We start from the raw sequence: 56,810 nt of genomic DNA, 5'->3' as shown, positions 1-56,810 counted from the left end.
TCGACGTGCCGACCCCCAAACCCGCCGCGGACGAGGTCGTCGTCCGCGTTGAGGCGGCGCCGATCAACCCGTCCGACCTCGGGCTCCTGATCGGCGCGGCCGACATGAGCACGGCAAAGGCTTCGGGCGACAAGGGCGCTCCCGTCATCACCGCGAAGGTGCCGGAAGGCGCGATGCGGGCGATGGCAGGCCGGCTCGACGAGTCCATGCCGGTTGGTAACGAAGGTGCGGGAGTCGTGATCAGGACCGGCTCGTCGGATACCGCCAAGGCCCTGATGGGCAAGACCGTCGCCATGATCGGCGGCGCGATGTATACGCAGTATCGCACGCTGAAAGTACGCGAGTGCCTGCCGCTGCCCGAGGGCACCACGCCGGCCGAAGGGGCCTCCTGCTTCGTCAATCCGCTGACCGCGCTCGGCATGACCGAGACCATGCGACGCGAGGGTCACAAGGCGCTGGTGCACACTGCGGCCGCATCCAATCTCGGCCAGATGCTGAACAAGATCTGCATCAAGGACGGCATCCCGCTGGTCAACATCGTGCGCAGCAAGGAGCAGGCCGACATCCTGCACAAGATCGGCGCCAAATATGTCGTCGATTCCACCGCGCCGAGCTTCCTCGGCGATCTCACCAATGCGCTGGTCGAGACCGGCGCCACCATCGCCTTCGATGCCATCGGCGGCGGCAAGCTCGCCGGCGACATCCTCAACTGCATGGAAGTCGCGATCAACAAGACCGCGAAGGAATACAGCCGCTATGGCTCCAACGTGCACAAGCAGGTCTACGTCTATGGCGCGCTCGATGTTCGCCCGATCGAGCTGCCGCGCGGCTTCGGCATGGCCTGGGGCGTCGGCGGCTGGCTGCTGTTTCCGTTTCTGATGAAGATCGGGCAGGCGGACGGGGCCAGGCTGCGCCAGCGCGTCGTCGACGAACTGAAGACCACGTTTGCCAGCCACTACACCAAGGTGGTGTCGCTTTCGGAGGCGCTCGATCCCGCCAATATCGCGGTCTACGCCAAACGCGCCACCGGCGAAAAATTCCTCATCAACCCAAATAAATAATCGTGATGTGCGAGGGCACGTCACCAAAAGAAGGTCTTGTCTAAAGAAGGACTTGTCTAAAGAAGGTCTTGCCTTCTGAGCGAAGCGGGAGATTATTCCGCCGCCATTGAAAGCGGACAAAACCGCAAGGCGCGCTCAGAAGGGGACCTCTCCATGACCGATCTCAACCGCCGCCATTTGCTCGCAGGCGCCGCCGCCCTCAGTGCGGCGGCCGTGACCAAGTTTGGACCGACCGCCGCCAATGCCGCGGTGCCGCAAGCCGGCACGCAGGCGCCGGGCTTCTACCGCTATAAGGTCGGCAGCTACGAGTGCACCTCGATCAATGACGGCGCCCGCACTTTCCCGATGCCGGACAAGTTCGTCGTCAACGCGCCGAGGGAGGAAGCGCTGGCCGCGGGCGAGGCGGCCTACATGCCGAAAGGCATGGTCACGTTGCCGTTCAATCCGCAGCTCATCAACACCGGCTCCAAGCTGGTGCTGATCGATGCCGGCAACGGCATTGCGAATTTCGAGGCGAGCAAGGGCGCCGTCGGCCGCACGCTGCAAAACCTCCAAGCCGCCGGCGTCGACCCCAAGAGCATCGACGTGGTGCTGCTCTCGCATCTGCATCCGGATCACACCAACGGCATTCGTCTCGCCGACGGCGCGCTTGCCTTCCCCAATGCGGAGATCATGGTGCCGGGCAAGGACTGGGAGTTCTGGACCAGCGAGGACAACGCCGCCAAGGCCGAGTCCAACGCGATGATGAAGAACTACTTCGCCAACGTGAAGAAGACCTTTGCCGGCCTCGAATCCAAGGTGACGAAATACGAGTGGGGCAAGGAGGTCGCGCCGGGCATCACGTCGATCGCGACGCCCGGCCACACCCCCGGGCACACCTCGTTCGCGGTCGCCTCGGGCGATGCCAAGGTGCTGATCCAGTCCGACGTCACCAACATCCCAGAGTTCTTCCTGCGCAATCCGGACTGGCATGTGATGTTCGACACCGATGCTGCGCTGGCGCAGGAGACCCGCCACAAATTCTACGACATGGCGGCAGCCGAAAAGGCGACCGTGATCGGCTTCCACTTCACCTTCCCCTCGGTCGGCCATGTCGAGAAGGACGGCGCCAAATATCGCCTGATCCCGTCGGCGTGGAATCCGACGATCTGAGCCGGTTTGCAGATTTGTGCCGAGGAGTCAGGCCGCCACTTGGCGGCCTGATTGTTTGGGCAACCGTTCAGAAACCTAGCGTTTCCAAATCCGACCGGTCCATGCACTTGCATCCATCACTCGGGACCGCTTAAGTGCCGCCCCGGCACTCCCGCTGAAGATTTCGAGGACACTCCATGGCCTACAATATCGTCACGATCGCCGGCAGCCTGCGCAAGGACAGCTTCTCGCTGAAGATCGCTCATGCGCTCGCCAAGCTCGCGCCGGCTTCGCTCAAGCTCGAGGTCATCACGCCGGCCGGCATCTCGTTCTTCAACCAGGACCTCGAGGGCGCGCCGCCGGCCGATTGGCTGTCTTTTCGCGAAAAGATCCAGAAGTCGGACGGCGTCATCTTCGTCACGCCGGAATACAATCGCGCGATCCCGGGCGTGCTGAAGAACGCCATCGACGTCGCCTCGCGGCCCTACGGCAAGAGCTCGTTCAACGGCAAGCCGGTCGGCATCGTCGCGAACTCGCCGGGTCCGCTCGGCGGCGTCAGCGCCGCCAAGACGCTGCAGAACATCCTGCCGGGCATTTCCGGTCCGATCCTGCAGCAGCCGGAGGCTTATCTGAACGGGGTGGGCGACGCCTTCGACGCCGACGGCAATCTGACGAAGGAGTCCCTGAAGCCCGTGCTCCAGGCCTATATCGACGCGTTTGCGGTGCACGTGGCGAAGCACCACGGCTGAGGCGCGATTCTCAGGACTTCGTCATGGCCGGGCAAAAGCGCGAAGCGCGTCTTCGCGCTAGATGTCCCGGCCATCCACGTGCTCGCTAAATTGACGAAGAACGTGGATGCCCGGCACAAGGCCGGGCATGACGGCTAAGTCAGGCACGGGAACGCGATGCGGGCGGGGGCAATTAGCACGCCCTTAACCAACCTGTCCCATCTTCCCAGGATGGTCTCCCGCGCGCGCCTGAAATCGATCCTGACCGGTCTTGCCCTCTATGCGATGGCGGCCGCCATCGTCGGCTATTTCGGCGTCAACGCCTATACCGGCAAATACGGCCTCAACGCCCGCCAGGAGCTCGACCAGGAGATCGTGGCGCTGACGAGCGAGCTTGCCCAGCTCAAGCGGGAGCGTGCCAGGAGCGAGCAGCGCGTTTCGCTGCTGCGCTCCGCGAAGATCGACCCCGACATGCTGGACGAGCGGGCGCGCTTCCAGCTCGACTACGTCAATCCGCGCGATCTCGTCCGGACGATCCCGGCGAACTGACAGCTCTTCCGAAAGTTGAAGGCCTCCAAGTTGAAGGCCTGGAACCGGACTGCCGTCTTGACGGCAGCGCCGCAACCGGCTCATGGCTTCCATCATCATGGCCAGGGTTGACGCAGATCAACCGGGCCGTGCCGGCACCGTCTAGATTGCCACCCGGAGGAAACAGTGATGAATGGGCAATCCCCCCGGCATCACGCTGCCCGTGTCGAGGCCGCCATTACGTCAGGCCAGGCGGCACGCTCGTCGCTCGTGGCCTCGTGGCGCCGTTCATCCAGATTGCATCGTCTTGATCCCGCCGGCCGTAGCTCGCCGAACCGGCTGAGCGAAGCCGAGCTGCACCGCGCGCGGGAGCGCGTCGCGCCGCTGCTCGCCGCCGCGCGGGGTGCGATGGACCGGCTCCATCAGGCGGTCGGCGCCAGCGGCTGCTGCGTGCTGCTTGCGGACGGCGAGGGCGTGCCAGTCGATCGCCGCGGCAGCCCGGCGGACGATGCGACATTTCAGTCCTGGGGCCTCTGGACCGGCGCGCTCTGGAGCGAGGAGCATGAGGGCACCAACGGCATCGGCACCTGCCTCGTCGAGCAGCGTCCGCTGACGATCGACCGCGATCAGCATTTCTTCACCCGCAACACGCTTCTGAGCTGCACCGCCGTTCCGATCTACGACCATGAGGCTGCGTTCGCGGGCGTGCTCGACGTCTCCTCCTGCCGCGCCGACCGCACCGACGTGTTTTCCAGTCTGATCGCGCTCGCGGCCGGTGAGGCGGCCAGGCGTATCGAGGCCGATCTGTTTCGCAGGGCCTTCGCCCATGCCCGCATCGTGCTGACGCAAGCTGCGGACGGCCAGTGCGGCGGCCTCGTTGCGGTCGATGCGGACGATCTCGTGATCGGCGCCACCCGGTCCGCCCGAGCGGGACTCGGGATTGCGCCCGGCCGGGCGTTGCAGCCGATGCCTGCCGCCGATCTCCTCGGCGGCGACACCGCGCGCGACCATCTTGCCGGCGGTCAGCGCGCAGTGTTGCAGCGGGCGCTCCTGCGTGCGGGCGGCAATGTCTCGGCGGCCGCCAAGGCCCTCGGCGTCAGCCGCGCCACGCTGCACAGAAAACTCAAGCGGTTCGAGCTGAACGCGCATTGAGCTGCTGGTAGATCCTCATGGTGAGGAGACCGCGAAGCGGTCGTCTCGAACCACAAGATGCCCTGCTGTCACCCCAGCCATCCTTCGAGACGCGCGCAAGAGCGCGCTCCTCAGGATGAGGTCAGTATGTGCGGCGGCGTCATTACGTGCGGCGGCACGACGTGCAGCCTCGTCACCTGTCGCAGAACTGCGACAGGTCGGCTCCGTCATCGCTCCTATCAGGGCTGACAGAAGACGCCTCCCGCGACATCGTCGGCGCAAGTCGCGACCACGCGACGAATTGCGCAAACAGCAAACATCGGGAGCGATCAATGAACAAGGTAGAATTCCTCAGCGTCACCAAAATTCCCTTCGCCGAACGCTACGACAATTTCATCGGCGGCAAATTCGTCGCGCCGATCTCCGGCAAGTATTTCGACAACGCCTCGCCGGTGACAGGCCAGATCGTCTGCAAGATCGCGCGCTCCGACGCGCAGGACGTCGAGGCAGCGCTCGACGCAGCGCATGCCGCGAAGGCCGCTTGGGGCCGCACCAGCGTCGCCGAGCGCGCCGCGATGCTGAACCGGATCGCCGACCGCATGGAAGACAATCTCGAGCGTCTCGCCATCGCCGAGACCTGGGACAACGGCAAGCCGATCCGCGAGACCCGCGCAGCGGACATCCCGCTGGCCATCGACCACTTCCGCTATTTCGCCGGCGCCATCCGTGCCCAGGAAGGCTCGATCGGCGAGATCGATCACGACACCGTTGCCTACCATTTCCACGAACCGCTCGGCGTGGTCGGCCAGATCATCCCCTGGAACTTCCCGCTGCTGATGGCCTGCTGGAAGCTCGCGCCCGCGCTCGCCGCCGGCAATTGCGTCGTGCTCAAGCCGGCCGAGCAGACCCCGGCCTCGATCATGGTCTGGGCCGAGATCATCGGCGACATTCTGCCGCCCGGCGTCCTCAACATCGTCAACGGCTTTGGTCTGGAAGCCGGCAAGCCGCTCGCGTCCAGCCCGCGCATCGCCAAGATCGCCTTCACCGGCGAGACCACGACGGGCCGGCTGATCATGCAATATGCCAGCCAGAACCTCATTCCCGTCACGCTCGAGCTCGGCGGCAAGTCGCCCAACATCTTCTTCAGCGACGTCACTGCCGAAGACGACGACTTCTTCGACAAGGCGATCGAAGGTTTCGTCATGTTCGCGCTGAACCAGGGCGAGGTCTGCACCTGTCCGAGCCGGGCGCTGGTCCATGCCGACATCTATGACCGCTTCATGGAGCGGGCGCTGAAGCGCGTCGCCGCGATCAAGCAGGGCGATCCGCGTGCGGCCGACACCATGATCGGTGCGCAGGCTTCCGGCGAGCAACTCGCAAAAATCCTCTCTTACATCGACATCGGCAAGCAGGAGGGGGCAAAGGTGCTGGCCGGCGGCGGACGCGCCGAGCTTGGCGGCGATCTCGCCGGCGGCTTCTACGTCCAGCCGACCGTGTTCGAGGGCCACAACAAGATGCGCGTCTTCCAGGAGGAGATCTTCGGCCCCGTCGTTTCTGTCACGACCTTCAAGAACGACGAGGACGCGCTCGAGATCGCCAACGACACGCCCTACGGACTGGGGGCCGGCGTCTGGAGCCGCGACGCCAACCGCTGCTATCGCTTCGGCCGTGCAATCCAGGCCGGCCGGGTCTGGACCAACTGCTACCATGCCTATCCCGCGCATGCGGCCTTCGGCGGCTATAAGCAGTCGGGCGTCGGGCGCGAGACCCACAAGATGATGCTTGATCACTACCAGCAGACCAAGAACCTGCTGGTCAGCTACAGCCCCAAGAAGCTCGGCTTCTTCTGATCGGACGGAAGTGGGCGGCGCCGCTTCGGCGTCGCCCACTCCAAACGGCGGGACTTTATCGGCTCGACGCTTCTTGATGAGGTCACGAATCTGCGCGTGCGGCGACCGTGTCGATTTGTTGCCCGATCCGCGTCAAAGATTTTGCAATATTACGATCACGTTGCAGTGCGGCATAATGAAAGTCGTGCCATGCCGCCGCGGTGCTTTCCAAGGGCATTTGACTTGGGTTAGAGAGGGCTGAAGTTTTCTCTGACCCGGAATTCCCATGGCCGCACCCAAGAAAGCCGCCGCAAGCACTGCACAGGACAAGACCGACGGCGGTTCGCCCCCGGAATTCACCAGAGAGCAGGAGCTCAAGGCGCTCCGCGACATGCTCCTGATCCGGCGGTTCGAGGAAAAGGCCGGCCAGCTCTACGGCATGGGCGCGATTGGTGGCTTCTGCCACCTTTATATCGGCCAGGAGGCTGTGGTGGTCGGGATGCAGATGGCCCTGAAGCCGGGCGACCAGGTCATCACCGGCTATCGCGATCACGGTCATATGCTCGCCACCGGCATGGAGGCCAACGGCGTCATGGCCGAGCTCACCGGCCGTCGCGGCGGCTATTCCAAGGGCAAGGGCGGCTCCATGCACATGTTCAGCAAGGAGAAGCACTTTTACGGCGGCCATGGCATCGTCGGCGCCCAGGTCTCGCTCGGCACGGGGCTCGCTTTCGCCAATCACTATCGCGACAACGACAATGTCAGCGTCACCTATTTCGGCGACGGTGCGGCCAACCAGGGCCAGGTCTATGAGAGCTTCAATATGGCGGAGCTCTGGAAGCTGCCGGTGATCTACGTCATCGAGAACAACCGCTACGCCATGGGCACTTCGGTCTCGCGCGCCTCGGCGCAGCAGGATTTCTCCAAGCGCGGCGCCTCCTTCAACATTCCCGGCCAGCAGGTCGACGGCATGGACGTGCGTGCCGTCAAGGCCGCCGGCGACGAGGCGGCGGCCTGGTGCCGCGCCGGCAAGGGCCCCTTCATCCTGGAGATGCAGACCTACCGCTACCGCGGCCACTCGATGTCCGATCCCGCAAAGTATAGAACGCGCGAGGAGGTCGAAAAAGTCCGCCACGACCAGGATCCGATCGAGCAGGTGCGCAACCGCCTGTTGGCCGCCAAGGTCAGCGAGCAGGATCTGAAGGCGATCGACGCCGAGGTGCGCGACATCGTCAACGCGTCCGCCGATTTCGCCCAGCATGATCCCGAGCCGGATGCCGCCGAGCTCTGGACCGATATTTACCGCTGAACGCGCGCAAGCTTTCTTTTGGAGCCGATATGCCAATTCAAGTGCTGATGCCCGCGTTGTCGCCCACGATGGAGAAGGGCAACCTCTCCAAATGGCTGAAAAAAGAGGGTGAGACGATCAAGTCCGGCGACGTTATCGCCGAGATCGAGACCGACAAGGCGACCATGGAGGTCGAGGCGACCGATGAAGGTACGCTCGGCAAGATCCTGATCCCCGAGGGCACCGCCGACGTGGCAGTGAACACGCCGATCGCAACGATTCTGGCCGATGGCGAGAGCGCCGCCGATCTCGCCAAGGCGCCCGCGCCTGCCCAGCAGCAGAAGGCTGCCGAATCCGCAGCTCCTGCCGCCGCGAAGGCCGAGGCTCCAGCTCCCAAAGCTGCGCCGGCGCCGCAGGCCGTCGCAGAACCCGACCCGGAAGTGCCCGCCGGCACCGAGATGGTGACGCAGACCATCCGCGAAGCCCTGCGCGATGCCATGGCAGAAGAAATGCGCCGCGACGCCGACGTCTTCGTGATGGGCGAAGAGGTCGCCGAGTACCAAGGCGCCTACAAGGTGACCCAAGGGCTGCTTCAGGAGTTCGGCGCCAAGCGCGTCATCGACACGCCGATCACCGAGCACGGCTTTGCCGGCATCGGCGTCGGCGCTGCGATGACCGGTTTGAAGCCGATCGTCGAGTTCATGACCTTCAACTTCGCCATGCAGGCGATCGACCAGATCATCAACTCCGCGGCCAAGACGCTCTACATGTCCGGCGGCCAGATGGGCTGCTCGATCGTGTTCCGCGGGCCCAATGGCGCTGCTTCCCGCGTCGCCGCTCAGCACAGCCAGGATTATTCGTCCTGGTATTCGAACGTCCCGGGCCTCAAGGTCGTCGCGCCGTTCTCGGCCGCTGATTACAAGGGCCTGCTCAAGGCTGCGATCCGCGATCCCAATCCGGTGATCTTCCTCGAGAACGAGATGCTCTACGGTCACACCGGCGAGGTGCCGAAGCTCGATGACTTCGTGATTCCGATCGGCAAGGCGCGCATCGTGCGTTCCGGCAGCCATGTCACGATCATCTCGTGGTCGAACGGCATGAGCTACGCGCTGAAAGCCGCCGACGAACTCGCCAAGGACGGCATCGAGGCCGAGGTGATCGACCTACGCACGCTGCGTCCGATGGACACCGAGACCATCATCAACTCCGTCAAGAAGACGGGACGTGCCGTCACGGTGGAAGAGGGCTGGGCCCAGAGCGGCGTCGGCGCCGAGATCGCCGCGCGGATCATGGAGCATGCCTTCGACTATCTGGATGCGCCTGTAACCCGCGTCTCCGGCAAGGACGTGCCGATGCCCTATGCCGCGAACCTGGAAAAGCTCGCGCTGCCTTCGGCTGCCGAAGTGGTCGAGGCCGCTAAAGCCGTCTGCTACAGGTAGACCATGGCGGGCCCGAAGGAGCAGCCATTGCCACCCGACGTCCTCGTCCGCGATGATGCGGTCGAGATCCTGCGCGTGTTCGTGCTGGACGGCGGGCTGTCGATGGCGTTCCAGCGAGCCTTCGACGAGCCCGACATGTGGGGCCTGCTGCTCGTCGATCTCGCCCGTCACGCCGCGCGCGCCTATGCGCGCGAGAGCGAATACACCGAGGAGGACGCGCTGAACCGGATCATCGAGATGTTCCAGGCCGAGATCGAGCGTCCCACCGACACCGGCACCACGACGCCGCGCGGGAAGGGGCACTGACCGTGGCGATCGAATCCTATCATTTCGATTTCATGCTGGAGGCGATCCGCGAGGCGGAAGCCTCAATCGCGCAAGGCGGCCTGCCGATCGGCGCCGTGCTGACCCGCGATAACAAGGTGATCGCCCGCGGCCACAACAACCGCGTGCAGGAGAACAACCCGATCCTGCACGGCGAGATGAGTTGCCTGCGCGAGGCGGGTGCGATTTCGTTCCACGATACCGTCATGTACACCACGCTGTCGCCATGCGCGATGTGTGCCGGTGCGCTCGCGCTGTTCAAGGTCAAGCTCGTGGTGATCGGAGAGTCCGTTACCTTCGAGGGCTCCAAGGACATTCTCGACAAGTTCGGCATCCCGTGGATCGACCTTGCCGACGACCGCTCCATCACCATGATGAAAAATTGGCGTTCTATTCCTGCCAATGAGCGCCTGTGGCAGGGCGACATCGGCAACTAACCTGGTCTGTCCGTCTTCGGTCCGGAGACGGAATTTTGCAAAGTTCTTCTTGAGGTCAGCATGCCCATCAACATCCTGATGCCCGCTCTTTCGCCGACGATGGAGAAGGGCAACCTCGCCAAATGGCTGAAGAAGGAAGGCGACAAGGTCAAATCCGGCGATGTCATCGCCGAGATCGAGACCGACAAGGCGACCATGGAGGTCGAGGCCATCGACGAGGGGACGATCGCCAGGATCCTCGTGCCCGAGGGCACGCAGGACGTCCCGGTCAATGACGTGATCGCGGTGCTGGCCGGCGAGGGCGAGGACGTGAAGGCGGCAGGTGCCGCCAAGCCCAGTGCTTCCACCGCACCTCCGAAAGCTGCTGAAGCTCCCGCTGCCGCAGCGGCTCCTGCGGCTGCTGCGCCCAAGGCCGCGCCGGCGCCCGCCGCAGCACCTGCACCGCAGGCCGCAGCACCGGCCGTGCAGAGCAACGGACATGGCGGCCGCGTGTTCTCCTCGCCGCTGGCGCGTCGTCTCGCCAAGGAATCCGGCCTCGACGTGTCGATGGTGACTGGCACCGGCCCGCATGGCCGCGTGGTGGCCCGCGACGTCGAGCAGGCCAGGTCCGGCAAGGGCCTCAAGGCTCCCGCGGCGACGCCGTCAGGCGCGCCCTCGATCGCGCCGACCATGTCGGACAAGCAGATCCTGTCGCTGTTCGAGCCGGGCTCCTACGAGGTCGTCCCGCATGACGGCATGCGGCGCACGATTGCGCAGCGTCTGACCGCGTCGATCCAGAACGTCCCGCACTTCTACCTCACCATCGACTGCGACATCGGCAAGCTGCTCGCCGGGCGCGAGGAGATCAACGCCGCCGCGCCGAAGGACAAGGAGAAGAAGCCGCTCTACAAGATCTCGGTCAACGACTTCGTCATCAAGGCGATGGCGGTGGCGCTGCAGAAGATCCCGAATTGTAATGTGAGCTGGACTGAAAGCGGCATGGTCAAGCACCACCATTCCGACGTCGGCGTTGCGGTGGCGATGCCCGGCGGCCTGATCACGCCGATCATCCGCAAGGCCGAGACCAAGACGCTGTCGACCATCTCCAACGAGATGAAGGATTTTGCGACACGCGCCCGCTCGCGCAAGCTGAAGCCGGAAGAATACCAGGGCGGCACCACGGCCGTTTCCAACCTCGGCATGTTCGGCATCAGCCACTTCACCGCCGTGATCAATCCGCCGCACGCGACGATCCTCGCAGTCGGCACCAGCGAGGAGCGGCCAGTCGTCCGCGGCGGCAAGATCGAGATCGCGAACATGATGAGCGTGACCCTGTCCTGCGATCACCGTGCCATCGACGGCGCGCTCGGCGCGGAGCTGATCGGCGCCTTCAAGCAGCTGATCGAAAATCCCGTCATGATGATGGTGTAGCCCAGGGAGGCGCGGGGGTGAATGCGAACGCGCTGGCCCTGGATCTCCTTGTTGCTCTCGGCTGTGGTTGCACTCAATCCTGTCGGGCTCGATATTCTGCATTCCGCGTTCTTTGCCGGCGAGCAGCTGGCACGGAGCATCGGCCAGGCCGTCGTTCTGATCGCACTGGCTATCATGGCCGGCGCGATCCTGCTCGAATGGCTGGTCCGGGTTATCATTTCCAGGCGCCGCGTCCGCGGCGCCTCTTGAGTTGAATGGGGAGCCGCCATGGCCGACACATCCTTCGACATCATCATCATCGGCTCCGGTCCGGGCGGCTATGTCACCGCGATTCGCGCCGCCCAGCTCGGCTTCAAGGTCGCGATCGTCGAGAAATCCTATCTCGGCGGCATCTGCCTGAACTGGGGCTGCATCCCGACCAAAGCGCTGCTGCGCTCGGCCGAGATCTACCACTACATGCAGCACGCCAAGGATTACGGCCTGTCGGCGGACAACGTCTCGTTCGATCCGAAGGCGGTGGTGCAGCGCTCGCGCGGCGTCTCGAAGCGACTGAACGACGGCGTCGGCTTCCTGATGAAGAAGAACAAGGTCAGCGTGATCTGGGGTGCGGCCTCGATCGACGCGCCCGGCAAAGTCACCGTGAAGAAGTCCGACGTCGAGGGCCCAAAGGGCACGCTGGGTGAGGGGACGTATCAGGCCAAGCACATCATCGTCGCGACCGGCGCGCGGCCGCGCGTGCTGCCGGGCCTCGAGCCCGACAAGAAGCTGATCTGGACCTATTTCGAAGCGATGGTGCCGGAGCGGATGCCGAAATCGCTGCTGGTGGTCGGCTCCGGCGCGATCGGCATCGAGTTCGCGTCTTTCTTCCACACCATGGGTTCTGACGTCACCGTGGTCGAAGTGCTGCCGCAGATCCTGCCGGTTGAGGACGCCGAGATCGCAGGCCTGGCCCGCAAGCGTTTTGAGAAGCAGGGCATCAAGATCCTGTCCTCGACCAAGGTGACCAAGCTCGAGAAGAAGGCCGATAGCGTCGTCGCTACCATCGACGACGGCAAGGGCAAGCCTGTGACGACCGAGTTCGAGCGCGTGATCTCGGCCGTCGGCGTCGTCGGCAACATCGAGAATCTCGGTCTCGAAAAGCTCGGCGTCAAAACCGATCGCGGCGTCATCGTGATCGACGGCTACGGCAAGACCAACATCCCCGGCATCTACGCCATCGGCGACGTCGCCGGCCCGCCGATGTTGGCTCACAAGGCCGAGCACGAAGGCGTAATCTGCGTCGAGGCGATCAAGGGCCTGCATCCGCACGCCATGGACAAGAACCTGATCCCGGGCTGCACCTATTGCAATCCGCAGGTCGCCTCCGTCGGCCTCACCGAAGCCAAGGCCAAGGAGAACGGCCGTGAGATCCGCGTCGGCCGCTTCCCCTTCGTCGGCAACGGCAAGGCCATCGCCCTCGGCGAGGACCAGGGGTTGGTCAAGGTGATCTTCGACAAGAAGACAGGCCAGCTGCTCGGCGCCCACATGATCGGCGCAGAGGTCACCGAGTTGATCCAGGGCTACGTCGTCGCCATGAACCTGGAGACGACGGAAGAGGAGCTGATGCACACGGTATTCCCGCATCCGACGCTGTCGGAGATGATGAAGGAAGCCGTGCTGGATGCGTATGGACGGGTGCTGAATATTTGACGAGCGCGCATCGCCCCCCGCCACCGTCATTGCGAGCGAAGCTAAGCCATCCAGACTGCCTGCGCGGAAAGATTCTGGATTGCTTCGCTGCGCTCGCAATGACGAGCGGAGGGATCTGTTTGCAAAACAAGAAGGAAACCACCCCATGCACGACAACGACAACCTCACCATCGAACGCCCGACCTTCGTCACCCATCTCGAATGCGCGATGGAGGGGGATCATTACGCCGCCGACCAGGTCCATAACCTCTCCAAGGCCGGCAAGCCTTTGCTGGTGCGCTACGACCTTGCCGGCGTGAAGAAAGCGCTGACCAAGGATGCGCTTAGCCAGCGCCCCGCCGACATGTGGCGCTATCGCGAGCTCTTGCCGGTGCGAAAATGCAAGGACATCGTCTCGCTCGGCGAGGTCACGACGCCGCTGATCCGGCTGCCCAAGCTCGGCGCAAAGCTCGGCGGCGGCGAGATCATCGTCAAGGACGAGGGGCGCTTGCCGACCGGCTCGTTCAAGGCGCGCGGCCTCGTCATGGCGGTGTCGATGGGCAAGGCGCTCGGCATCAAGCACATGGCGATGCCCACCAACGGCAATGCCGGCGCGGCGCTCGCGGCATATGCCACCTCCTGCGGCATCAAGACCACGATCTTCTGTCCGGCCGATACGCCCGAGGTGAACGTCAGCGAGATCGAGCTTCAGGGCGCGACCGTCTACCGCGTCAACGGCTATATCGACGATTGCGGCAAGATCGTCGGCGAGGGCAAGGCGAAAGTCGGCTGGTTCGACACCTCCACCTTGAAGGAGCCGTACCGCATCGAGGGCAAGAAGACGATGGGGCTCGAACTCGCCGAGCAGCTCGGCTGGGACGTGCCCGACGTGATCTTCTATCCCACCGGCGGCGGCACCGGCCTGATCGGCATGTGGAAGGCCTTCGACGAGCTGGAGAAGATCGGCTTCATTGGCTCGAAGCGCCCGCGCATGGTTGCGGTGCAGGCCTCCGGCTGCGCGCCCATGGTGCGTGCGTACGAAGCCGGCACCGAGCATGCCACGCGGTGGGAGGACGCCCACACCATCGCTTCGGGCATTCGCGTGCCGCAGGCGATCGGCGACTTCCTGATCCTGCGCGCGGTGCGCGAGAGCAAGGGTTTTGCCATCGCCGTCGACGACGACAAGATCTCGTCGGCGCTGAACGAGGTCGCGCGCGAGGAGGGGCTGCTGCTGTGCCCCGAAGGCGCTGCGACCTACGCCGCCTACAAGGACAGCCTCGCCGACGGACGCGTCTCGAAGGGTGACCGCGTGATGCTGTTCAATTGCGCCACCGGCCTGAAATACCCGCTGCCGCCGGTCAACCGCACGCTCGATCGCCACAAGCCGATCGACTATTCGCAGTTCTAGCGCGGCATTTCGTCTCTTCACGAACGATCCCTCTTCCCGTACGCGGGAAGAGACAAAAACAACAATGACATCGTTGGGAGAAGACAATGAAGGCCGCCTGGGCTGCGCTGATTGCTATTCTCGCTGTTGCAGGCGCCGCGCGCGCCGACGACTATCCTTCACGTCCCATCACCATCATCGTCCCCTTCGCGGCGGGCGGGCCGTCGGATGCGATGGCGCGTGTGCTCGCCGAGCGGATGCGGACATCGCTTGGGCAACCGCTGGTGATCGAGAACGTCACTGGCGCGGGCGGTTCGATCGGCGTCGGCCGTGCCGTGCATTCGGCCCCCGACGGCTACACGATCTCATTCGGCCATCTCGGCACCCACGTTGCCAACGGCGCCGTCTACAAGCTCAACTACGACTTGGTCGCGGACCTGGAGCCGGTGGTGCTGCTGCCGAGCAATCCGATGATCGTCGTCAGCAAGAACGCGGTGCCCGCAACCTCGCTGAAGGAGCTGCTGGACTGGCTGAAGTCGCGGCCGTCGCCGCCGACCGCCGGCACCGCGGGCGCGGGCTCGGGCAGCCACATCGCCGGCGTCTATTTCGAGAGCGTCTCCGGCATCAAGCTGCAATACGTGCCGTATCGCGGCACCGCGCCCGCCCTGAACGATCTGATCGCCGGCCAGATCGACGTCATCGTCGACCAGACCTCGAACTCCATCAATCAGGTCCGCGCCGGCACCATTCGCGCCTACGCCATCACCGACGACAAGCGCCTGTCCTCGGCGCCCGACATCCCGACGGCGGAGGAGGCGGGCCTCAAGGGTTTCAACATGACGCTGTGGTCCGGGATGTGGGTGCCCAAGGGTACGCCGAAGCAGATCGTTGCCAAGCTCAACGCCGCAGCTGTGGAAGCGCTCAACGATCCCGGTGTGAAGAAGCAGCTCGAAAGCCAGGGGCTGGAGATGACGCCGCAGGATCAGCTCACGCCCGAAGCGCTTGGCTCGCGCCAGAAGGCGGAGATCGCGAAGTGGTGGCCGATGATCAAGGCGGCGAACATCAAGGTGGATTGAGGCGGCGCGGCGCTTGTGCGCCACACCCTCCGACCTCATCCTGAGGAGGCCGCAAAGCGGCCGTCTCGAAGGATGGCCGCGGGCGCAGCTGCGCCCTTCATCCTTCGAGACGCCTGCTTCGCAGGCTCCTCAGGATGAGGGGATAGAGCCGGTGTTGGCGGATATCACTCCGTCCCCGTAAACCCCACCGGCGTCGCTACGGCCGCCGCATCCTTCGTCACCACGCGCTGATCGCTCTTGCCGGCGATCATGCCGCTGCCCTCGAACCGGGCCCGGTAGACCAGCACGTTTTCGATCACGCGCTGGACGTAGTTGCGCGTCTCCGACAGCGGGATGCGCTCGACCCAGTCGACCGGATCGACCTTGGGATCCCTGGGGTCGCCGCGCGCCTGCACCCATTCGCGCACGCGGCCCCGGCCGGCATTGTAGCCGGCGAAGGTCATGATCTGGTTGCCGCGGTATTCCGACATCAGCGCGCTGAGCTCGGCCGCGCCCATCTGCGTGTTGTAGACGGGATCGGAGACCATCTTATCCCAGTCGTAGGTCAGGCCGAAGCGCTTTGCGGTGTCGCGGCCCGCTTCCGGCGTCACCTGCATCAGCCCGACTGCGTTGGCGGCCGATTTGTCGCGCTGGTCGAACGAGCTTTCGGTGCGTGCCACCGAATAGATCACGCTGGGTTCGATCGCGGGCGCGACCTGCTTATGTTCAGGGATGCCGATGGTCGGGAAGGCGTAGTGATCGAGCGCGAGCCCGCGCGCCAGGGCCGACTTGCCGACCTCCAGCATCACGCGCGCATCGTTGCGCCGGCCGGCGAGCTCGCCGAGCGCTTCGAGTGCCGCCACGTCGGTGCTCTCCTTGGCGAAATCCTCGGCGTAGTAAAACACCATGTCGCGCTCACCGACGCCGTAGAGCATGTCGGCGGCGCGCACGCGCTCGTCCGCGGGCGGCGCGTCGACTGCCGCCAGCACGAGCGCGGGCGCGCGCAGCTCGATGCGGTCGAGGCCGAGCCTGGCGCGGGCGAGCTGGCCGTAATAGGCGGTCGGATAGCGCGCCGCTGCCTGATAGCTCAGGCGCGCATCGGCGCTTGCGTTCATCGCCTCGGCCGCGCGGCCGCGCCAATAATGCGCGCGCGACAGCGCGATCGGGTTGGCGGAGCCTTCGTCAATCGCGGCGAAGTGTGTCATCGCCGCCTTGGGATCGTCGAGATAGCGCAGCGCGATCCAGCCGCACATGAAGTGATAGTCGACGCGATAGACTTCCATCGCGGGCACGGCCGCCGAGCGCACTACGTCATAGGCGGTTTTGAACTTGCCCTGGTCGAGCAGTTTTCGCGCGAGCAGGCGGCGCTCGCGCCACCAGGCGTCGGTGTCTTGCGCCGCCATCGTATCGGGCGCGGCGGCCAGGATCACCTCGGCCGCGTCGTCGATGCGGTCATTCTGGAGATGCCATTGCGCGCGGCACAGCACATAGCCGAGGTCACGGCGCGCCTCGGCTGAGACGTCATCGAGGTAATCCTTGGCCTTGCTGGCCTTGCCGGTGACCGCGGCGCAGGCCTTGACGATCGCGAGCGCATCCTCGCCGAGCCGCTTGGCTGCGCGCCGCGCCCCCGCATAGTCCTTGGCGCCGAGGCGCTTGTCCATGCGGGCACGATGATCCTCACTGGTCAGGAGATCGCGAAACGCTTCGTAGGAATCTTCCTCGCTGCGTTCGGACAATTCGTCCATGCGCCAGGCATTGCGCACCAGACGCGCGGCCCTGTCGCTGTCGCCCTCGGTCATCAGCACGCGGGCGAGTGCGAACTTGCCCTTGGCGCTGGTCGGCCGGTCCATCGTGAATTTGTGCACGGTCGCCGCGTCGGCCTTCTCCTGCCACAGCCGCGCCTCGGCACGGCGGCGGAGCAGCGCGCTGCTCGGCCAGTCTGGATTGGCGGCGAGGAAGGCGGCGTAGCGCTTGAAATTCGCCGTGCTTTCGGAATGGCGCAGCATGAACCAGTCGGCGAGCTTCTGCCCCGCCGGGTCGGCAATGCGGTCGCGCGCCGCGCCCGCGTCCTCGGTCTTGCCCTTCCGTGCGAGATCGATGGCATCCTTCAACGCGGCGAGATCGCCGGTCAGCGGCGGGGCTGCCGGCTTGTCTGAAGGGGCGTCGTCCTGCTTCTTCGACTTGCGCTTGGCCTCGGCATGCTTGCCGTGCCGCGCCTTGCCGGCGGAGGCGTGGCGCTGCTTGCCGGCTTTCGCCTCATGCGTCTTCTTCGGCGCGGACGATTTGTGACTGCTCTTCGCTGCCAGCTCTGTAGGGATGAAGGCCAAAGCGGCCACGGCAACGACACACGCGAGCGAGCGTAGGCACTGGTTCATTCCGTGGTCCCCCTGCGAAACCAGTACAAACCAAAGTCCGCGACGAGATGCGGCTTGAGAATCAAAACGGCGTCAAAAATGGTGACACGACGTCGTTTCGCATCCTCAAGCTGTTCCAACAATGCGGCGAAATACGGATGGAGCCAGGGAACCTGTACAACGCCGGGTCGAGCGGGTCTCTTAACCTTTCATTAACGAACAGGGCTCGCGCGACGATTGCGGCGGTTCAGGACGCCACAAGCGGCCAAATTGCGCGTATTCCCGGCGGCAAATCCGATGTATTGGGTTCCAAGGCCTTTTCCCTTCAGCCCATTGTCCCCGCCCATGCCGATTTTCAACCAGTCGATCCGGCGCAAGATCGTCGGGATTGCGCTCGGCCTCATCATCCTGATGGTCGTCACCGCGATCCTGTCGATGGTGATGTCGAGCCGCGTCGGCCATCTCCTGGATGAGCTGACCGCGCGGTATATTCCGGCTTACGGCCACCTGGCGCGGTCCAATGTGCGTTCGCTGGAGCGGGCGCTGGCGATGCGGCGCATGGTGATCGCCAAAATGCAAACGCCGCCGGACGAGGAGGGCTTTGCGGCGCGGCTGAAGATCTTCAGGGAAACGGACGCCCAGGTCGAGCAGGAGGCCGAAGCCGCGCGAAAGCTGATCAACGCGATCATCGACGATGAGAGCACACCGTCGGACAACGCGGCACTCGCCAGGATCGAGACGCGCATCGAGAATGCAGTCAAGGAGCTTCGCCGCGAACTCGACGAGGAGGACGCCAAGCTGCTCCGGCTGCTCGATGCCAAGGACTTTGCGGCCACGCGCGACGTGCTCGTCCATGTGGACGCGCTCCGCGATCTCTTCACCCAGCGGATCGATGCGATCCGGGCCGAGATGCTCTCGCAGGTGTTCGTGAGCACGGCGCAGGTCATCCGCCATCAGCGCCAGGCGATCATCGTCTCGGGCATCGTGACCATCCTCGCGGCGATCGTCGGACTTGCCTTTGCAATCATGGTCTCCACCGGGATCACGCGACCGGTCCGGCTGCTGCTGGCAGGCACCCGCGAGGTCGAGGCAGGCCATTTCGACAAGACCATCACCGTCTCGACCCAGGACGAGATCGGAGAGCTCGCTGCCGCCTTCAACCGCATGGTCGAGCAGTTGCGCCAGAACGAGCGCATCCGCGAGACTTTCGGCCGCTATATCGATCCCAAGGTGGTTCAGGGCTTGATAGACCGGCCGGAGGTCGCCATCGACGGCCAGCGCCGGGTGATGACCATCATGTTCTGCGATATGAGCGGCTTCACCTCGATGAGCGAGGGCATGACCCCGCGCGGTCTCGTCAGGGTGATGAACCACTATTTCACCGTCATGTCCGGTCCGATCAGGAGCAACCGCGGCATCATCGACAAATATATCGGCGATGCCATCATGTCCTATTGGGGGCCGCCCTTCATCGAGGAGGAGGAGCAGGCTCAGCTTGCCTGCTTCGCCGCGCTCGACATGGCCGACCAGGTGCCCGCGCTCCAGAAGCAGCTCCCGGATCTCCTCGGCATCCGCGCCATGCCGGTGCCGTGCGACTTGCGGATCGGCATCGCCACCGGCGAGGTCCTGACCGGCAGCATCGGTTCCGAGCTGATGATGAGCTTCACGGTGATGGGCGACGCCGTGAACCTTGCCTCGCGGCTCGAAGCCGTCAACAAGACCTATGGCACCCGTATCCTAATTTCGCAGGCGACGGCGGATGCGATCGGCTCGCACCTCGAATTGCGCGAAGTCGATCGTCTTGCGGTCGCCGGCCAGAGCGCGGCGCAAGCGATCTTCGAGGTGATGGGCCGGGCAGGCGCGCTCACGGCCGCGCATGAGAGCCTGCGTTCGCACTACGCCGGAGGCCTCGCCTCCTATCGCGCCCGCCGCTTCGACGAGGCCCGTGCCGCCTTCAACGCGGCACTTGAAGCCGTCCCCGGCGACGGCCCCTCGCGCGCAATGCTCGCCCGCATTACGCAATTCGAGGCCAATCCGCCGGACGAGAGCTGGGACGGGGCGTGGCGGTTGGAGCAGAAATAGCCGGCCGCGCGGAAAAATTGATTCTACTCGATAACGATGTTCGCCGTGACCTATTTCCCGGGCTTAGGTTTGGTGTCCTTGAGGCGTTTGACGGGGACACGCCGATGACAGAACTTGAGAACAGGCTCGAACGCTTCGAGACGCTCACCGCCGAATGCGAGCTGATTGCCCGGCTCGCCACCGACAGCACCAAGCGCGAGTTTTATCTGAAGCTTTCGGAGCAGTACCGCCAGCTGGCTGCGGACATGCGTCAGGCAATCGCAAGCAAGGCTGCGGCCTGACGCCAGCAATCCGTTCTTAACACTTGGCGCGCATCCTCAGTGCAGATGCGGGGACGCCTGCGGCGAATTTCCGCTGTGGAAATGCCGGGGGCTCGCTGCGGTGCAGCGCGCCTCGCGAGATTGTTTTGTCGTGCCTCACAGGGCGATCCCATGCGCCTCCTTGCAGTCATCATGTTTGGACTCATGACGGCAGCCTGCAACCAGGAGCAGGACATCACCGGCTCGACCCCGGTCTGCGCGATGCGGAACTACACCTCCTTCAATCCCCGCGACATGGCCCAGTGCGTTGCCGCCTGCAAGGCGTGCGACCACGGCAACACGGTCACCTGCAGCACGTCATGCACGCTCAAGGGCGCCCACTGAGCCGATCAGCCTCCTGGTTTGGGGCCGCGAGGGTGTCTTGACGGTGTCTTGACGGTGTTCTGGCACCGGAACGATTCACATGGGTTAATCATTGAAGGGATGGCAGGACGCGGAGTCCTTTGGAATGGGTATGCTCGATCCCGGTCGGTTCCTGGTGTCATGCTCGCATTGCGCGGCCTGGCCGATGGCGGCCAATGTGAAACGTTCGAGCTGGTCGGCTTCGCCAAATGAGGTCCGCTTCGTGTGCCCGCGCTGCCGCCGCGAGGAGACTGCGATCATCTCAGCCTCCGGCGAGTTGACGCCGATCCGGCGCGTCGACGTCCCGCCGCGCGACGTCACCGCGGCCTGGGCTCAGGCCCAGCGCGCAAGAGGGCGAGCGTAGCCCCCCGTTTAAGGAACAAGAAGGTGAGGCGCTGAGGTCTAGTCATGGCGATGACGGACACAGCGCCGCAAGGCGACCGCCGTCCAGACCGTCTCGACAAAGTCGAACGGCCAGGCGCCACGAAGCCGTCGCGGTTGCCCGTCGGGCAAACATCTGACCAATTCTCGACACGTCCGTGTCAAGCCGGCGCGTCCAAAATATTCTGCTTTACCGAAATTCGGTTTTGGCGTATGTGTCGCCCATCCCGGCTCATTCTTGAGGGGCGATCTTGTGGTCGTCATGTTCGCGAGCCGGGCTTGCGGTGGACTCGGCAGCGTTCGGGTACGAGAGGCTAAGGGCAGGGCGGATTGCTCTCCGTGAGCCCAAGGCTTCGTTCCGACGAGCAGCGCTGCTAGGCTTCGTCTCGTCATCAGGTCGGCGGCAACGTGCACAACGTCGTCGAAACCGGTGACGAATTGGCGGGCCGTGCGTACGGCAAAACCGTGTGGTCCTGGCCGTCGTTGCTACGGTCAAGTCCCGGCGAATGCGGCACTTGCGTCAACCGGCGCGGTGTCGGTGAATTTCGTTGGGGTGAGGGAGGCCAAAAGGAACTCGGCTCCCGGGAGAGCACGGCATAAGCCGTCCGACCATCGCGCAGGGAAGGCCGAGTGATCGGCACCACCTGTATGCTGCTGTGCGGTTTTCCTGCGTGTGCTTTTCGCGCAGCGGACCGCGGGTGCCAGCCGGCACCCGGCCTTCCCTGCGCCCTCTTGGATTTGAGGGGGGAGTGACCAAGCAAAGCTCGGGCGAAACGCGCCGCGAGAACGCGAAGGCATGTCTGCAATTAAAATGCGAGCTGGAAGAGTGCCGCTGCCGCCTCATGCTCCGTAATTGCGAGCGCAGCGAAGCAATCCAGTCTGCCGCCGCGAAGGGATTCTGGATTGCTTCCGCCTTCGCTAAAGCTTCGCGGACAAGTCGCTGCGCTCGCAATGACGATGTGGAGAGAGTGTGGGCCTCACTCTCCTCCACATACCCCGGACGCTGCGCAGCGCCTTTGCAGCGTGTCTCGGACACGCGGTGGAATGTAAGAGTGCGACTCATCCTGGCTGCGCCTTGGCGTCGGGCGGAAACTGGGCATAGCTGCGAGCCGCTAAATCTCAAGTTGTGGATCGTCCTCCCAGCGGGGGTATCTTGGTACGCTCGGCCGTGTCCTCCAGGCCACGATTGTGCCGTCCATGCAACACCCGCCACCGATTTAACCATCATCTCTGTCCGTTCGCATCGACGCCGCTTTTTGGCCACACCTGAACATGAATAAAATCACTCGAATGTTTTAGCGGCAGCGGTGGTCCTGGAAGGCGACGGGAAATCCCCAAGGTCGATTCAAAAGGTCGATTAAAATCTTGGCTCTGATTTTTCGGGTCTGAAAGGGTTGGCCGGGGAAACTGGTTGGCGATGGACGCGAAGAGCAACATCAAGCAGAGGCTGCCGAGCCGTCACGTGACGGAAGGCCCTGCGCGCGCGCCCCATCGGTCCTACCTCTACGCCATGGGTCTGACCACCGATCAGATCCACCAGCCCTTCGTCGGCGTCGCCTCGTGCTGGAACGAGGCTGCGCCTTGCAACATCTCCCTGATGCGCCAGGCGCAGGCGGTGAAGAAGGGTGTCGCATCCGCCGGCGGCACGCCGCGGGAATTCTGCACCATCACCGTGACCGACGGCATCGCCATGGGCCATGACGGCATGCGCTCCTCGCTGCCGTCGCGCGAATGCATCGCCGATTCCGTCGAGCTGACGATCCGCGGCCACGCCTATGACGCCCTCGTTGGCCTGGCCGGCTGCGACAAGTCGCTGCCGGGCATGATGATGGCGATGGTCCGCCTCAACGTGCCCTCGATCTTTATCTATGGCGGCTCGATCCTGCCCGGCAATTTCCGGGGCCAGCAGGTCACGGTGCAGGACATGTTCGAAGCCGTCGGCAAGCACTCGGTCGGCGCGATGTCGGACGAGGACCTGGACGAGATCGAGCGCGTGGCGTGCCCCTCTGCGGGTGCCTGCGGCGCGCAGTTCACCGCCAACACCATGGCGACCGTCTCGGAGGCGATCGGGCTGGCGCTGCCGTACTCGGCCGGCGCTCCGGCACCCTATGAAATTCGCGATGCCTTCTGCATGACCGCGGGCGAGCAGGTCATGGAGCTGATCGCCCAAAACATCCGGCCGCGCGACATCGTCACCCTCAAGGCGCTGGAGAATGCCGCCGCCGTGGTCGCCGCGTCCGGTGGCTCGACCAATGCTGCACTGCACCTGCCGGCAATCGCGCACGAGTGCGGCATCAAGTTCGATCTGTTCGACGTCGCCGAAATCTTCAAAAAGACACCGTACGTCGCGGATTTGAAGCCGGGCGGCCGTTATGTCGCCAAAGACATGTTTGAAGTAGGTGGCATACCGCTTCTGATGAAGACGCTGCTCGACAACGGATTTCTCCACGGTGACTGCATGACCGTCACCGGTCGAACGATCGCCGAAAACCTCAAAAGCGTGAAGTGGAATCCGCACCAGGACGTGGTGCACCCGGCAGACAAGCCCATCACCGTCACCGGCGGTGTGGTCGGTCTTAGGGGCAATCTGGCGCCAGAAGGTGCGATCGTGAAAGTCGCGGGAATGTCCAACCTCAGGTTCACCGGTCCGGCCAGGTGCTTCGACCGTGAGGAGGATGCTTTCGAGGCCGTGCAGAAGCGCACCTACCGCGAAGGCGAAGTCATCGTGATCCGCTACGAGGGGCCCAAGGGCGGTCCCGGGATGCGGGAAATGCTCCAGACCACCGCGGCGCTGACCGGCCAGGGCATGGGTGGCAAGATCGCGCTTATCACGGACGGCCGCTTCTCCGGCGCCACCCGCGGCTTCTGCATCGGCCATGTCGGGCCGGAAGCCGCCATCGGCGGCCCGATTGGGCTGCTCGAGGACGGCGATATCATCGAGATCGACGCGGTCGCCGGTACCCTTAACGTAAAATTGAGCGACCAGGAGCTTGCCCAACGCAAGACCAAATGGACCGCTCGCGCGACTAACCACACGACGGGCGCGCTCTGGAAATATGCTCAGCAGGTTGGACCAGCGCTCGGTGGGGCAGTGACCCACCCGGGCGGCGCGCACGAGAAACAGTGCTATGCGGACATCTAGGCGTACCATCGTTGCGTTTGTGTTGGGGGCTACTGCGCTGGCCGCGCCGGCGCTCGCCTTTGACGGCGCCCCCGTCAGCCCGAAGGATGCGACCATCCCGGTGGTCACGAGCTTGCCGGGTGCAGCAGGCAAGGTGCGTAATGTGCCGCCAGCGGTCGTGACCCAAGAAACGTCGCTCAGCGCCTTGCAATATGCCGCGGAGGGTGGCCACCCCATCGCGCAGTGGAAGCTCGGCCGCATGTATGCCAATGGCGACGGCGTCGCCCAGGACGATGTGCGTGCGTTCGAGTATTTCACCCGCATCGCCAACGCGCATGCCGAGGACAGCCCGTCGGCGCCGCAGGCGCAGATCGTCGCCAACGCCTTTGTAGCGCTCGGCCGCTATTATCTCAGCGGCATCCCGAATTCGAAGGTCAAGCCGGACCAGGAGCGCGCGCGGGAGATGTTCTCCTATGCCGCGTCCTATTTCGGCAATGCGGATGCGCAATACGATCTCGCCCGCCTGTACCTGAAGACGCCGGACGCTTCGCGCGAGGATTTTCGCTACGGCGCGCGCTGGCTTGGGCTCGCCGCGCAGAAGGGCCAGCACGAGGCCCAGGCGCTGCTCGGCCAGATGCTGTTCAACGGCGACCGCCTGCCGCGGCAGGCTGCGCGCGGCCTGATGTGGCTGACGCTGGCGCGCGACAGCGCAGGCAGCGACGAGACCTGGATCAAGGAAAACTACAACCGCGCCTTCGCAAAGGCCTCCGACGACGATCGCGCCATGTGCCTGCAGATGCTGGAGCAATGGGTGCAGGGCCGCCGGGAGTAAGTGGTTGAGGCGGCCTCACGCCGCATCGAGATCGAGGTCCGCCCACACCGGCACGTGGTCCGACGGCTTCTCCCAGCTGCGCACATAGCTGTCGATGCCGACATTGGCGAGCCGGTCGCTGGCCTGTGGCGACAGCAGCAGATGGTCGATCCGCAGGCCATGGTTCTTCTGCCAGGCACCGGCCTGGTAATCCCAGAACGTGTAGAGCCCGGGTTCGTCGGTGACGGCCCGAAGCGCATCGGTCAGGCCGAGGCCGAGCAGGGACTGAAAACTCTCCCGCGTCTCGGGCTTGAACAGGGCGTCCTCGGTCCAGGCGGCGGGATTATGGACGTCCCGGGCATGCGGGATAACGTTGAAGTCGCCTGCGAGGATCAGCGGCTCCTCGGTCTTGAGGCGCTCCTTCGAATACTCAAGAAGCCGCGACATCCATTTGAGCTTGTAGGGATATTTCTCGGTCCCGACGGGGTTGCCATTGGGCAGATAGAGGCAGGCGATGCGCAGCACGCCGGACCTGAGCGTCACCACGCCTTCGAGGAAGCGGGCATGGGCGTCCTCGTCGTCGCCGGCCAGCCCCGACTTGGTCTCGTCGAACCGGAGCTTCGAGAGCAGGGCGACACCGTTGAACGTCTTCTGCCCGTGGGTGACCACGTTGTAGCCGAGCGCCTCGATCTCCAGCCGCGGGAACGCCTCGTCGACGCATTTGATCTCCTGGAGGCAGACGATGTCCGGCTGGCACTCCTTCAGCCAGGTCAGGAGGAGATCGATCCGCTGCCGGACCGAGTTCACGTTCCAGGTGGCTATTCTGATGGGCATCTTGGCGGCTCCGGGCAGGGGCCATGGTTAGAACAAAATGCAAACGCGCCCGTCAAGGATGCTGCGAAATCTCCCACAAAATTAACCCGGCTTAAGTCGGGCCTGGGCCATTGATCGTGAAAAGGTTTTTCGATGGGACGGCCGGACAAATCCATGATGCGAACCGAGCCCCGCGACGGCTTGATCGGCGCGTTCCTGTACTGGCTCGGCGGCTACGAGATCGAGGACGGCCTGACCGCCGGTCTCCGCGAGCGCGAGCTAAGCCGCATCCGCGCCAAACAGATCGACGCAGTGATACGGCTGATCCCGGTGACGATGGCCGTCACCATGCTCAACGTCGCGGTCGTGCTGGTCCTGTTCTGGGGCCGTGGTTGGAATGACTTTCTCGCGATCTGGGGCATGACCCTCGCCACCGCCGCCTCGCTCGCGGTGCGCGCGTGGCGGCGCTCCCACCAGAGCCCGCCACAGGAAGCCTCGCCCCGCGCCGCGCGGCAGATGTTGCGGCAGGCGTTTTTCCTCGCCGCAATCTGGGGCACGCTGCCGGTCGCGCTTTTCAGCCGCATCGAGCCGACCAGCCAGCTCATTCTCGCCTGCCTGATGGTCGGTATGATGTCCGGCGGTGCCTTCACGCTCTCGACCTTCCCGCGCGCGGGCCTTGTCTATCTCGCGACGACGACGATCGCCTGCGTCGCGGCGCTGCTGTTGTGCGGCACCGGGCCGTATCTCGTAACCGCGGTGTTCCTGCTGCTGTTCGCGTTCTTCATGGCGCGCAACATCGTCTCGCAAGGCAATCTGTTCCTCGGCAATCTCAAGGCCCAGCTCGAGCTTGAGCGGCAGACCGAGATCATCTCGCTGCTGCTGAAGGATTTTCAGGAGAATGCCAGCGACTGGCTGTGGCAGACCGACGCCGAGGGGCATCTGGTCGACGTGCCCGAGCGCTTCGCCGCCGTCGCACAGCTGCCGCTGCCGCTGCTGAAGGGCGCGCATTTCGCCGACGTGCTCGACATGCTGTGCCCCGAAGACAAGAGCGCGGCCTACAACGTCGTCGGCCTGATGGAGCACGCCGAACCGCTGCACGAGATGAACCTCAAGGTGGTCGCAGGCGGCGAGGCGCGGCTGTGGTCGCTCACTGCGAAGCCGGCCTACGACCGCGACGGTCAATTCCTCGGCTATCGCGGCTTCGGCCGTGACGTGACCGAGCGCTGGCGCGCGGAAAAGGCTGAGGCCGAGAGCCGCGCCAAATCGGATTTCCTCGCAGTGATGAGCCACGAGATCCGCACGCCGATGAACGGCGTGCTGGGGCTTGCCAGCATGCTGCTGGAGACAAAACTCGATCCGGAGCAGCACGAAGCCGTCACCACGATCCGCGAGTCCGGCGACAACCTCCAGCGCATCCTCAACGACATCCTGGACCTCTCCAAGCTCGAGGCCGGACGCTTCGCGTTCGAGGTGATCGACTTCGCGCCGCAGGCGCTGGTCGAAGCGGTGGCGACCGTCGTGCGCGCGAGCGCCAAGAGCAAGGGGCTCGCGGTCAAGGTCGAGCTCGATCCCAACCTGCCGCCGACGCTGCGCGGCGATGTCGCGCGTATCCGCCAGGTGCTGCTCAATCTCGCTTCCAACGCGGTGAAGTTCACCGACGAGGGCGAAGTCACGATCACGGCCGTCTGTCAGGCCCGCCGCGATCTGCTCACCACCGTCGAATGGAGCGTGACCGACAGCGGCATCGGCATCGCCCCCGAGAAGCTCGGCCAGCTCTTCTCCGACTTCGCCCAGGCTGACGCCTCGATCAGCCGCCGCTTCGGCGGCACCGGGCTTGGGCTTGCAATCTCCCGACGCATCATCGAGCAGATGGGCGGCACCATCGGCGTCACCTCGACGCCGGACGAAGGCTCGACCTTCCGCTTCACGTTGGTGCTGCCGTGGAGCCAGGTGCAAACGTCCGATCACGACGCAGGCCGCGAGGAAGCCGACGATCTCAAGGCGCGCATCGCGGGCTTCGATCGACCGCTGAAGGTGCTGGTCGCCGAGGACGACGCCGTCAACCGCATGGTCGTGAGCAAGATGCTCGGTGCCTTCGATGTCGAGTTGCGCGTCGTGGCCGACGGTGTCGAGGCCGTCGCGGCCGTGTCCGAAGGCGATTACGATATCGTGCTGATGGACGTGCGCATGCCCGAGATGGACGGCCTTGCCGCGACCCGGGCGATCCGTGCGCTAGGCGGACGCTTCGCGGCCTTGCCGATCATCGCGCTGACCGCCAACGCCTTCCCCGAGGACGTCAAGGTCTGCCGCGAGGCGGGGATGTCCGACTTCCTCGCCAAACCGCTGCGCAAGCCTGCGCTGGTCACGGCGCTGCTGCGTGCGCTGGACGGCCAATGTGTGTCGGAGGACGCACCGCTTCAGCCCGAGCAGATGCCGGTCGAGGCGGACTGGACGGACGAGGAAAGGCAGCTCACCGGCGCTTAGCCGGCGCCGTCAGATCGAGAAGCTGGTCCCGCAGCCGCAGGACGCCGTGGCGTTGGGATTGTTGACCCGGAACGAGGCGCCGATCAGATCGTCGACGAAATCGACCTGCGACCCCGCCAGGAATGGCTGCGAGGCGGAATCGACCAGCACCACCGCATTGTCCTGCTCGATCACGAGGTCGTCGTCGGTGCGGGCACGGTCAATGTCGAACTTGTACTGGAAGCCGGAGCAGCCGCCGCCTTCGACCGAGATCCGCAGCATCGCGCCAAACCCTTCGCCCTTGAGGATCTCCCCAATCCGGCGTGCGGCCTTGTCACTGATGGTCACGTCAGTCGTCATCGTTCGTCTCCGATAGTCCCCGCGGTCATACCAAGTCACCTGAAGGTCGCTTGCCCAATTCAGTTGGTATCCCGCGTCCGGCATAGTTAAGTGCCACCATACGCAGAATCAAATGGATAGGGACTAAATTCGCCGTGTCCGTCGGAATGGCTGCCCCCCATGCGCCCTATGCCTGCGATCCGGAGCGCAGTCGCGGCCGGTTGGTCGCGGAACCGCCGAGCCGGACCCGCAGCCCGTTCCGGCGGGATTGCGACCGGGTGATCCATTCCACCGCGTTCCGCCGGCTGAAGTACAAGACCCAGGTGTTCGTGTTCCACGAGGGCGACCACTACCGTACCCGGCTGACCCATTCGCTGGAGGTGGCGCAGATCGCCCGGGCGCTGGCGCGGCAGCTCGGGCTGGACGAGGACCTCACGGAAACCCTCGCGCTCGCCCACGACCTCGGCCATCCGCCGTTCGGGCACGCCGGCGAACGGGCGCTGGACGCCTGCCTGAAGGATTTTGGCGGCTTCGACCACAACGCCCAGACGCTCCGCGTCGTTGCGGCGCTGGAACACCGCTATCCCGAATTCGACGGGCTCAACCTGACGTGGGAAGCGCTGGAGGGCATCGTCAAGCACAACGGCCCGCTGACCGATCGCAGCGGTGCGCCGGTCGGGCGTTATCGCGAGCACGGCATTCCCGTCGGCATCGCCGACTACATCAAGACCTACGATCTCGAATTGTGGAGTTTCGCCTCGCTGGAGGCACAGGTCGCCGCGATCGCCGACGACATCGCCTATGATGCCCACGATATCGACGACGGCCTGCGCGCGGGTCTGTTTCACCTCGACGACCTCAAGGTGATGCCGCTGACCGCGGAGATCATCGCCGAGACTTCTGCGCATTACCCCGATCTCGAAGACGTCAGGCGCGGCGCCGAGCTGGTGCGCGAGCTGATCTCACACTTGATCGGTGCCGTGTTCGCCGAGGCGCAGACAAACCTTGCGGCCGTGAAACCGCAATCCGCTCAGGACGTGCGCCAGCAGAGCCGGGCATTGATCGCGTTCCCCGCAGCAGTCGTCGAGGAGGAGGCAGCCATCAAGCGCTTTCTCTATCAGCACATGTACCGCCACAAGCGGGTGATGCGGGTGATGGGCGAGGCGGAACAGATCCTTTTCGACCTGTTCGCAAAATACCTCACATCGCCCGGCGAGCTGCCGCCGGAATGGCTGGTCGGGGCGGAGGTGGACAATGACGGCGACCGGGCCCGCCGGATCGGGAATTTCATTGCCGGAATGACCGATCGTTTCGCCCTGACCGAGCACCAGCGGCTCTTTGACTCGACCCCGGATTTGCGTTAGGCGGCGCCCATGCCCGACACATCCCCAGCACTGCACCTGTTCGCCGACGTGCTCGCACGCGTGCACGCGGTCTGCCGCGCGCTCGCGGCGGAATCCAACTGGCCCGAGGGCATCGATTTCTCGCGCGTGGTGGTCGAGCCGCCGCGCGATGCCTCCCATGGCGACATGGCGACCAACGCGGCCATGGTGCTTGCGAAAGAGGCAAAGGCGAAGCCGCGCGACCTCGCCGAGCAGATCGCCGAACGGCTGCGCGCGGACCCGCTGATCACGAAGGTCGACGTCGCCGGTCCCGGCTTCATCAACCTGACGCTGAAGCCGGCCGCATGGGCCGAGGCACTGCGGACCGTGCTGCGCGAGGGCGCCGATTACGGCCGCATCCGCGGCGGCTCCAAGGTCAACGTCGAATATGTCTCCGCCAACCCGACCGGACCGATGCATGTCGGCCATTGCCGCGGCGCCGTGTTCGGCGACGCGCTGGCGAGCCTGCTCGAGTTCGCAGGCCGTGACGTCACGCGCGAATATTACATTAACGATGCCGGCGCCCAGGTCGACGTGCTCGCACGCTCCGCGTTCCTCAGGTATCGCGAGGCGCTCGGCGAGGACATCGGCGCGATCCCGGAAGGTCTTTATCCCGGCGACTATCTGAAGCCCGTCGGGCAGGCGCTGGCCAAAGAGCACGGCGACAAGCTCCTCGCCATGAGCGAGGGCGCGTGGCTGCCGGCGGTACGCGCCAAGGCGATCGCGATGATGATGGACGAGATCAAGGACGATCTCGCTGCGCTCAACATCCGCCACGACGTGTTCTTCTCGGAGCGCTCGCTGCAGGACGCCGGCAACAACAAGGTCGCCGAGACCATCGATTTCCTGCGCGCCAAGGGCGACATCTACCAAGGCCGTCTGCCGCCGCCAAAGGGGGCCCCGGCCGAGGATTGGGAAGATCGCGAGCAGTTGCTGTTCAAGGCGACCGCCTATGGCGACGACGTCGATCGCCCGCTGATCAAGTCCGACAATTCCTACACCTACTTCGCCGCCGACATCGCCTACCACAAGAACAAGTTCGACCGCGGCTTTGCGGAGATGATCGACGTCTGGGGCGCCGACCATGGCGGTTATATCAAGCGCATGCAGGCGGCGGTGAAGGCGACGACCTCCGGCAAGGGGGCGCTCGACGTCAAGATCGTCCAGCTCGTGAAGTTGCTGCGCAACGGCGAGCCGGTGAAAATGTCCAAGCGGAGCGGGGACTTCGTCACCTTGCGTGAGGTGGTGGATGAAGTCGGCCAGGACGCCGTCCGCTTCATGATGCTCTACCGCAAGAACGACGCGGTGCTCGACTTCGACCTCGCCAAGGTCATGGAACAGTCGCGCGACAACCCGGTGTTCTATGTGCAGTATGGCCACGCCCGCGGCCATTCGATCTTCCGCAACGCCCGGACCGAGGTGTTTCCGGAACTCCCGGAGGATGCGGAAAAGCGCATCGCCTGGCTCGGTGAGTCGGCGGTGGAACGGCTGTCGGACCCGGCTGAGCTCGACCTTCTTAAGCGGCTCGCAATTTTTCCGCGCCTGCTGGAAGCGGCTGCAAGCGCCCACGAGCCGCACCGAATTGCCTTCTATCTCTATGACTTAGCGAGTGAATTTCACGCACTTTGGACGAAGGGGCGCGATTTGCCCTATTTACGCTTCATTATCAATAATGATGCAGATCTAACGAAGGCGCGGCTGGCCATGGTCCAGGGCGTCGTCTCTGTCCTGGCATCGGGCCTCGCCATCCTCGGCGTCCATGCTCCGGACGAGATGCGGTAGTTTGGGGCGAACTACTTAAGGGATTTCGGGGGTAACCGGCAGAAGCCGGATCGCTTAGACTTGGTTGAAAGCCTTGTGGGTCGAAAGCCGTGCCTTGGTCGAGGGGCGCGCGGCTTTCCCGAAGGGACGCATCATCACGATGGCCGAACGATATCAGGACAGACCGTTTCCTTCCGATGACTATCGCGGTGGCGATCAGCATGGGAGCGGCGATCCCTTGGCCGAACTTGCCCGCCTGATCGGGCAGACCGATCCGTTCGCAGCGCAAGGGCGGCCGGGTGCGCACCCGCCAGCAGCGCCTGCGCCTGCTCGGAGCTATCAGGACGACGACTATCGCCAGGACGATGACCAGCAGGACTATGCCGAGCAGGCCCCGCCGCCGCCCGGACCGCCCTCATGGATGCGGCGCGCCAATGTGCAGCCGCAGACGGCGCCAGCTGAGCCTGCCTATCCCGCTTCCGTAAACCCGGTTCATCCACTGCATCGTTATTCAGCCCAGCCGACTGCGCCCGAGCCCGAACCTGATTTTCGTCAGCCGCAGGCCTATCCGGATCAGGCCTATCAAGCTCCTGCTTATCAAGCTCCTGCCTATCAGGATCAGGCCTACCAGCAACACGATCAGGCTTACCAAGAGCAAGCCTATCAGCAGCCCGATCCGGCGCGCTATGACGATGCGCTCTACGGACGGTTGGAGGCGGGCGAGCAGGACTACCAGCGCGATCCCGCCTATCCCGACGATCCTTACGCGTTCCAGAGCGACTATCCCGAGGCCGATCTCGACGAGCCGAAGAAGCAGCGCGGAGGCATGATGACGGTCGCGGCGATCCTGGCTCTTGCCGTGGTCGGGACCGGCGCTGCGTTCGCCTACAAGACCTATGTGGGCTCGCCCCGCAGCGGCGAGCCGCCGATCATCAAGGCCGACAACACGCCGACCAAAATCGTGCCGGCGCCGTCGGACTCCTCGGCCAAGGTGCCGGACCGCATGGTCACCGGAGATGGCGCCGAGAAGATCGTGCCGCGCGAGGAGGCGCCTGTCGACGTCAACGCCAAGGCGGGAGGTCCCCGCGTCGTGTTCCCGCCGCTGAACCAGAACGCGAACCCGCCGCCGGTCGCAAGCGTCTCGCCGTCCAGCATTCCGTTGTCGAGTGCGGGACCGAATCCGAGCAACGGCACGCTGCCGAACAATTCGCCGCGCGCGATCAGGACCGTGGCCGTGAAGGGCGATCAGACCGACGCCACGGCGTCGCAAGCCGCCACCGTCGCGAAGCCGGCAGCTCAACCGAAGCCCGTTGCGGCACCCGCTGCACCGCGCACTCCACCGACCTCGGCCAATGCCAGTGCCAATCAGCCGCTCTCGCTGACGCCGCAATCGGCGCCGGCTGCGGAGCCGCCGCAGCGGATGGCTGCGACCAATCCGACGCAGATTGCGCCCGCGAGCAGCGGCGGCGGCTACGTCGTGCAGGTCTCCTCGCAGCAGACCGAGGATAGCGCTCATGCCTCCTACCGGGTGCTTCAGGGCAAGTACGGCAGCGTGCTCGGCTCCCGCGCACCGGTGGTCAAGCGGGTCGACCTGACCGACAAGGGCAAGGGAATCGTCTACCGCGCCTTCGCTGGGCCCTACGGCTCGCTCGAAGAGGCGAACCAGGCCTGCAACAGTTTGAAATCCGCGGGCCTGTCTGCCTGCTTCGTCCAGAGGAATTAACGGCCGTTTCCTTGACCCTCTCGCGGGTCGGGGTTAATCGGCCGTATGAGCACGCGGGCCTTCATTACCGGCGTTTCCGGAACGGAACTAACCGCCGCTGAGCGGGAGTTTATCCGCAGCGAACGCCCATGGGGTTTCATCCTCTTCAAGCGCAACGTCGAGACGCCGGCTCAAGTTGCTGCACTCGTTGCGGAATTGCGGGCGGTTGCGGGCTCTCCTGATGCCCCTGTCCTGATCGACCAGGAGGGCGGCCGGGTGCAGCGCCTAGGGCCGCCGCATTGGCCGGTCTATCCGCCGGGCGCTATTTTCGCAGGCCTCTACGATACTGATTCGACGCTCGGGCTGAAGGCGGCGCGCCTCAGCGCCCGGCTGATCGCGGCCGATCTCGCGGATCTCGGCATTACCGTGGATTGCTTGCCGCTGGCCGACGTGCCGGTGGCTGGCGCCAACGCCGTCATCGGGAACAGGGCTTACGGCACCGAACCGGGCAAGGTCGCCGCGATCGCCCGCGCGGTCACCGAGGGCCTGGAAGAGGGCGGCGTGTTGCCGGTGCTCAAGCACATCCCCGGCCATGGCCGAGCTACGGCCGATACCCATTTCAATCTGCCGACGGTCGACACGTCGCGAGACGAACTGGATCGCACCGACTTCGCGGCGTTCAAGCCTTTGGCGGATTTGCCGATGGCCATGACTGCACATGTTGTGTTTAGCGCGGTCGACTCCGCCCATCCGGCGACGACATCTGCGACAATGATCGCTGAGGTGATTCGCGGCACAATCGGGTTCCAGGGCTTGTTAATGAGTGATGACGTGTCGATGAATGCGCTGTCGGGCAATATCGCCGAGCGGACCCGCGCGATTTTTGCGGCCGGTTGCGACATGGCCCTGCATTGCAACGGCAACATCGAGGAGATGCGTGAGGTCGCCGGCCAGACACCCGAACTGGCGGGCAGGGCGCTGGAGCGGGCGAACGCCGCGCTCGCGGCGCGCAAGGGACCTCAGCCGTTCGATCGCGCGGCCGCACGCGCCGAACTGGACGCATTGATCGCACGGGCAAACACGGCATCGGCATGACCGCAGAAATCCTATCGTTTGAAACCGGGCGGCCCGCAGAGCTCGCCGAGGGTGAGCCGGCGTTGGTGGTGGACGTCGAGGGCTACGAGGGTCCGCTCGACCTGTTGCTCGCACTGGCGCGGCAGCAGAAGGTCGATCTCGCCAAGATTTCGATCCTGGCACTCGCCGACCAGTATCTCCACTTCATCGAAGCCGCGCGAAAGATCCGCCTCGAGCTTGCCGCCGATTATCTCGTGATGGCGGCCTGGCTCGCCTTCCTGAAATCGCGCCTGCTGCTGCCGGAGCCGCCGAGTGCGGAAGGCCCTAGCGCGGAGCAGATGGCGACGGCGCTCGCCAACCGCCTGCGCAGGCTGGAGGCCATACGTGAAGCCGCCAACCGGCTGATGAACCGGCAGCAATTGCTGCGCGACATCTTCCCGCGCGGCGAGCCCGAGCAGATCGCCGAGATCAAGCATCCGAAATACACCGCAACGCTCTATGACCTGCTCACCGCCTATGCCGCGCAGCGCCAGTCGCGCGTGCTGGCGAGCGTGCATCTGGCCAAGCGCACGGTGTGGTCGCTCGCCGAGGCGCGCGCCACGCTGGAGCGGCTGGTCGGCAGCATCAGCGAGCAGGACGATTGGGGCGTTCTCGACGATTTTCTGCTGCAGCACGTCGCCGATCCGACGCAGCGCGCGACGGTGCTCGCCTCGAGTTTCGCGGCTGCGCTCGAGCTGGTGCGCGAAGGTCAGCTCGAGCTGAATCAGAAAGAGGCGTTTGCGCCCATCTATTTCCGGAAGGGGCGCCCCAAGCCGGTCATGGACGCAGCTCCTGCGCCCGATGCGCCGGTCGCTTAAGTGCAACAAGGAGAATCTGCCATGGCAAGCCTGGCTGAAGTGCGGGTAGAAGAGGCCGAGCCGATGGAGAACGAGTCCCAGGCACGTCCCGAAGAATTGCGGCTGCTGGAAGCGCTGCTGTTCGCTTCGAATGAACCGCTGGACACCGCGACGCTGGCCAAGCGCATGCCCGAGGGTGTGGACGTGAAGGCTGCGCTCGAGCAGTTGCAGGCCGACTATTCCCTGCGCGGCGTGAATCTCGTGCGGGTCGCCAACAAATGGACCTTCCGCACGGCGGGCGATCTCGCCTGGCTGATGACCCGCGAGAGCACCGAGACCCGCCGCCTGTCGCGCGCCGCGATCGAAGTGCTGGCGATCATCGCCTATCACCAGCCGGTGACGCGCGCGGAGATCGAGGAGATCCGTGGCGTCGTCACCTCGAAGGGCACGCTGGACGTGCTGCTGGAAACCGGCTGGATCAAGCCGCGTGGTCGTCGCAAGACGCCGGGCCGTCCCTTGACCTTCGGAACCACCGAGGACTTCCTGTCGCAGTTCACGCTGGAACAGCTCGGCGATCTGCCGGGTCTGGAGGAGCTGAAGGGCACGGGCCTGCTGGATTCGCGCCTGCCGACCGGATTCAGCGTGCCGACGCCGTCGGATGACCCGACTTTGCGTGAGGACGAGGATCCGCTGGAGCCGGGCGAGGACCTTGATCTCGCGCTGGCGCCTGCTGTCGAGCCCGAGACGCCGCCGGAAGGCGGCCATGAGGGTGGCGAGGGCGGCAGCGAGGACTGACGTCTGGGTCTTTTGGTGCCCCCCTGCGACCAGTTAACACTAGCAAAATTACGTAGCGCCAACAGCGAATTGGCGCTGTCTTGGTCCTTGTTTTTGACACCTGCCAAGCCTAGGTTTCGGTGAAGATCGGCCGGTCCCCGGCCATGCGCGTTTGGAGGGTTGCAGGATGGGTTCACTCAGCATTTGGCACTGGGTCCTGGTGATCGCAGTGGTCCTGCTGCTGTTCGGTCGCGGCAAGATTTCGGATCTGATGGGCGACGTGGCGCAGGGCATCAAGGCGTTCAAGAAGGGCATGCAGGACGACGACAAGGTCGCCGACAAGCCCGAGCCGGCCAAGTCCATCGAGCACAACAATGCCGCGCCAACCGCGGCACGGTCCGACGTCGGCAGCAAGGCCGTCTAAGCCAGAGAGCACGCGAGACGCGGGTAGCGGACCCGATCCTGCGCGCGAGGGATTGGGCCGGCTGCGGCTGGCGTGAACGGAAGACCTCATGTTCGATATCGGGTGGAGTGAACTGGTCCTGATCGGGGTCGTGGCCCTGATCGCCATCGGCCCGAAAGAGCTGCCGGGCGTGCTGCGCATGGTCGGGCAGTGGATGGGCAAGGCGCGGAAGATGGCCGCCGAATTCCAGGGCCAATTCCAGGAAGCGATGCGCGAGGCCGAAATGGCCGACCTCAAGAAGAGCTTCGACGAGGTCAAGGAAGCGGCTTCCGGTTTCGCCGGCAACAATCTGATGACCTCGCTTCAGAAAGACGTCAGCGACGCGCTCCGCGTCGATGCGCTGGACAAGCCGGCCGAGACCTCGGCCTCGACCGGCGCCGAACCGCCGGCGACTTCAAGCGAAGCGGTGACGACGCCCACCACGCCGGAAGCGCCGACGCCCGAAACCTTCGTGGAAGCCGAGGCACATGCGGCCGTGAACGAGCCGCTCGCCATCACCCGTGAGGTCGAGCAGGCGCAGGTCGCTCAAGGTTCGGTCACGCAAGGCTCGATCACGCAAGATTCGGTCACGCAGGACACTGCGCCGGCCGAGGCGATCAAGGACGCCAAAGCGTCATGAGCGCCGCCGATATCGAGGCCAGCAAAGCTCCCCTGATGGACCATTTGATCGAGCTGCGTTCGCGGCTGATCAAAGCGCTGCTCGGCTTCGGCATTGCCTTCATCTTCTGCTTCTTCTTCGCCAAGCAGATCTACAATGTGCTGGTCTGGCCATTCGTGTGGGTCGCGGGTCCCGAGAACTCGAAATTCATCTACACCGCGCTGCTGGAATATTTCATCACCCAGCTCAAGCTTGCGCTGTTCGGCGCCGGCTTCATCTCGTTCCCGATCGTCGCGACGCAGATCTACAAGTTCGTCGCTCCGGGCCTCTACAAGCACGAGAAGCAGGCCTTTCTGCCGTATCTGGTCGCGACCCCGTTCTTCTTCGTGTTGGGTGCCGCACTGGTCTATTTCGTCGTGCTGCCGATGCTGGTCCGCTTCTCGCTCGGCATGCAGCAGGCCGGCAGCGACGAGACCGCGCAGATCCAGCTCCTGCCCAAGGTCGGCGAATATCTGTCGCTGATGATGTCGCTGATCTTCGCCTTCGGCATCGCCTTCCAGCTTCCGGTGATCCTGACGCTGCTCGGGCGCATCGGTATCGTCACGTCAAAGATGCTGCGCGAGAAGCGCCGCTATTTCATCGTCGTTGCCTTCGTCATCGCGGCCGTTCTGACCCCGCCCGACGTGCTCAGCCAGTGCTCGCTCGCGATCCCCTTGCTCGCGCTCTACGAGGGCTCGATCATCGCGGTGGGAATTGTGGAGAAGAAGGCGGCCGCTTCAAAGGCCACCACCGGCACTGACGTATCGACGCCGGCCGGCCCGGCGGAGTAAGGCGCCCCGATCTCCGCTGTCATTCCCCGCCTTGTGCGCAATTGCGCACTGGAGCGGGGAATCCAGTACGCCGCCGCCCATCGGGGGAATCACGGACGTCTCTGGAATACTGGATCACCCGCTTTCGCGGGCGATGACAGCCGTGCTAGGGGAAGCAGCCATTTGCATAAATGCAAATCCAGGATTTGCAGGGTTGCAACAAGCCCCAGGACCTCGGCCATGCACGACATCAAATCGATCCGCGACAACCCGCAAGCCTTCGACGCCGGCCTTGCACGACGCGGCCTGAAGCCACTGTCGGCGTCGCTGCTCGCGATCGACGAGACCCGGCGTGCGGCGATCCTGGCTTCCGAGCAGGCGCAGGCGCGGCGCAATGCGGCCTCCAAGGAAATCGGCGATGCCAAGAAGGCGAAGGACGAGGCGCGCGCGGCGAAGTTGATGGCGGAAGTTACCGAGCTCAAGACCACGATGCCGGAGCTCGAGGCGACCGCGAAGGCTGCCGACGAGGAGCTCGCCAAGGAGCTCGCGGCGATCCCGAATCTGCCGCTCGGCGAGGTGCCCGATGGTGTCGACGAGCACGGCAATGTGCAGCGCCATGTCTTCGGCAACAGGCGCAACTACACGTTCGCGCCAAAACCCCATGACGATCTCGGCGCCGCGCTCGGTGACATGGATTTCGAGATCGCGGCGAAGCTCTCCGGCGCGCGCTTCGTCGTGCTGAAGAAGGGACTGGCGCGGCTCGAGCGCGCGCTCGGTCAGTTCATGCTGAATCTACACGTCGACGAGCACGGCTATACCGAGATCAATCCGCCGCTGCTCGTGCGTAACGAGATTATGTTCGGCACCGGACAATTGCCGAAATTCGAGGACGACCAGTTCTGGGCGATCAAGGGCGAATTGCTCGCCGAGCCCGACCATGAGCGGCTCCGCACCGAGCGTCTCGGGATCATTCCGACCGCGGAGGTGGCGCTCACCAATCTCGTCCGCGAATCCATCCTTGACGAAAAGCAGCTGCCGATGCGACTGACCGCGCTGACGCCGTGCTTTCGCGCGGAGGCGGGCGCCGCTGGGCGCGACACCCGCGGCATGATCCGGCAGCACCAGTTCACCAAGGTCGAACTGGTCTCGATCACGACGCCGGAGACGAGCAAGGACGAGCACGAGCGCATGCTCGCCTGTGCCGAGGAAGTGCTGCGGCGGCTCGACCTGCATTACCGTGTGATGACGCTGTGCACCGGGGATATGGGTTTCTCGTCGCAAAAAACCTATGACATCGAGGTCTGGATGCCGGGCCAAGGCGACGGCGGGGCATTCCGCGAGATCTCGAGCTGCTCGGTGTGCGGCGATTTCCAGGCCCGCCGGATGGACGCGCGCTCGCGCGGCCCCGATGGCAAGCCGCGGTTCGTGCACACGCTCAACGGCTCCGGCACAGCGCTCGGCCGCGCGCTGATCGCCGTGATGGAGACCTATCAGCAGGAGGACGGCTCTATCGCGGTCCCCAGCGTGCTCCAGCCCTATATGGGCGGGCTGAAGGTGGTCGCACGCGACTAGGCGTGCTGCCCATCTGAAACGGAGAAACGTTTGGTTGCGAAGATCGGGCGGCCGGTTATCCTGCCGGCCACCCGACAACGCGAACCCATCGTTCATGGCCTTGCACCGCGATATCTTCTGGGTCGGCAGACAATGGGCGGTGACGGGTGCCGGCATCCAGGCCGTCGATCAGCGGCTGCGTGGTGTGCTCGACATTGAGACCAAGCGGCTCTGGGACGACGATCTGGTCCAGGGCCGGCGGGCGAAGCCCGGTGTGAATGCCGCGGATTTCGACCAGGCACTGACGCTGGCGCGCGAGCGCTTTCCGCAGACGCCGGTAGCGGACCCGTTCGTTGCACAGCTGGAGGCGCTCGGCGTGATCGAGGTGCCGATCGTGACCCCGGTCGTGCCGGCGATGAAATTGCATGCCGAGGGCCGGCTGGCGCGCTTCCTGCCGCAATGGCGCGTTCGTCGCTAACAGGACCAGGCCGGAAACCTGCCGCCGGCCCCAACCGTCCGGTTTGCCTGATCGGCCCCGGCCGGATAAGACGGCTCAGACCCGCTTCAGGAATCGACTTTTCCCATGCGCATTCTCTGCACCAATGACGACGGCATCCACGCCCCCGGCCTCAAGGTCCTGGAGGAGATCGCGCGCGCATTGTCCGATGACGTCTGGGTTGTCGCGCCTGAGCTCGACCAGTCCGGCGTGTCGCATTCGCTGTCGCTGAACGATCCGCTGCGCCTGCGCGAGGTGGGTCCGCGGCATTTCGCGGTGCGCGGCACGCCGACCGACTGCGTCATCATGGGCGCGCGCCACATCCTCGGTGCCAAGCTGCCCGATGTCGTGCTGTCCGGCGTCAACAAGGGCCGCAATGTCGCCGAGGACGTGGTCTATTCCGGCACCATCGCCGGCGCGCTGGAGGGCACCATCCTGGGGCTGCCGTCCTTCGCCCTGTCTCAGGAATTCAGCGTCGAGACGCGCGAGCGGCCGCTGTGGGACACGGCGCGCAAATTCGGTCCCGACATCCTGCGCAAGGTGATCGCCGCCGGCATCCCGAAGGACACCGTCATCAACGTCAACTTCCCGGCCTGCGCGCCGGAAGATGTGCTTGGCATTCGCGTGACGCGGCAGGGCAAGCGCAATCTCGGCTTCCTCAAGATCGACGAGCGCAAGGACGGCCGTGGCAATCCGTATTTCTGGATCGGCTTCGAGCGCACTGTGATGATGGATACGCCCGCTGAAGGCACCGATCTCGCGGCGCTGCGCGAACGCTACGTCTCCGTCACGCCGCTCAGGCTCGACCGGACCAACGAGGCGTTTTCCGAGGCGCTGAGTGCGACGTTGAAGTAAGTCCGACCTTGAAGTAATCCGACCTGGAACGGGGCCTAGCCGCCGCGAAGCGCGGCTTCGATGGTCTTGCCGAGCGCGTCGAGCTGAAACGGCTTCTGAAGCGCCGGCCGATCGCGGTACTGCTCGGGCAGGCCGGAGGAGCCGTATCCGGTGGCGAAGATGAACGGGCAGCCCTTCGCCTTGATGACGTCGGCGACCGGCGAGATGACCTTGCCGTTGACGTTGACGTCGAGAATGGCGATGTCGAACTCGGTTGCCTGGGCGAGCCGCATGGCTTCGGTGATGTCGCCAGCCTCGGCTGCGATCTTGTAGCCAAGCTCTTCGAGCATGTCCGCGACCATCATCCTGATCATCACCTCGTCTTCGACGAGGAATACAGAGCGGCCGGTAAGCCCCGTCGAGGTCATGGTCGAGTCCTTGCCCATTGCCAAAAACGTTCGCAGATAACATGAATCGACGCAATGCGCGTTTCGACGAACGGATGCATGAAAATGGCCGTCGAGGCTCGCCCGTTGCAAGCCAATTTGTGGTCAACTACGCCATCCGAAGCGTATCACGGGTTCCCTGAGCCGGAACAGGAATCCCGCGCCCCAGGGTTGGCGTCCCGGACCCCAAAGACAGCACAAGCAGGCAATGACCTCCCATCAGCACCCGCCGGAAAAGATGATGTTTCAGCTCACGCTGAGGCGTCGGGGCATCAGCGACCAGGCGGTCCTGCGGGCCATGGAGGAGGTGCCGCGCGATCAATTCGTCGACGAGGCCGATCGCGACGGGGCCTATCGCGACAGCGCGCTGCCGATCGCCTGCGGGCAGACCATCAGCCAGCCCTTCGTCGTCGCCTACATGACCGAGCAGCTCCAGCTTCAGAAAAAGCACCGCGTGCTCGAGATCGGCGCCGGCTCGGGCTACCAGGCGGCGGTGCTGTCGCGGCTCGCCGGGCAGGTGTTGACGGTCGAGCGCTACCGCAAGCTTGCGGATGCCGCACGTATCAGGCTTGAAAAGCTCAACTATCACAATGTCGAAGTGATGCTGGGCGACGGACTCAACCTGCCTGCCAATATCGGGCCGTTCGACCGCATCATCGTCACGGCCGCAATGGAGCAGCTTCCGGACAACCTGGTCGAGCGGCTGGAGGTGGGCGGCATCCTGATCGCGCCCGTCGGCCCGCATCAGGGCGTGCAGACACTGATCCGCCTGAGCCGGACCGAAGCCGGGATCGAGCGCAAGGAACTCGTCGAGGTCCGGTTCGTGCCGGCGCTGCCCGGGGTGGCGCGGGAGCTGTAGAATTCCGGATTGGCTGCGCTGCCAACATCTTATTGGGAGGGTTAAGCCGTTATTTACTCGGCGCGTGTTTACTTAAAAGACCAGTTCTGTTGCGTACGAGTGAGTAACCATGTCCGTTGCCGCCGAGTTGCTTTACTCGCGCCGTGTGCCGCAGGTCGCGGTGCTGGCGCTGATCTCCTTCAGCTTCGCAGGGTGCAGCGCCGACATGTCGTCGCGCATGTCCCAGTCGAACTTCTCCAATCCCTTCGCGCAGGAATCGACCGGTTCGGTGCAACAGGCACCGCCGCCGCAGCGTGAGTTGCCGCAATATTCGCGGCCGCAGACACAGTCCGGTTACTATCAGTCGCAGCCTTTGCCGCCGGCAGTGTCCGCGCCGCAATCCTATCCCGTTGCGGCAGGCGGTGTGTCTGGAGGCGGCCGCGGTGTCGGCTCCTACGCCCCCCCGGCGCAGCCGCATCTCGAGACCACGGCCACCGTGCCGCCGCGCTCGGTTGCAGCCGCCCAGCCGGTCGGTGGAACCAAGATCATCGTTGGCACCAGCGATACGCTCGACCTGCTTGCCAAACGCTATCGCGTCACGCCGCAGGCGATCCTCGCGGCCAACGGCTATAAGGGCCCACGCGCGCTCTCGCCCGGCCAGCAGCTGATCATTCCGCATCAGGCCACCGCCGCTGCGCCCGCGCCGCTCATGGCTCCCGTTGCGGCGGCCCCCGCGCTGGCGCCTGCTGCGAGGCCGGTTGCCGCCGTAGCCGCGCCGTCGACCACGCACTTCGTGAACCACGGCGACACGCTCGCCAGCATTGCCCGCAAGAACCATATCTCGGCGGCCGAACTGGCCCGCGCCAACGGCCTCGATGCCTCTGCAAAACTCAAGCTCGGCGCCAGGCTGGCCGTGCCGGGCGCCAAGACCGCAGCTGTCGCGGCACCGCTTGCCGCGGCTCCGGTCGGAGCCGCTCCCGTTGTGGGGACGCTGCAGCCCGTTGCGGCCGCCCCTGCGCCCGCCACCAAGATGGCGGCCGTCGCCGCGCCGGTGCAGAGCGCGCGCCTGGCCCAGGCCACGGCGAATGTCGAAGACAAGGCCGCGGAAGCTCCGGCGAAAGCTACGGAGACCACCAGCGCGCTGCCGACTTTCCGCTGGCCGGTGCGCGGCAAGGTGGTCACGAGCTACGGCGCCAAGACCAATGGCAAGTCCAACGACGGCATCAATCTCGCGGTGCCCGAGGGTACGCCGGTCAAGGCGGCTGAAGACGGTGTCGTTGCCTATTCCGGCAACGAGCTCAAAGGTTACGGCAATCTCGTCCTGGTTCGGCACTCCAACGGCTACGTCACCGCATATGCCCATGCGAGTGAGCTGATGGTGAAGCGCGGCGATACCATCAAGCGCGGCCAGGTCATTGCCAAGTCGGGTCAATCCGGGGAGGTGGCGTCGCCGCAGCTCCACTTCGAGATCCGTAAGGGATCGAGCCCGGTTGACCCGCTTCAATTCCTGAACGGGGCGTGAGCTTGAAATAGGGCGCGCCATCGCCACAAACGCGGTGTCGTCGCCCGGCTCGACCGGGCGACCCAGTACGCTGCAGCGTCTCGATCGATCAAAACCGTCTCCGGAATACTGGATTCCCCGCCTGCGCGGGGAATGACAGGTCAGGGAAGTGGCGGCAGCTTGCTACGTCGCCGTCAGCTTCACGCCAAGCCGTCCCGCAAGCTCCTGCACGAACTGCCAGGCGACGCGGCCCGAGCGCGAGCCGCGCGTCGTCGACCATTCAAGGGCCTCGCGCTCCAGCGCGTCGTCGTCGACCTTGACGCCGAAATGGCTGCAATAGCCCCGCACCATGGCGAGATATTCGTCCTGGCTGCAGCGGTGGAAGCCGAGCCAGAGACCAAAGCGATCCGACAGCGAGACCTTCTCCTCGACGGCTTCGCCGGGATTGATCGCGGTCGAGCGCTCGTTCTCGATCATCTCGCGCGCCAGCAGATGGCGGCGGTTGGAGGTGGCGTAGAGGATGACGTTCTCCGGCCGACCCTCGATGCCACCTTCGAGCACCGCCTTGAGCGATTTGTAGGACGCATCATTGCCGTCGAAGGAGAGGTCGTCGCAGAACACGATGAAGCGGAAGGACGAGGCGCGAAGCTGCTCCATCAGCGCCGGCAGGCTCTCGATGTCCTCGCGATGAATCTCGATCAGCTTCAGTCTGTCGGCCGGTTTGCGCTCCGCGTTGATGCTGGCATGCGCCGCCTTCACGAGCGACGACTTGCCCATGCCGCGCGCGCCCCAGAGCAATGCGTTGTTGGCGGGCAATCCGTTGGCGAAGCGCTCGGTGTTCTCCATCAGGATGTCGCGCATCCGGTCGACGCCCTTGAGCAGGAACAGTTCGACGCGGCTGACCCGCGGCACCGCCGCAAGGCGGCCGTCCGGATGCCAGACGAAAGCATCCGCCTGCTTGAACGACTCGCGTTCGACGGCGGGCTTGCCTTGAGCGGAGAGGTGCGCCGCGATCGTCTCCAGCGCGCGAACCATGCGCTCCTGGGAGACGTTTTGGTTCGTCTTGGAAGTCACCTTGGAAGCTACTTTGAGGGCTGCCTTGGGACGTTTTGCCGCGACGCGGGCTGGCTTCGTGGCAGGGGTGCGGGGGCCTTTGCCGGCCGGGCTTTTGCTTGGTTTTTGGGGCATGTTCGAAGTTCCTGAGAATGCAGCCTTATCGGGCCTGAGCGCGCGCCGCAAGGTGGCTAAAAGGGGCGGTCTGGCAGCGTTGCAATTGGGGCAATGGCCGCTATAGTCCGCGCGAATTTGACCGAACCGGTCGCCATTTGGGCCTGACCGGTTTTCCCCCGTTCTCACGAGGATCGTCCGAATGCTGATTACCCCTGCGTATGCCCAGGCTGCGGGCGCCGGCGACACCAGCGGCATGTTGATGTCGCTGCTGCCGTTCGCCCTGATCTTCGTGATCATGTACTTCCTGATTCTGCGTCCGCAGCAGAAGAAGGTCCGTGACCACGCCGACCTCGTGAAGAACATCCGCCGCGGCGACACCGTCGTGACCTCGGGCGGCCTCGTCGGCAAGGTCACCAAGGTCGTCGACGACGACCAGATCGAGTTCGAGATCGCCGATGGTGTGCGCGTGCGGCAGATGCGCTCGATGGTCTCCGGCGTGCGCGCTAAGGGCGAGCCGGCCAAGGAATCCAAGGAAAGCGCCAAGGACGACGCCGCGGCGAAGTGAGCGCTTCCGCGAGTCTCTGAAATCCCCTGATCTGACAGGTCCAGTCGATGTTGTATTTCACGCGGTGGAAGGCGCTCGGGATTATCCTGACGGCGCTGATCGTGTGCCTCTGCGCGGTCCCGAACTTCTTTCCGGAAGCGCAGGTCAAGACCTGGCCCGCCTGGGCGCAGCGTCGGCTCGTGCTCGGCCTCGATCTTCAAGGCGGCTCCTATCTGCTGCTCGAGGTCGACGGCAACTATGTGAAGAAAGAGAGGCTCGACCAGGTCCGCGACGATGTTCGCCGGACGCTGCGCGATGCCAAGATCGGCTTCACCGGCGGCGTCACCGTGCGCAACGACGCGGCCGAGGTGCGGATCACCAAGGAATCCGACCTGCAGCCTGCGCTCGCCAAGCTGCGCGAGCTGTCCCAGCCGCTGGGCGGACTGGTCGGATCCAGCGGTCAGCGCGACCTGGATGTCACTGACGCCGGCGGTGGGGTGATCCGCCTCACCATCCCGCAGGCCGCGATGCTCGACCGCATGCGCAAGACCATCGAGCAGTCGATCCAGATCGTCGAACGCCGCGTCAACGAGCTCGGCACCGTCGAGCCCGTCATCCAGCGCCAGGGCAACGACCGCATCCTGGTGCAGGTCCCCGGCCTCCAGGACCCGACCCGTCTGAAGGAATTGTTGGGCAAGACCGCGAAGATGGAATTCCGCATGGTCGATACGTCTGTGCCGCCCGATCAGGCGCAGCAGGGACGTTTGCCGCCGGAATCCGAGCTTCTGATGAGCGCGTCGCCGCCGCCCACACCCTATGTGGTCAAGAAGCAGGTGCTGGTCGCCGGCGGCGATCTGACCGATGCCCAAGCGAGCTTCGACCAGCGCACGAGCGAACCCGTCGTCAGCTTCAAGTTCAATACGTCAGGAGCGCGCAAGTTCTCGCAGGCCACCCAAGAGAACGTCGGGCTGCCTTTTGCGATCGTGCTCGACAACAAGGTCATCTCGGCTCCCGTGATCCGCGAACCGATCACTGGCGGACAGGGCCAGATCTCCGGCAGTTTCACCGTGCAATCGGCCAACGATCTCGCGATCCTGCTGCGCGCCGGCGCGCTGCCGGCACCGCTCACGGTGGTCGAGGAGCGCACCGTCGGTCCGGGCCTCGGCCAGGACTCGATCGAGAAGGGCGAGCTCGCCGCCTATGTCGGCTCGATCCTGGTGATCATCTTCATGCTCTTGACCTACCGGCTGTTCGGCGTGTTCGCCAACATCGCGGTGGCCATCAATGTGGCCATGATCTTCGGCCTGTTGTCGCTGCTCAACGCCACGCTGACGCTGCCCGGCATCGCCGGCATCGTGCTCACCGTCGGCATCGCGGTCGATTCCAACGTGCTGATCTACGAGCGCATCCGCGAGGAATTGCGTGGCGGCCGCAACGCGATCTCGGCGATCGACGCCGGCTTCAAGCGGGCGCTTGCGACCATCCTCGATTCCAACATCACCACTTTCATTGCCGCCGCGGTGCTGTTCTACATCGGCACCGGTCCGGTGCGCGGCTTCGCCGTGACGCTCGGAATCGGCATCATCACCACGGTGTTCACCGCCTTCACCCTGACCCGGCTGATCGTGGCCTGGTGGGTGCGGTGGAAGCGGCCGCAGAGCGTGCCGATCTAGGAGCCTGATCGTGAATCACACCGTTCTCATCGGGCTCGGCGTCCTCATTGCCATCCTCACCGTGGTTGCGGCGTTCGGCTGGCTGCCGTCGCTGCGCATCGTCCCCGACGATACTCATTTCGACTTCACGCGGTTTCGCCGGATCAGTTTCCCGATCTCGGCGGCGCTGTCGATCGTCGCGATCACGCTGTTCTTCACCCATGGACTGAATTTCGGCATCGACTTCCGCGGCGGCACGCTGCTGGAGGTGCAGGCCAAGTCTGGCACCGCCGATATTGCGGCGATGCGTACGACGTTGGATGGCCTGCGTCTCGGCGAAGTCCAGTTGCAGCAATTCGGCGGCCCCGCGGACGTCCTGATCCGCGTGGCGGAGCAGCCGGGCGGCGACGCCGCACAGCAGGAGGCCGTGCAGAAGGTCCGCACCGCGCTTGGCGATTCCGTCGACTATCGCCGCGTCGAGGTGGTGGGACCGCGCGTATCGGGCGAATTGCTCGCCTACGGCATGCTCGGCCTGATGCTGGCGATCGTCTCGATCCTGGTCTACCTCTGGTTCCGCTTCGAGTGGCAGTTCGCGCTTGGGGCCATGATCGCCAACGTGCACGACATCGTGCTGACGATCGGCTTCATGTCGATCAGCCAAGTCGATTTCGACCTGACCAGCATCGCGGCGCTTCTGACCATTTTGGGCTATTCGCTCAACGACACCGTCGTCATCTACGACCGCATCCGTGAAATGCTGCGGCGCTACAAGAAGATGCCGATGCCGCAGCTTCTCAACGAATCGATCAACTCGACGCTGTCGCGCTCGATCATCACCCATTTCACCGTGACGCTGGCGCTGCTGGCGCTGCTGCTGTTCGGCGGTCATGCCATCCACAGCTTCACCGCGGTCATGATGTTCGGCGTGGTGCTGGTCGGCACCTATACCTCGATCTTCATTGCAGCCCCGATCCTGATCTATCTCGGCGTCGGCGAGCATCGCGAAGATGCGGTCGATAAGGCTACGCCGGCGAAGAAAAGCAAGGCATGATCCGAACCGCATGCCCTCGCAGGAGTTTGCGAGGGCAGTAAGCTCATTCGGACGAAGCTCATGGCCGGCGATCCCAACGCACCGCATTTCCCCCGCTCGGCGCCGATCGAAGCCTATGGCAAGGGCGGCTTTGCCTTTGCCGGCATGTCGCATCGGGGATCGCTGCTTTGCCTGCCCGACGCGATCTGGGCCTGGGACATAACGGACCCCGCGAAGATCGACCGCTATTCGCTGGATCGAGTCTTCAAGTCCGCCAACAGCATCGACACGCTCCTGATCGGCACCGGAACCGGGGTCTGGCTGCCGCCAGCGGAACTGCGCCAGGCGCTCAAAGCGGCGCGGGTGGTTCTGGACACGATGCAGACCGGTCCCGCCGTGCGCACCTACAACATCATGATCGGCGAACGGCGGCGCGTCGCGGCCGCGCTGATCGCCGTGCCATGAGTGGCTCCGCGCCGGCGCCGGATTCTGCCGCGTTCTGCGCTGACCTCGTACGCAGCCACGACTTTCCGCGCTATGCCGCGACCCTGTTCGCGCCCGCTGCCAAGCGTCGCGCGCTGCTGGCGCTCTATGCCTTCAATGTCGAGATCGTCCGCGTCCGCGACCAGGTGAGCCAGCCCTTGCCCGGTGAAATCCGCCTGCAATGGTGGACCGACATGCTGTCGGGCCAGGTGCATGGCAGCGCCGAGGGCAATCCGGTAGCGGCGGAGCTTCTCCGCGCAATCCGTGATTTCGACCTGCCGGTCGAGCCGCTGTCGCTGCTCGCCGACGAGCATCAATTCGATCTCTACAACGACCCAATGCCAACAATGGCGGCGCTGGAAGGCTACCTCGCGGCGACCTCATCGGCGCTGTTCGATCTCGCCGCCCGGATCATGGGACCACCGTCGGAGGCGGCCGAGCATCTCGCCCGCCATGCCGGGCTGGCGCAGGGCATCGTACGGGTCATCGCCAATCTGCCGCGCGATGCGGCGCGCCGGCAATTGTTCCTGCCGCAGCAGGTGCTGGCGAGCCACGATTGCGACGTGGAAGACGTGTTCGCCGGCAAGGAGACGCCAAACTTGCGCGCCGCGCTGGACCAACTCTCGGGCGAGGCGCGGCAACATTTGACGACGGCCTTGTCGCTGCTGGTGGAGGTGCCGGCATCCGTGCGTCCAGCGTTCCTTCCGCTGAGCCAGGTACGGGCCGACCTCAAGCGCTTGTCGCAGCCCGGGCGTAATCCGTTCACGCCGGAGCAATCGCCGCGGCTGCGCACGCTGTGGACGCTGTGGCGGGCCTCGCGTGCCCGGGAATTTACCAAATAGCGGTTGGCTTATCGCCTCAAACTGCCAAATGCCCTATGCTGTCCCATGGCTGAGTTGTCCCAAAGCATCGCCACTGATCTCAGCGGCCTTCCGATCTCGCTGAGCGATATCCATGCCGCTGCCGAGACGATCCGCTGCGCCGTCGTCGAGACGCCCTGTAGCTACAGCCGCACGCTGAGCAATATCTGCGGCTGCGACATCTGGCTGAAATTCGAGAACCTCCAGTTCACCTCCTCGTTCAAGGAGCGCGGCGCGCTCAACCGCCTCACGGCGCTGACGCCGGAGGAGCGCGCGCGAGGCGTCGTCGCGATGTCGGCGGGTAATCACGCGCAAGGCGTCGCCTATCACGCCAAGCGGCTCGGCATTCCCGCCACCATCGTCATGCCGGTCGGCACACCCATGGTGAAGGTCGAAAACACCAGGCATCACGGCGCCGAGGTGGTGGTGACGGGTGCCACGCTGGAGGAGGCGGCCGCGTATGCGCGCAGCCACGGCGAAGCCTGCGGCATGATCTTCGTCCATCCCTATGACGATCCGCTTGTCATCGCGGGGCAGGGCACGGTCGGGCTGGAAATACTCAAGGCCGTGCCGGAGCTCGATACGCTGGTCGTCCCGATCGGCGGCGGTGGCCTGATCAGCGGGATCGCCATTGCCGCGAAATCGATCAAGCCGTCGCTGCGGATCCTCGGCGTCGAGGCCTGGCTCTACCCCTCGATGTACAATGCCATCCATAACGGCAATCTGCCGGCGCGTGGCGACACACTCGCCGAAGGCATTGCGGTGAAGTCGCCCGGCAAGCTCACGACCGAAATCGTCCGCCGCCTTGTCGACGACATTGCGCTCGTCAACGAAGCCGAGCTCGAGCGCGCGGTGGCAACCCTGATCTCGATCGAGAAGACGGTTGTCGAAGGCGCCGGCGCCGCCGGTCTCGCCGCACTGATGTCCGACCCGTCCCGTTTCGCCAGCCAGAAGGTCGGGCTGGTGCTGAGCGGCGGCAATATCGACACGCGGCTGATTGCATCAGTCCTGACCCGCGAGTTGGCGCGTGAGGGGCGGCTCACCCAGCTGTCGCTCGACATCCCCGACAGGCCTGGCCAACTGGCTGCGGTCGCGGCACTGCTGGCCGAGGCCGGCGCCAACATCATCGAGGTCTCGCACCAGCGCACCTTCTCGGATCTTCCAGCCAAGGCAACGTTGCTGCAATTGGTGATCGAGACCCGCGACAGCGCCCATCTCGACGAGGTCATGGCGAAGCTTGGGGCATCCGGATTGAGTGCGCGCTGTACCTGAGCTGTGCGCGCGCCCGCCGCTATCGCGGCGTCAAACCGCCAGATGGACGATCAACCGATCGATCTCGGCTTCCGTATTGTAGTAATGCGGGGAGGCGCGCACCACCGGCGGCAGCGAGCGAATTTCGGCATCGATGCGCGTGCTCGACGGATCTGAGGCACCGATCGTGATGCCGGCTGCGGCCGCGTTGCTGACGACCGCTTCAGCCTCGTACCCGTCCACCGTGAAGCTGACGATGGCTCCCGGAGCGCGTCCGAGGTCACGAATTCTGATACCGCGAATGGACGCAAGGCCGCCCCGGAGGCGGTCCGCCAGCATGCGGCAACGCTGCTCGATGGGGCCTATGCCGATATCGAGGGCATAATCGACAGCCGCGCCCAACCCAAGCCGGGCTGCGTAGTTGTTCTCCCAGGTCTCGAAACGGCGCGCATCGTCACGCAGCCGGTAAGCGTCCCGGGACACCCAGGGTGCGGCGAAGTGGTCGATCATTGGCGGTTCGAGCCGCTGCAGCATCGCCCGGCGGACGTAGAGAAAACCGGTGCCGCGCGGGCCGCGGAGGAATTTGCGACCGGTCGCCGACAACATGTCACAGCCGATGGCCTCGACGTCGACCGCCATTTGTCCGACCGCCTGGCAGGCGTCGAGCAGATAAGGAATGCCTCGCGCTCGCGCGATCTTGCCGACGGCCGCAGCCGGATTGACCAGCCCGCCATTGGTCGGAACCCATGTGATCGCAATCAGTTTCACGCGCTCATCGATCATGCTTTCGAGCGCGTCAACGTCGAGCTCGCCGCTAGCATCGCTCGGCACGATGTCGATCGCGACGCCTGTTCGCTTGGCGACCTGGAGAAAGGCGACATAGTTGGCAGCGTACTCCGCCTCGGCGGTCAGGATCCGGTCGCCCTGACGAAATGGAAGCGCGTAGAACGCCATCTGCCAAGCAACCGTCGCATTCTCCATGAGGGCGATCTCATCGGGTGCGGCATTCAGCAGGCGCGCCACTGAGCCGTAGACGGATTCAAGCCGGGGCGCCTCACGGTCGGCGGCGGCATAGCCTCCGACCTCGCTCTCCAGATCGATATGCTGCTTCATGGCTTCGGCGACAGCGACAGGCATGAGAGCCGCCCCCGCGTTGTGCAGATACGCAAGTCTGGAAGTGGCTGGCGTGTCGGCACGTACTCGCTCGATGTTGATCAAGTCAATCTCCGGCTCGGACTATCGTCGCGTCAGTGCGGCATTTCCTCGAACTGCGGCAGGTTGAGCGGCGTGTTCCACGACATCCGACGCTTGGTGAACATCTCGAGCTTCGGTGCGACGAGGTCGGGCCGGTCGAGGCTGCCCAACTGGACGAAGAACGTCTTGGGGAAGCTATCGAGGTTAGTGGTAAAGACCCGCGAACCGCATTCCGGGCAGAAATTGCGATCCAGGCCTTTGCCGGAATTGGCGATGTAGTGAAACGCCTTCGGCTTGCCGCAGAGAAGCGTGAAATCGTCCTCGGGCACCGCGAAGAAGGTCGCCATCTCGCCGCCGGAAGCGCGCTTGCAATCGTTGCAATGACAATTGGCGATGAAGGACGGATCGGTGCTGAATTCGAACTTGATTGCGCCACAGGCGCATTGAGCGGTGTATTTTTTGGCCATTGATCGCCTCAGGTTGGTTGAGGATAGCGGCGCGGTCATATTGGCCGGTCGGAGAAGCGCGCGCAACAATGCTTCCGGCGTGGCGTCTCGCCTCAGATGCAGAGGCCGAGCAGCTTGATGTGGCAGCCGCCGGATTTGGGCTTGCTCGCAGGAGCGGCTTCGCGTTTCACGGCAACGAGGGGCTCCTTGTCCTTCTTGCCTTTGCCCTTCGGCTCGTAGTCGCCGGCGATCACCATCGCCCAATAGGTGCGTTTGCCGCTGGCGTTTTTCGCGCTCGCGATCCCGACGCGGGAAGCGTTGTGCAGCAGCAAATTTTTGCGGTGTCCCGACGAGTCGATCCACTGTCCCAGGGTCTTCTCGAAATTGTCGTAGCCGTAGGCGATGTTCTCGGCGGCGCGGCCTGCGCCGGCCGGTGCGACCCGGCGGTTGAACGGGCCGAGGGCGTCGTGACTGAGGTCGTCCTTCGTCGCCATCGCGCGCGCCTGGTCCATTGCGATGCGGTCGAGGGTCGAATCGCGGACGACGCGGACCTCTCCATGTTTGAGGCGGAAGCTGGAGATCAGCTCGGCCGGGGACTCGGCCATTGCGGGCGCGGCGGCGAGCAGCAGAAGGCCGGCGATCAGGCCGCCAACCACACGATGCATCATCGTCCCCCGAGTGCCCATGACCCCGCCAAGCCCCGCCGCCAAGTTCGAATTATCGGATCGCTTCTCTATCGCCAATGTGGACGCTTCAAGGCGTGATCCACACTAGCCGGCAGGCAGGTCGGCCTCGAAATTGAAGCGGTCGCGCAGGTTCTTGCGCTGCTCCAAGATGTCCTTGAGGAAAGCGCGGTCCTGGTCGTTCTTCATCATCGGCTCGATCAGGTCGAGCTGGTTCATGGCGACCAGTTGCAGAATCTCCGTGCGCGGCTTGCCGTCGGCGTTGCGTGGCAGCGCGTGCACGACCTGGATGTGTTCCGGGGGCTTCGGCCCTTTGGCGGCGCTGAGCTCGTTCCGCAATTGGCCTTCGAGCGCGGCCTGATCGGCTTCGACGAAGGCATAGAGCCCGACGCCGGAGCGGCGGTCGGCAAAGGCCACGATGGCGGTGTCGCGCACGGCGGGGTTCTTGCGGATCAATTCCGCCAACACCGGCGCGTCGTTGACGAGCCTTCGGCCGCCGCCTTCTCGGTCGGTGAAGTTGAACAGGCCGCGCGTGATTGCCCGATAAACCTTCTTGCCGGTAGCCAGCCAGAGGCTGGCGGCGAACGACTTCTTCGCCAGGATTTTCCGCTCGCGCGGCGTCAGCGCCTCGGGCGCGTAGGAGCGCTTGTGCTTGAGCAGATGCCGGAGATCTTCATAGGCCAAGATGCGGTAAAGCCGGCCGCGCCGGTCGAAGCAGGCCGCGAGCTGGAAGTCGGTCACATAGGCGCGACCGTCGCGGCCGACCAGCCAGTTCTGTTCCTTGGCAAGATCGTTGTGGCAGATGCCGGCGCGGCGCAGCCGTCGCAGCGCGGCCTTGGCCGAGCGAAAATAGGCGAGGTCGCCATGCGGTTTCGCCAAATGCAGCGCGACACCATCGACGAAGCTGCGCACCAGCGCGCGGCGTCCGGCCCACAGCAGCTCGGGGCCGACATCGAGCCCCTTGGCGAGTGCCAGCGCATGCGTCTCACGGGCGAACAGATGGCGCGCCAAAAGGAATGACCACCACGGCGCCTCGTCGAGGCGGCGCAGCACCGCGTCGACCTCGCCGTCATCGTCGCGGAAGCGGCCGCGTTCGACGGTCGAGAACACGTCGCGCTTGAGCAGCACGCCCTCGGTCCAGCGCGCCGAGAGTGTTGCGGCGTCGTCTTTGGGAAGGTTCATCGAAAACTCACGCCGCAGCGGCAATGCGCAGGTGATCAGCGATCCAGCGATCGAGATCGGCGAGCGCCAGCGCGCTCATCGCCTGCTTTTTGGCCACCGTCTTCTCGTTGCCGCGCAGTCGGCTTCCGTCGGGCTTCTTCGTCGGTGCGCTGGCGAGCGGCGGGAACAGGCCGAAATTGATGTTCATTGGCTGGAACGAGCGCGTGCCGGGCTCGACGGTCTCGATATGGCCGCCGGTGATGTGGCCGAGCAGGGATCCGAGCGCCGTCGTGACCGGCGGACTCGCAAGCGTCTCGCCGCGCACGTCCGCTGCCGCGTAGAGGCCAGCAATCAGGCCGACGCTGGCGGATTCCACATAGCCCTCGCAGCCCGTCATCTGGCCGGCAAAGCGCAGCCGCGGCTGCGCGCGCAGGCGCAATTGGCCGTCGAGCAGCTTTGGCGAGTTGAGAAAGGTGTTGCGATGCAGGCCGCCGAGGCGAGCAAATTCGGCGTTCTCCAGCCCCGGAATGGTGCGGAAGATGCGTTGCTGCTCGCCGTATTTCAGCTTCGTCTGGAAGCCGACGATGTTGTAGAGCGTGCCGAGCTTGTTGTCCTGGCGCAGTTGTACGATCGCGTAGGCCTTAGTGGTGGGATCGTGCGGATTGGTGAGGCCGACCGGCTTCATCGGCCCGTGGCGAAGAGTCTCGGGGCCGCGTTCCGCCATGACCTCGATCGGCAGACAGCCGTCGAAATAGGGCGTGTTGGTCTCCCATTCCTTGAATTCGGCCTTCTCGCCGGCGACCAGCGCTGCGACGAAGCCGTCATACTGCTCCTTTGTCATCGGGCAGTTGATGTAGTCGGCGCCGGTGCCGCCGGGGCCGACCTTGTCGTAGCGCGACTGGAACCAGGCCACCGACATGTCGATGGATTCGCGGTGCACGATCGGTGCGATCGCGTCGAAGAAGGCGAGGGCGTTCTCGTCGGTCAGCTCGCGGATCGCGTCGGCCAGCGGCGCCGAAGTGAGGGGGCCGGTCGCAACGATGACGTTACTCCATTCGGCGGGCGGCAGGCCTGCAACCTCGCCGCGCGCGATCTCGATCAGGGGATGGTCGTTAAGCGCTTTGGTGACGGCCGCGGAGAAGCCGTCGCGGTCCACCGCCAGCGCGCCGCCGGCGGGCACCTGGTTGGCGTCGGCTGCGCGCATGATCAGCGAGTCGAGGCGGCGCATCTCGGCATGCAGCAGGCCGACGGCGTTGTTGGCGGCATCATCCGAGCGGAACGAATTCGAGCAGACGAGCTCGGCAAGCCCGTCGGTGCGGTGTGCCTCGGTCGTGCGGGTCGGCCGCATCTCGTGCAGCACCACGGGCACGCCGGATTTGGCCACCTGCCAGGCGGCTTCGGAGCCGGCAAGGCCTGCGCCGATCACGTGCACGGTATTTGATTGGGGTCCTGTCATGGGGCGGACAGGTAGCGCTTTTCGGCGGTCAGTGGAATCGCCGAGATCGAGTTTTCTGCCTCCGGATGCGACAACGCCCGCACGAGGCGGGCGCTATCGGTTCGTCCGGTTGAGGGCTGAACGATATCAGCCCTGATACTGACCGGCGGCAACGCGCGGAATGTCCGAGCGATCGAGGCCGATGTCGGCCAATTCGCGATCGCTGAGCTGGGACAGCTCGGCAACATTGCGCTGATAGTCCCGGAAAGCCTGGATCATACGGATGAGCGAGAGCAGCATTGGTAGTCTCCTGTAGTTCGATTCAGCTCTTGCCCGAGCCTCATCGTTGAAATGAATATAGGTGAGAGTGGTGCAGTGCGAAAGTTCCGTTGTTGCGATGCAGCTAAGCGCCCAATGCATGGCACTGGTAACGGACGATTAACCCGAAAGCACTCCCGCCCAAAGCGTAGGCGAAACAGGGGGCATGTTGTTAAAAATACCCGTTAATTCACGGATTTAATCTTAGCTCAGCCGGTTCCATTCAAAAGTCAAATAGGCTGCTTTCCGGTCGTCGCAAGGTGATTAATAGCTCCTATACCCAAGTCTCGCATGCGCGAATCGCATGCTCAGTGAAGTATAAAAGTGAACTTGAGTTCATCTCGACGACCTGCGCGGACACCTTTCCACTGTGGCCGGCGATTCACCCGACGCCGGCGGATCGACGTGACGAACGGCGGCCAGGCAGGGACGAGTTCATTCCGCTTGGTCAGCCCAACCGCCGCCCCGGCGCGGTGCACACGCCGAACGTGTGCCATTGATTACAAACGTGTAATGAAAATCAGAAATTCTGCATGTGGCTCTGCGTGGCGCGCAACATCACGCAATTCTCGCGGGGAATTCATTGCGTCAAGTTGCCGCGCGCGGAGGAAGGTGATGTCGCAGACTCCGGCAATGTCGCTGGCTCTGGCCCAAGAACAAGAGAAGGAAGGTAACGTCATGACGAAGTTACTCGGGGTTATCTCAATTGCCGCTGTCGCATTCGCCGTCGCGCCGGCCCAAGCCGCCAAGCACGCCGCCGGCGGCTGCAGTTCGGCCAATCTGGAGAAGACCGAGACCGCGATCGAGAACATGGCCGATGGTGACGGCAAATTCGTAGCGCAGAGGGAGATCGCGGCCGCGCAGGACTCGCTGCTCAACGGCAAAATGGGCGCGTGCGGCGCGCATCTGAACAAGGCGATGCACGCCACCATGGGCAAATAGGGGTAAAAAACGCACAGAGAGGGCCGGTCGTCAGGCGATCGGCCCTACGCGTTTTGACAAGGGGCTGCTAAGGGGCGCGCGCGAGCTGCGTGGCGAAATAAGCGATGGTCTTCGAATAGACCTCGCTCTTGTTC

55 protein-coding genes (2 of these 55 running past the window's edge) are annotated in these 56,810 nt (G+C 64.6%); 43 read left to right on the top strand and 12 right to left on the bottom strand.

Annotated elements, in window-relative coordinates; all coding sequences use genetic code 11:
• From N551_RS0111515 to N551_RS0111445, 15 genes are all read left to right on the top strand, one after another.
• Positions 1-1,061, top strand: partial view of a zinc-binding dehydrogenase gene (locus N551_RS0111515; RefSeq protein ID WP_027567110.1) — the 3' portion only. It extends 73 nt beyond the left edge of the window; only the last 1,061 of its 1,134 coding nucleotides appear in the window; the start codon falls outside the window, past its left edge; the stop codon is at positions 1,059-1,061.
• 153 nt (positions 1,062-1,214) lie between these two features.
• The gene (locus N551_RS0111510) at positions 1,215-2,213 is read left to right on the top strand and encodes an MBL fold metallo-hydrolase (RefSeq protein WP_027567109.1); all 999 of its coding nucleotides are present in this window, start codon (positions 1,215-1,217) and stop codon (positions 2,211-2,213) included.
• A gap of 176 nt (positions 2,214-2,389) precedes the next feature.
• A complete protein-coding gene (locus N551_RS0111505; protein ID WP_027567108.1) occupies positions 2,390-2,941 on the top strand; it encodes an NADPH-dependent FMN reductase in 552 nt (183 codons plus the stop codon).
• Between the two features lie 210 nt (positions 2,942-3,151).
• Complete coding sequence (locus tag N551_RS0111500; RefSeq protein ID WP_007590617.1) at positions 3,152-3,469, top strand: septum formation initiator family protein; 318 nt, start codon at positions 3,152-3,154, stop codon at positions 3,467-3,469.
• Between the two features lie 168 nt (positions 3,470-3,637).
• The gene (locus N551_RS0111495) at positions 3,638-4,600 is read left to right on the top strand and encodes a GAF domain-containing protein (RefSeq protein ID WP_027567107.1); all 963 of its coding nucleotides are present in this window, start codon (positions 3,638-3,640) and stop codon (positions 4,598-4,600) included.
• A 311-nt stretch (positions 4,601-4,911) separates the two neighbouring features.
• The gene (gene adh, locus N551_RS0111490; RefSeq protein ID WP_027567106.1) at positions 4,912-6,429 is read left to right on the top strand and encodes an aldehyde dehydrogenase; all 1,518 of its coding nucleotides are present in this window, start codon (positions 4,912-4,914) and stop codon (positions 6,427-6,429) included.
• Between the two features lie 265 nt (positions 6,430-6,694).
• A complete protein-coding gene (gene pdhA / locus N551_RS0111485) occupies positions 6,695-7,717 on the top strand; it encodes a pyruvate dehydrogenase (acetyl-transferring) E1 component subunit alpha (protein WP_007590620.1) in 1,023 nt (340 codons plus the stop codon).
• A gap of 29 nt (positions 7,718-7,746) precedes the next feature.
• Positions 7,747-9,135 carry a pyruvate dehydrogenase complex E1 component subunit beta gene (locus tag N551_RS0111480; protein ID WP_027567105.1) on the top strand — a complete coding sequence of 463 codons (1,389 nt, stop codon included), beginning with the start codon at positions 7,747-7,749 and terminating at the stop codon, positions 9,133-9,135.
• A 3-nt stretch (positions 9,136-9,138) separates the two neighbouring features.
• Complete coding sequence (locus N551_RS0111475; RefSeq protein WP_007590623.1) at positions 9,139-9,441, top strand: DUF5076 domain-containing protein; 303 nt, start codon at positions 9,139-9,141, stop codon at positions 9,439-9,441.
• 2 nt (positions 9,442-9,443) lie between these two features.
• Positions 9,444-9,896 (top strand): nucleoside deaminase, encoded by a 453-nt coding sequence (locus N551_RS0111470; protein ID WP_007590624.1) that lies wholly within the window; start codon positions 9,444-9,446, stop codon positions 9,894-9,896.
• Positions 9,897-9,956: 60 nt separating this feature from the next.
• The gene (locus N551_RS0111465; RefSeq protein WP_027567104.1) at positions 9,957-11,306 is read left to right on the top strand and encodes a pyruvate dehydrogenase complex dihydrolipoamide acetyltransferase; all 1,350 of its coding nucleotides are present in this window, start codon (positions 9,957-9,959) and stop codon (positions 11,304-11,306) included.
• 21 nt (positions 11,307-11,327) lie between these two features.
• On the top strand, positions 11,328-11,555 hold the full coding sequence (locus tag N551_RS0111460; protein ID WP_027567103.1) for a hypothetical protein: 228 nt from the start codon (positions 11,328-11,330) through the stop codon (positions 11,553-11,555).
• Between the two features lie 18 nt (positions 11,556-11,573).
• Positions 11,574-12,995 (top strand): dihydrolipoyl dehydrogenase, encoded by a 1,422-nt coding sequence (lpdA, locus tag N551_RS0111455; RefSeq protein WP_027567102.1) that lies wholly within the window; start codon positions 11,574-11,576, stop codon positions 12,993-12,995.
• Positions 12,996-13,140: 145 nt separating this feature from the next.
• On the top strand, positions 13,141-14,382 hold the full coding sequence (locus N551_RS0111450; RefSeq protein ID WP_027567101.1) for a threonine synthase: 1,242 nt from the start codon (positions 13,141-13,143) through the stop codon (positions 14,380-14,382).
• Between the two features lie 86 nt (positions 14,383-14,468).
• The gene (locus N551_RS0111445; RefSeq protein WP_027567100.1) at positions 14,469-15,437 is read left to right on the top strand and encodes a tripartite tricarboxylate transporter substrate binding protein BugD; all 969 of its coding nucleotides are present in this window, start codon (positions 14,469-14,471) and stop codon (positions 15,435-15,437) included.
• 164 nt (positions 15,438-15,601) lie between these two features.
• On the opposite strand, the gene N551_RS0111440 is transcribed toward N551_RS0111445, so the two are convergent.
• The gene (locus N551_RS0111440) at positions 15,602-17,791 is read right to left on the bottom strand and encodes a lytic transglycosylase domain-containing protein (protein ID WP_027567099.1); all 2,190 of its coding nucleotides are present in this window, start codon (positions 17,789-17,791) and stop codon (positions 15,602-15,604) included.
• A gap of 324 nt (positions 17,792-18,115) precedes the next feature.
• On the opposite strand from N551_RS0111440, the gene N551_RS0111435 reads away from it, so the two are divergent.
• The 6 genes from N551_RS0111435 (at position 18,116) to N551_RS0111410 (ending at position 24,848) form a co-directional block, all read left to right on the top strand.
• Positions 18,116-19,852 (top strand): adenylate/guanylate cyclase domain-containing protein, encoded by a 1,737-nt coding sequence (locus N551_RS0111435; RefSeq protein WP_027567098.1) that lies wholly within the window; start codon positions 18,116-18,118, stop codon positions 19,850-19,852.
• Entirely contained in the window at positions 19,831-20,133 is a 303-nt protein-coding gene (locus N551_RS37885) for a hypothetical protein (RefSeq protein WP_155809619.1), read from the top strand. The genes N551_RS0111435 and N551_RS37885 overlap by 22 nt, the downstream gene beginning before the upstream one ends.
• Positions 20,134-20,283: 150 nt before the next feature.
• Positions 20,284-20,496 carry a hypothetical protein gene (locus tag N551_RS0111425; protein ID WP_027567097.1) on the top strand — a complete coding sequence of 71 codons (213 nt, stop codon included), beginning with the start codon at positions 20,284-20,286 and terminating at the stop codon, positions 20,494-20,496.
• A gap of 124 nt (positions 20,497-20,620) precedes the next feature.
• Positions 20,621-20,878 carry a hypothetical protein gene (locus tag N551_RS0111420; RefSeq protein ID WP_007590640.1) on the top strand — a complete coding sequence of 86 codons (258 nt, stop codon included), beginning with the start codon at positions 20,621-20,623 and terminating at the stop codon, positions 20,876-20,878.
• Between the two features lie 1,434 nt (positions 20,879-22,312).
• Complete coding sequence (gene ilvD, locus N551_RS0111415; protein ID WP_027567096.1) at positions 22,313-24,037, top strand: dihydroxy-acid dehydratase; 1,725 nt, start codon at positions 22,313-22,315, stop codon at positions 24,035-24,037.
• Positions 24,024-24,848: a tetratricopeptide repeat protein gene (locus N551_RS0111410; protein WP_027567095.1), complete on the top strand. Its 825-nt coding sequence runs from the start codon at positions 24,024-24,026 to the stop codon at positions 24,846-24,848. The genes ilvD and N551_RS0111410 overlap by 14 nt, the downstream gene beginning before the upstream one ends.
• Positions 24,849-24,863: 15 nt before the next feature.
• On the opposite strand, the gene xth is transcribed toward N551_RS0111410, so the two are convergent.
• Complete coding sequence (gene xth, locus N551_RS0111405) at positions 24,864-25,661, bottom strand: exodeoxyribonuclease III (protein ID WP_035961262.1); 798 nt, start codon at positions 25,659-25,661, stop codon at positions 24,864-24,866.
• A 132-nt stretch (positions 25,662-25,793) separates the two neighbouring features.
• On the opposite strand from xth, the gene N551_RS0111400 reads away from it, so the two are divergent.
• Positions 25,794-28,124: an ATP-binding protein gene (locus tag N551_RS0111400; protein ID WP_027567093.1), complete on the top strand. Its 2,331-nt coding sequence runs from the start codon at positions 25,794-25,796 to the stop codon at positions 28,122-28,124.
• Between the two features lie 9 nt (positions 28,125-28,133).
• Here N551_RS0111400 and erpA read toward each other — a convergent pair whose 3' ends face one another.
• A complete protein-coding gene (gene erpA / locus N551_RS0111395) occupies positions 28,134-28,463 on the bottom strand; it encodes an iron-sulfur cluster insertion protein ErpA (protein ID WP_027567092.1) in 330 nt (109 codons plus the stop codon).
• 134 nt (positions 28,464-28,597) lie between these two features.
• Here erpA and N551_RS0111390 point away from each other — a divergent pair, with 134 nt between their 5' ends.
• The 12 genes from N551_RS0111390 (at position 28,598) to surE (ending at position 40,743) form a co-directional block, all read left to right on the top strand.
• A complete protein-coding gene (locus N551_RS0111390) occupies positions 28,598-29,806 on the top strand; it encodes a deoxyguanosinetriphosphate triphosphohydrolase (RefSeq protein WP_027567091.1) in 1,209 nt (402 codons plus the stop codon).
• A 9-nt stretch (positions 29,807-29,815) separates the two neighbouring features.
• The gene (gene argS, locus N551_RS0111385) at positions 29,816-31,606 is read left to right on the top strand and encodes an arginine--tRNA ligase (protein WP_027567090.1); all 1,791 of its coding nucleotides are present in this window, start codon (positions 29,816-29,818) and stop codon (positions 31,604-31,606) included.
• A gap of 139 nt (positions 31,607-31,745) precedes the next feature.
• A complete protein-coding gene (locus N551_RS0111380) occupies positions 31,746-33,308 on the top strand; it encodes an SPOR domain-containing protein (protein WP_027567089.1) in 1,563 nt (520 codons plus the stop codon).
• A 45-nt stretch (positions 33,309-33,353) separates the two neighbouring features.
• Complete coding sequence (gene nagZ / locus N551_RS0111375; RefSeq protein WP_027567088.1) at positions 33,354-34,382, top strand: beta-N-acetylhexosaminidase; 1,029 nt, start codon at positions 33,354-33,356, stop codon at positions 34,380-34,382.
• Positions 34,379-35,218 carry a ScpA family protein gene (locus N551_RS0111370; protein WP_007590654.1) on the top strand — a complete coding sequence of 280 codons (840 nt, stop codon included), beginning with the start codon at positions 34,379-34,381 and terminating at the stop codon, positions 35,216-35,218. The genes nagZ and N551_RS0111370 overlap by 4 nt, the downstream gene beginning before the upstream one ends.
• A gap of 21 nt (positions 35,219-35,239) precedes the next feature.
• Complete coding sequence (gene scpB, locus N551_RS0111365) at positions 35,240-35,992, top strand: SMC-Scp complex subunit ScpB (RefSeq protein WP_027567087.1); 753 nt, start codon at positions 35,240-35,242, stop codon at positions 35,990-35,992.
• A 166-nt stretch (positions 35,993-36,158) separates the two neighbouring features.
• Positions 36,159-36,395 (top strand): twin-arginine translocase TatA/TatE family subunit, encoded by a 237-nt coding sequence (locus tag N551_RS0111360; protein WP_007610722.1) that lies wholly within the window; start codon positions 36,159-36,161, stop codon positions 36,393-36,395.
• A gap of 88 nt (positions 36,396-36,483) precedes the next feature.
• A complete protein-coding gene (gene tatB, locus N551_RS0111355) occupies positions 36,484-37,053 on the top strand; it encodes a Sec-independent protein translocase protein TatB (protein WP_027567086.1) in 570 nt (189 codons plus the stop codon).
• The gene (gene tatC / locus N551_RS0111350) at positions 37,050-37,862 is read left to right on the top strand and encodes a twin-arginine translocase subunit TatC (RefSeq protein ID WP_027567085.1); all 813 of its coding nucleotides are present in this window, start codon (positions 37,050-37,052) and stop codon (positions 37,860-37,862) included. Before tatB ends, tatC begins: the two co-directional genes overlap by 4 nt.
• Positions 37,863-38,081: 219 nt before the next feature.
• On the top strand, positions 38,082-39,413 hold the full coding sequence (gene serS / locus N551_RS0111345; protein WP_027567084.1) for a serine--tRNA ligase: 1,332 nt from the start codon (positions 38,082-38,084) through the stop codon (positions 39,411-39,413).
• A gap of 94 nt (positions 39,414-39,507) precedes the next feature.
• Positions 39,508-39,870, top strand: a complete 363-nt coding sequence (locus tag N551_RS0111340) for a hypothetical protein (protein WP_027567083.1) — start codon at positions 39,508-39,510, stop codon at positions 39,868-39,870.
• A 105-nt stretch (positions 39,871-39,975) separates the two neighbouring features.
• A complete protein-coding gene (gene surE, locus N551_RS0111335) occupies positions 39,976-40,743 on the top strand; it encodes a 5'/3'-nucleotidase SurE (RefSeq protein WP_027567082.1) in 768 nt (255 codons plus the stop codon).
• 35 nt (positions 40,744-40,778) lie between these two features.
• On the opposite strand, the gene N551_RS0111330 is transcribed toward surE, so the two are convergent.
• Entirely contained in the window at positions 40,779-41,150 is a 372-nt protein-coding gene (locus N551_RS0111330) for a response regulator (protein ID WP_027567081.1), read from the bottom strand.
• Between the two features lie 226 nt (positions 41,151-41,376).
• Here N551_RS0111330 and N551_RS0111325 point away from each other — a divergent pair, with 226 nt between their 5' ends.
• Both N551_RS0111325 and N551_RS0111320 read left to right on the top strand, forming a co-directional pair.
• Positions 41,377-42,027 (top strand): protein-L-isoaspartate(D-aspartate) O-methyltransferase, encoded by a 651-nt coding sequence (locus tag N551_RS0111325; protein WP_027567080.1) that lies wholly within the window; start codon positions 41,377-41,379, stop codon positions 42,025-42,027.
• A 109-nt stretch (positions 42,028-42,136) separates the two neighbouring features.
• A complete protein-coding gene (locus N551_RS0111320; RefSeq protein ID WP_027567079.1) occupies positions 42,137-43,528 on the top strand; it encodes a LysM peptidoglycan-binding domain-containing M23 family metallopeptidase in 1,392 nt (463 codons plus the stop codon).
• 162 nt (positions 43,529-43,690) lie between these two features.
• Here the strand turns inward: N551_RS0111320 and N551_RS0111315 are convergent, their stop codons facing one another.
• Positions 43,691-44,695: an ATP-binding protein gene (locus N551_RS0111315; RefSeq protein ID WP_027567078.1), complete on the bottom strand. Its 1,005-nt coding sequence runs from the start codon at positions 44,693-44,695 to the stop codon at positions 43,691-43,693.
• A gap of 181 nt (positions 44,696-44,876) precedes the next feature.
• Between N551_RS0111315 and yajC the strand changes: the two genes are divergently transcribed.
• Genes yajC through N551_RS0111285 form a run of 6 tightly spaced genes read left to right on the top strand, consistent with a single transcriptional unit; the run spans position 44,877 to position 50,518 of the window.
• Positions 44,877-45,242 carry a preprotein translocase subunit YajC gene (gene yajC / locus N551_RS0111310; protein ID WP_007590674.1) on the top strand — a complete coding sequence of 122 codons (366 nt, stop codon included), beginning with the start codon at positions 44,877-44,879 and terminating at the stop codon, positions 45,240-45,242.
• Between the two features lie 47 nt (positions 45,243-45,289).
• Positions 45,290-46,894 (top strand): protein translocase subunit SecD, encoded by a 1,605-nt coding sequence (gene secD / locus N551_RS0111305; RefSeq protein ID WP_018458020.1) that lies wholly within the window; start codon positions 45,290-45,292, stop codon positions 46,892-46,894.
• A 10-nt stretch (positions 46,895-46,904) separates the two neighbouring features.
• Positions 46,905-47,924 carry a protein translocase subunit SecF gene (secF, locus tag N551_RS0111300; RefSeq protein WP_027567077.1) on the top strand — a complete coding sequence of 340 codons (1,020 nt, stop codon included), beginning with the start codon at positions 46,905-46,907 and terminating at the stop codon, positions 47,922-47,924.
• A 60-nt stretch (positions 47,925-47,984) separates the two neighbouring features.
• The gene (locus N551_RS0111295; RefSeq protein WP_007590678.1) at positions 47,985-48,368 is read left to right on the top strand and encodes an Mth938-like domain-containing protein; all 384 of its coding nucleotides are present in this window, start codon (positions 47,985-47,987) and stop codon (positions 48,366-48,368) included.
• Positions 48,365-49,228, top strand: coding sequence for a phytoene/squalene synthase family protein (locus N551_RS0111290; protein WP_027567076.1), 864 nt, complete (start codon positions 48,365-48,367; stop codon positions 49,226-49,228). Before N551_RS0111295 ends, N551_RS0111290 begins: the two co-directional genes overlap by 4 nt.
• 45 nt (positions 49,229-49,273) lie before the next feature.
• Entirely contained in the window at positions 49,274-50,518 is a 1,245-nt protein-coding gene (locus N551_RS0111285; protein WP_027567075.1) for a threonine ammonia-lyase, read from the top strand.
• Positions 50,519-50,548: 30 nt separating this feature from the next.
• Here the strand turns inward: N551_RS0111285 and N551_RS0111280 are convergent, their stop codons facing one another.
• The 6 genes from N551_RS0111280 to N551_RS36920 form a co-directional block, all read right to left on the bottom strand.
• On the bottom strand, positions 50,549-51,715 hold the full coding sequence (locus tag N551_RS0111280) for an aminotransferase class V-fold PLP-dependent enzyme (RefSeq protein ID WP_027567074.1): 1,167 nt from the start codon (positions 51,713-51,715) through the stop codon (positions 50,549-50,551).
• A gap of 29 nt (positions 51,716-51,744) precedes the next feature.
• Entirely contained in the window at positions 51,745-52,158 is a 414-nt protein-coding gene (locus N551_RS0111275) for a GFA family protein (RefSeq protein ID WP_027567073.1), read from the bottom strand.
• Between the two features lie 92 nt (positions 52,159-52,250).
• Complete coding sequence (locus N551_RS0111270) at positions 52,251-52,802, bottom strand: CAP domain-containing protein (RefSeq protein ID WP_035961291.1); 552 nt, start codon at positions 52,800-52,802, stop codon at positions 52,251-52,253.
• Positions 52,803-52,907: 105 nt separating this feature from the next.
• Entirely contained in the window at positions 52,908-54,002 is a 1,095-nt protein-coding gene (locus N551_RS0111265) for a serine/threonine protein kinase (RefSeq protein ID WP_027567071.1), read from the bottom strand.
• Positions 54,003-54,009: 7 nt separating this feature from the next.
• Positions 54,010-55,437 carry a methylenetetrahydrofolate--tRNA-(uracil(54)-C(5))-methyltransferase (FADH(2)-oxidizing) TrmFO gene (trmFO, locus tag N551_RS0111260; protein ID WP_027567070.1) on the bottom strand — a complete coding sequence of 476 codons (1,428 nt, stop codon included), beginning with the start codon at positions 55,435-55,437 and terminating at the stop codon, positions 54,010-54,012.
• A 126-nt stretch (positions 55,438-55,563) separates the two neighbouring features.
• A complete protein-coding gene (locus N551_RS36920; protein WP_007590701.1) occupies positions 55,564-55,716 on the bottom strand; it encodes a DUF1127 domain-containing protein in 153 nt (50 codons plus the stop codon).
• A 633-nt stretch (positions 55,717-56,349) separates the two neighbouring features.
• On the opposite strand from N551_RS36920, the gene N551_RS0111250 reads away from it, so the two are divergent.
• Positions 56,350-56,676: a hypothetical protein gene (locus N551_RS0111250; RefSeq protein ID WP_027567069.1), complete on the top strand. Its 327-nt coding sequence runs from the start codon at positions 56,350-56,352 to the stop codon at positions 56,674-56,676.
• A 67-nt stretch (positions 56,677-56,743) separates the two neighbouring features.
• Here the strand turns inward: N551_RS0111250 and N551_RS0111245 are convergent, their stop codons facing one another.
• A protein-coding gene (locus N551_RS0111245; RefSeq protein WP_027567068.1) for a lytic murein transglycosylase crosses the window boundary here: on the bottom strand, positions 56,744-56,810 show its final stretch. It continues 758 nt past the right edge of the window; the window shows 67 of its 825 coding nt (coding positions 759-825); the start codon falls outside the window, past its right edge; its stop codon occupies positions 56,744-56,746.

Source organism: Bradyrhizobium sp. URHA0013, from assembly GCF_000518345.1.
In the GTDB taxonomy this organism is placed as follows: domain Bacteria; phylum Pseudomonadota; class Alphaproteobacteria; order Rhizobiales; family Xanthobacteraceae; genus Bradyrhizobium.
Note: the sequence above shows the minus strand (reverse complement) of the source record. Positions and strands in the feature narration are given on the sequence as shown.

Coding starts and splice junctions, on each gene's coding strand:
- N551_RS0111510 (WP_027567109.1), top strand. CDS start 1,215: ATGACCGATCTCAACCGCCGCCATTTGCTCGCAGGCGCCGCCGCCCTC.
- N551_RS0111505 (WP_027567108.1), top strand. CDS start 2,390: ATGGCCTACAATATCGTCACGATCGCCGGCAGCCTGCGCAAGGACAGC.
- N551_RS0111500 (WP_007590617.1), top strand. CDS start 3,152: ATGGTCTCCCGCGCGCGCCTGAAATCGATCCTGACCGGTCTTGCCCTC.
- N551_RS0111495 (WP_027567107.1), top strand. CDS start 3,638: ATGAATGGGCAATCCCCCCGGCATCACGCTGCCCGTGTCGAGGCCGCC.
- adh (WP_027567106.1), top strand. CDS start 4,912: ATGAACAAGGTAGAATTCCTCAGCGTCACCAAAATTCCCTTCGCCGAA.
- pdhA (WP_007590620.1), top strand. CDS start 6,695: ATGGCCGCACCCAAGAAAGCCGCCGCAAGCACTGCACAGGACAAGACC.
- N551_RS0111480 (WP_027567105.1), top strand. CDS start 7,747: ATGCCAATTCAAGTGCTGATGCCCGCGTTGTCGCCCACGATGGAGAAG.
- N551_RS0111475 (WP_007590623.1), top strand. CDS start 9,139: ATGGCGGGCCCGAAGGAGCAGCCATTGCCACCCGACGTCCTCGTCCGC.
- N551_RS0111465 (WP_027567104.1), top strand. CDS start 9,957: ATGCCCATCAACATCCTGATGCCCGCTCTTTCGCCGACGATGGAGAAG.
- N551_RS0111460 (WP_027567103.1), top strand. CDS start 11,328: ATGCGAACGCGCTGGCCCTGGATCTCCTTGTTGCTCTCGGCTGTGGTT.
- lpdA (WP_027567102.1), top strand. CDS start 11,574: ATGGCCGACACATCCTTCGACATCATCATCATCGGCTCCGGTCCGGGC.
- N551_RS0111450 (WP_027567101.1), top strand. CDS start 13,141: ATGCACGACAACGACAACCTCACCATCGAACGCCCGACCTTCGTCACC.
- N551_RS0111445 (WP_027567100.1), top strand. CDS start 14,469: ATGAAGGCCGCCTGGGCTGCGCTGATTGCTATTCTCGCTGTTGCAGGC.
- N551_RS0111440 (WP_027567099.1), bottom strand. CDS start 17,791: ATGAACCAGTGCCTACGCTCGCTCGCGTGTGTCGTTGCCGTGGCCGCT.
- N551_RS0111435 (WP_027567098.1), top strand. CDS start 18,116: ATGCCGATTTTCAACCAGTCGATCCGGCGCAAGATCGTCGGGATTGCG.
- N551_RS0111425 (WP_027567097.1), top strand. CDS start 20,284: ATGCGCCTCCTTGCAGTCATCATGTTTGGACTCATGACGGCAGCCTGC.
- N551_RS0111420 (WP_007590640.1), top strand. CDS start 20,621: ATGGGTATGCTCGATCCCGGTCGGTTCCTGGTGTCATGCTCGCATTGC.
- ilvD (WP_027567096.1), top strand. CDS start 22,313: ATGGACGCGAAGAGCAACATCAAGCAGAGGCTGCCGAGCCGTCACGTG.
- N551_RS0111410 (WP_027567095.1), top strand. CDS start 24,024: ATGCGGACATCTAGGCGTACCATCGTTGCGTTTGTGTTGGGGGCTACT.
- xth (WP_035961262.1), bottom strand. CDS start 25,661: ATGCCCATCAGAATAGCCACCTGGAACGTGAACTCGGTCCGGCAGCGG.
- N551_RS0111400 (WP_027567093.1), top strand. CDS start 25,794: ATGGGACGGCCGGACAAATCCATGATGCGAACCGAGCCCCGCGACGGC.
- erpA (WP_027567092.1), bottom strand. CDS start 28,463: ATGACGACTGACGTGACCATCAGTGACAAGGCCGCACGCCGGATTGGG.
- argS (WP_027567090.1), top strand. CDS start 29,816: ATGCCCGACACATCCCCAGCACTGCACCTGTTCGCCGACGTGCTCGCA.
- N551_RS0111380 (WP_027567089.1), top strand. CDS start 31,746: ATGGCCGAACGATATCAGGACAGACCGTTTCCTTCCGATGACTATCGC.
- nagZ (WP_027567088.1), top strand. CDS start 33,354: ATGAGCACGCGGGCCTTCATTACCGGCGTTTCCGGAACGGAACTAACC.
- N551_RS0111370 (WP_007590654.1), top strand. CDS start 34,379: ATGACCGCAGAAATCCTATCGTTTGAAACCGGGCGGCCCGCAGAGCTC.
- scpB (WP_027567087.1), top strand. CDS start 35,240: ATGGCAAGCCTGGCTGAAGTGCGGGTAGAAGAGGCCGAGCCGATGGAG.
- N551_RS0111360 (WP_007610722.1), top strand. CDS start 36,159: ATGGGTTCACTCAGCATTTGGCACTGGGTCCTGGTGATCGCAGTGGTC.
- tatB (WP_027567086.1), top strand. CDS start 36,484: ATGTTCGATATCGGGTGGAGTGAACTGGTCCTGATCGGGGTCGTGGCC.
- tatC (WP_027567085.1), top strand. CDS start 37,050: ATGAGCGCCGCCGATATCGAGGCCAGCAAAGCTCCCCTGATGGACCAT.
- serS (WP_027567084.1), top strand. CDS start 38,082: ATGCACGACATCAAATCGATCCGCGACAACCCGCAAGCCTTCGACGCC.
- N551_RS0111340 (WP_027567083.1), top strand. CDS start 39,508: ATGGCCTTGCACCGCGATATCTTCTGGGTCGGCAGACAATGGGCGGTG.
- surE (WP_027567082.1), top strand. CDS start 39,976: ATGCGCATTCTCTGCACCAATGACGACGGCATCCACGCCCCCGGCCTC.
- N551_RS0111330 (WP_027567081.1), bottom strand. CDS start 41,150: ATGACCTCGACGGGGCTTACCGGCCGCTCTGTATTCCTCGTCGAAGAC.
- N551_RS0111325 (WP_027567080.1), top strand. CDS start 41,377: ATGACCTCCCATCAGCACCCGCCGGAAAAGATGATGTTTCAGCTCACG.
- N551_RS0111320 (WP_027567079.1), top strand. CDS start 42,137: ATGTCCGTTGCCGCCGAGTTGCTTTACTCGCGCCGTGTGCCGCAGGTC.
- N551_RS0111315 (WP_027567078.1), bottom strand. CDS start 44,695: ATGCCCCAAAAACCAAGCAAAAGCCCGGCCGGCAAAGGCCCCCGCACC.
- yajC (WP_007590674.1), top strand. CDS start 44,877: ATGCTGATTACCCCTGCGTATGCCCAGGCTGCGGGCGCCGGCGACACC.
- secD (WP_018458020.1), top strand. CDS start 45,290: ATGTTGTATTTCACGCGGTGGAAGGCGCTCGGGATTATCCTGACGGCG.
- N551_RS0111295 (WP_007590678.1), top strand. CDS start 47,985: ATGGCCGGCGATCCCAACGCACCGCATTTCCCCCGCTCGGCGCCGATC.
- N551_RS0111290 (WP_027567076.1), top strand. CDS start 48,365: ATGAGTGGCTCCGCGCCGGCGCCGGATTCTGCCGCGTTCTGCGCTGAC.
- N551_RS0111285 (WP_027567075.1), top strand. CDS start 49,274: ATGGCTGAGTTGTCCCAAAGCATCGCCACTGATCTCAGCGGCCTTCCG.
- N551_RS0111275 (WP_027567073.1), bottom strand. CDS start 52,158: ATGGCCAAAAAATACACCGCTCAATGCGCCTGTGGCGCAATCAAGTTC.
- N551_RS0111270 (WP_035961291.1), bottom strand. CDS start 52,802: ATGCATCGTGTGGTTGGCGGCCTGATCGCCGGCCTTCTGCTGCTCGCC.
- N551_RS0111265 (WP_027567071.1), bottom strand. CDS start 54,002: ATGAACCTTCCCAAAGACGACGCCGCAACACTCTCGGCGCGCTGGACC.
- trmFO (WP_027567070.1), bottom strand. CDS start 55,437: ATGACAGGACCCCAATCAAATACCGTGCACGTGATCGGCGCAGGCCTT.
- N551_RS36920 (WP_007590701.1), bottom strand. CDS start 55,716: ATGCTGCTCTCGCTCATCCGTATGATCCAGGCTTTCCGGGACTATCAG.
- N551_RS0111250 (WP_027567069.1), top strand. CDS start 56,350: ATGTCGCAGACTCCGGCAATGTCGCTGGCTCTGGCCCAAGAACAAGAG.